This window comes from Ruegeria sp. C12 (genome assembly GCF_056537745.1).
In genome coordinates this window covers 336,992-392,485 of record NZ_JBQFSA010000002.1, presented here as the reverse complement: position 1 = coordinate 392,485, position 55,494 = coordinate 336,992, and the positions used below count along the sequence as shown (strand labels likewise).

The following is a 55,494-nucleotide window of genomic DNA, read 5'->3' as shown; positions in this document are numbered from 1 at the left end:
AGGATGTGTCTTTAACGGATTGGAAAAACTGCCTTTCCGTCAATCTTGAAGGCGCGTTTCTGTGTTCAAAATACGCAGTGCCGATGCTGAAACGTGACGGGCGCGGTGCGGTGATCATCACATCATCCACGGCCGGGCAATATGGCTATCCGAACCGCGCGCCTTATGCGGCTGCCAAATGGGGTGTGATCGGGCTGGGCAAGACGTTGGCGATGGAACTTGGGCCCCATGGCGTGCGCTGCAACGTGATTTGTCCGGGCGCTGTTGAAGGCCCGCGCATGGAAGGCGTCCTGCAGCGCGAAGCCGCCGCAAAGGGCATGACACGGGATCAGGTCTATGCGGGCTATGCCTCGGGCACCTCAATGGGGCGCTTTGTCGAGGCGCATGATATTGCTGAAATGGCGGTCTTTCTGGCCTCGGACGCGGCGCGGCTGGTTTCGGGGCAGGTCATCGCGGTGGATGGTCACACGGTCAATCCTGACCCGAAACTCTGATCTGCTTTGTCAGCCTTGATTCGGGCCGCGGATCTGGCGGATTGTGCTGCGCACGGCCTGCCAGTCTTTGGCTTCCTGCGTGTTTCCGGCGGCCTCACATTCGCGCATCTTTTTAGCGGCTTCCGCCTCGGCCTGGTCGCCATGGGCCGTGTACAATGCGCGTGCATATTGGGCAGTCTGTAATGCGTCCATTCCTGTCATCCTCCATGGAATGTCTGAGGGTTCGCGCGGTCACTATACTACACGACCCGCCAAATCGCACGATTGGGGGATTCCCTTTAGCCCTCAGCCGTCGGCAATCTGGGCGCGCAACTGGCGCAGATGTTCTGGAAAATGGCGCGCTGTCATATCCGCCTCGCGGATCAATGTGTCGAAGTGGCGGGTGAAAACCTCGATCCGGTCGCGGTCCCGGAAGGCCATATAGTGACCGCCAGCATAGAAAACACACAGCAGCGGGCCGAAGATTGTGACCGGCGCGGAATACAGGCGTTTTGCGTCGAACAGATAGATGCGCAAACGTGGGTAGAGCTGTTCACAGAGGCTCAGCAGGTGGTCGATTTGTTCCAGGCGGACAGAAAGCGGCAGGCCCTGATAGTATCCCTCGGCCTGCGCAAAGCTGCGCATTTCAAACAGCGGCATGGCGATTTCATAGTCTGACTGCGCGCTGCGCATCCAGGACAGACGATCCTCGGAGGCACCGATGGCCTGATCTGCCGTGCGACCCAGATGCGGGGCGTATTCCCATTCCAGCACCGCGCGGGTCTTGAGCATGTCGGGTAGAGTAGCCGGCACATAGCGGATTTTGTAGCCCGCAGCCTCTTGATGCCATTGAAAAATCCGCTCATCCACCAGTGCGCGGGGGGCTTCGGTCATGGTCAGGGAACTGGCCAGTAGTTCCGCCGCGCTTTCGGGGCGGTTCGACAGGCTCAGCAGCCAATCCGCTGAAACCCCAAGCGCCGAAGCACAGCCGCCGATCACATGCGCATTGGGCAAGCGCGCGCCTTCATCGGCCAGTAGTTGAGACACCGTGGACCGGTCTACCCCGATACTGCGGGCCAGAGCGCTTTGGCTGACATGGCGGTCCTCCATCGCGCGGGTCAGTCGCAGGCGAAACTGCGCAGCGCGGACGCGTTTGTCGAGTTTTTCATCCATATGTTTGAAAATATCACAGGTGATGAATTTTGTTAATCATATTCAGAATTCCCAACGCCCGGACCAGTAAGTAACACTTTTGTGAGAACAAAAAAAACTGGGGTCCGGAATGGAAACGCGACGAAGATCGGTCGTGAAAGCAATCATTTGGAATGCTGTTGGGTTGGCGGTCATTACTTTGGTCGGTCTTGTCGCAACCGGATCGGCGGCCATTGGTGGTGCGCTGGCGCTGGTCAATACGGCCATTGGTTTGACGCTTTATGTGCTCTACGAGCGCATTTGGGCCGGGATTTCGTGGGGCCGCCATGGGTGAGCCAACGACGCCGAAGACGCCCGAATGGGGCACGTTTGCGCTGATCGTCGCGTGCTATGCCACTTGGCTTGCGGTGCTGTTTTGGTTGGCCGCCTGGTCGTTATGGCTGGCGATTCCGGCGATGGGGTTGGTTGGGGCCTTGCATTCTTCGCTGACGCATGAGGCGCTGCACGGCCATCCTTTCCGCGCCAAATGGTTGAACGAGGCGCTGTTGGCCTTGCCCCTGACACTGTTCATCCCGTTCAATCGCTTCCGCGATCTGCATCTTGCGCATCATCAGGATGCCAACCTGACCGATCCTTATGACGACCCCGAGACGAATTACTTGGACCCCAAAATCTGGGCGCAATTATCCGGGTGGAAGAAGCGGCTGTTCGCAATCAACAACACGCTTCTGGGCCGGATCGTGCTGGGCCCGGCTATTGGGCAGGTGATGTTTGTTCGGGACGAATGGCAGGGGATGATCCGGGGGGATCGCGCGGTTCTGCTGGCCTGGGCGCTGCATATTCCGGGCGTCGCAGTGGTTTTGTGGGTTGTTGCGCAGTCGGCCATGCCGGTCTGGGGATTTCTCCTGTCGGCCTATATCGGTTTGGGGCTGGTCAAAATCCGCACCTTCCTGGAACACCGCGCGCATGAGAAATCGCGCGCCCGGACCGTGATAATCGAAGATCGAGGGTTGTTGTCCTTTCTGTTTTTGAACAACAACTTGCACGTTGTTCATCACATGAACCCATCCGCGCCTTGGTATCAGCTGCCTGCGCTCTATCGGGCCGGGAAAGAGCGGTATCAGGCGTGCAACGAGGCGTATGTCTATCGGTCTTACGCACAGATATTCAAAGAGTATTTCTGGCGGGCGAAAGACCCGGTGGCCCATCCGCTCTGGCCAAAGCCCTGATTTCGCGACAGAAGGGAAGCCATGAGCTTGTGGATTCCCGTCACCATCGCAGCCGCCTCGTTCCAGACGGTGCGGTTCATGCTGCAAAAATCGCTGAGCAGCGTGAAACTGTCTGCGGCTGGTGCAACCTTTGCGCGGTTTGCCTATTCAATGCCGCTGGCGGTTTTGGGGCTGGCCGTAGCGCTGTGGGTGACCAGTGCGGCGATGCCACCGCTGACGGCGCAGTTCTGGCTGTTTGTTGCCATCGGTGGAACAGCACAGATATTGGCGACGGTCTGTGTGGTCGCCCTGTTCAAACAGCGCAATTTTGCGGTGGGGATTACCTTTAAGAAGACCGAGGTCATCCAGACCGCAATTGTCGGGTTTCTGATCCTTGGGGATAAGGTCTCAGCCGGGGCGCTTGGCGCGATCCTGTTGGGATTGCTGGCGGTTCTCTTGTTGTCCAAAACACCGGGCGGGGACGGGGCGTGGTGGCGTCATCTGACCAACCGCGCGTCGCAGCTGGGGCTTGGCTCTGGCGTTCTGTTTGCCTTCTCAGCCGTCAGCTATCGCGGTGCGTCTTTGGAACTCGGGGATATTGACGCCTGGTTCCGCGCCTTAGTGACCTTGGCGGCTGTGGTCACGTTCCAGTTTCTCGGCATGGGCCTGTGGCTACTGTGGCGCGACCGGGCCGAGTTGCGTGCGGTCTGGGAAACCCGATCCACCGGCGTTTTCGTCGGGCTGACCAGCCTCGGTGGGTCGTTCAGCTGGTTTCTGGCCTTCACCTTGCAAAACGCGGCCTATGTCAAAGCGCTGGGGCAGGTTGAGCTGATACTCAGCCTATTGGCCTCGATCCTGTTCTTCCGCGAGACGATCACCCGGCGCGAAATCGCCGGGATGGGTTTGTTGGGCGTCTCGATACTGACGCTGGTGCTGACGATCTAGCTGGCGCGGCGTTCGTCGAAGCTCAGCGCGATGAAGCTGGGCAGATGATCACCCATGCCGACAACCGCTGGGCCAGTATCGTCCCGGCGACCACGGCCCTTGGCGGGCTTGTCCTGCTTGCGCTCATCCTTCTTGCGGTCGCGCTTTTTCTCATCCGTGGGCTTAGCCCTTTTCTCGGGCTTGGGCGTGTCCGGCTTCGGCTCGTCCTTTACCGGGTTGTCGATGCGCGGAATGTCCTTCTGGATCAGCTTCTCAATCGCATCCAGCGCCTTTTCATCGCGGCCCGAGCAGATTGTAACAGCCTTACCTTCGCGGCCCGCGCGGCCGGTGCGTCCGATGCGGTGCACGTAATCCTCGGCATGGCCGGGCACGTCGAAGTTGAACACATGGCTGACCGATGGAATGTCCAACCCGCGCGCGGCCACGTCAGATGCCACCAGCAAACGCAATGAGCCATCGCGGAATCCGTCCAGCGTTTTCATCCGCTGGGACTGATCCAAATCGCCATGGATCGCGGCGGCGTTATAGCCGTATTTCTTCAGCGACTTGGCGCAGATGTCCACATCCGTCTTGCGGTTGCAGAAGATGATCGCGTTGGTGCATTTCTCACCCTCGGCATCGATCAGCGCGCGCAGAACTTTGCGCTTTCCACTGGCCTCGCGATCCCGACGCCCACCTTTGAACATGACGACGCCCTGTTCGATCGTCTCAGAGGCGGTGGCCTGACGGGCAACTTCGATCCGGGCGGGGGCGGACAGGAACGTGTCGGTGATGCGTTCGATCTCGGACGCCATGGTGGCCGAGAAGAACAGGGTTTGACGGGTGAAAGGCGTCAGCGAGAAGATGCGCTCGATATCGGGGATAAAACCCATATCCAGCATCCGGTCGGCTTCGTCCACCACCATGATCTGAACGCCTGTCAGCAGCAGCTTCCCGCGCTCGAAATGGTCCAAAAGACGACCCGGCGTGGCGATCAGAACGTCGACACCCCGGTCGATCAGCGCCTCTTGCTCTTTGAAGCTGACACCGCCGATCAGCAGCGCCTTGGTCAGTTTCAGGTGCTTGGAGTAGGTGTCAAAATTCTCGGCCACCTGCGCGGCCAGCTCGCGCGTCGGGCACAGCACCAGCGAACGCGGCATCCGCGCGCGGGCGCGGCCACGGGCCAGCAGGGTGATCATCGGCAGCGTGAAGCTGGCGGTTTTACCTGTGCCGGTTTGCGCAATGCCCAAAACGTCCTTGCCTTCAAGCGCAGGCGGTATCGCGCCTTCCTGGATCGGAGTGGGGGTTTCGTATCCGGCTTCCTCAATGGCTTTGAGGACCTTCGGGTTCAGGTTCAGTTCGTTAAACTTTGTCATGTATGTCCGGTTCAAGCGGACACTTGACCTGGCCCGCGCATCAAAATCTGCCGGGCCCGGATGGCCACGCGCAACAGGCGCGTTTCGGCTTTGGGCGCGGACATAACAAAAAGGTAGGTCAGGGTCAAATGAAGACCAGTCTGACGTTACGCGGTTGCGTCAAATCGGGATTTTGCGCAACAATTCAGGCCCTTCCGGGAAAGTGTTTCGCGATCTTGTCGGGCAGGTTCAAGGGCCTGTGCCGGATCAGCCCGTGTTGTTCCAGCCGCGCACGCACATCGGGGTCCTGACCGCTCATCTCCGCGTAGAAGGCCCGCAGCCCGTCCATGCCTTGCTCGGCCTCGATCCAGCTCAGCAGTTCGTTTTTGCTCAGACCGCCCTTGTAACGCGGTACGTTGGGCGACATTCCTGGCTGGTAAGAGCCTCGATTCATTCGGAAATCATAGTGACCGATCCAATGGTCCCAGTCCGGTGCGTGGCGGTGGCACAGCTCAAATTGGGGCAGTTCGGTTTTGCAGGGCAGCAGTTTCTTGTTCTGAAACAGATTGTGGATTCGAAAGCTCAGGTTCGGCAATCCGGCCCGCACGAACAGCTTGCCCTGCACGTGGCTTAGAAATCCGCCCAGCACAAACCCGCCATAGGTGGGGTAGAGGTCCTGCACCAGCGCCTCGCGGCCTGGCCCCTTGGGGATGTGCGCTTTGTATAGGTCGTCGCCCCCGGCCAGCGCCTCGATCGGGCGCACCCGAAAACCGGGAATGTCTGCCGGAACCGAGCGCAGAACATGCGCAATCGGCTCGGACGACCACAGGAACTCATCCACATCGATATGGGTCAGCCAGTCCAGATTGGTACGTTTGTAGATATGGGTGGCGTGCACGGTTTGACGGATCTGGTGCTTTTCCGGCCGTGTGCGTTTTCGTTTCACCCAGAACGCGTCGTCACAAAGCCGCACCCGAACCTTTGGATGCGCGCGAAGTGCCCGAAAGGCGCGCCGGTTTGGTTCGTCAAGGTAGATGTATAGTTGGTCCGCCCCAAGCTCCAGATGGTGCGCGGCAAAGCCAAGGATGTCCTCGGCAGACCCCCGCACCATAGACACGATACCCCAGGTGGGAACGTGCGTGTGATTGTCTTGGTCTGAAGCCATGCAAGTCATTGTGGCGGGGTCTGTTTTTGAGCCTGTGCCGAAATGTGATACGATAGCGCCACTTTAAGAGTTCTTACATTTGTTATTGAGGAGATTACAATGCCTCGTGTTGTTCCCGCGTCATGGATGCCCGATGTCAATATGGAGCGCATCCATCTTCATTGGACGGCCGGAGCGCATAGCGCCAATGCCAATGATAAGAACAGCTATCACATTCTAGTCGAATCCGACGGCACCCTTGTGCGCGGAAATAAGTCGATTGCCGAAAATGCACGCCCCATGAGCTCGAACTATGCGCGGCACACACGCGGTGCCAACACGGGCGCGATTGGTGTGTCGCTGTGCTGCATGCTCGGGGCTGAACGGTCGCCTTTCGATCCCGGCAACTATCCCATGACGCGAACCCAGTGGGATCAGGGAATGCTGGTCGTGGCGGATCTGGCCGAGAAATATAACATATTGGTCACGCCCACCAAGATCCTGACCCATGCCGAGGTCGAGCCCAATCTGAACGTCCCGCAAAACGGCAAATGGGACATTGTGCGGCTGGCCTTTGACCTGTCGGTCAAGGGGTATGAAGAAGTCGGACAGTTGCTGCGGTCCAGCGTCGCCGCCGCGCTGGATGATGGCCCGTTGATTGCTGCGGACGCGATGCCCGAAGACGCGAAGGCCCCAAGATACCGTGTGACGGGTGTCGCGCCTTCAACACTGAATTTGCGCCGCACACCCGGCGGTGAAAAAATCGGGGCGCTGCCCGAACGTACAACCGTGGAGCGACTGGGTGTCGATGGCGAGTGGTGGCGCGTTCGCACTAGGCAAGGGTATATCGGCTACGTCTTTTCCACGTATCTCAAGGCGATAAACCCCTAGCCTTGGTCAGACCATCATTTCCTTGGTCGCAGTCAGGTTCAGCGCCGGATAGTCGCGCACGACCCGGTCGATGTCCCATTGCAAACGCGTCAGATAGACGATGTCGCCGTCATGATCATGGGCGATGTGCTGCTTGTTGGCGTTGACGAACTTTTCGACCTCGGCCTTGTCACCGCTGACCCAGCGGGCCGAAGTGAATTGCGACGCCTCGAAGCGCACGGGCAGGCCGTATTCCATCTCGATCCGGCTGGCAAGCACTTCGAATTGCAGCGCGCCGACGACGCCGACGATAAAGCCTGACCCGATCGAGGGTTTGAACACCTTGGCCGCGCCTTCCTCGGCAAATTGCATCAGGGCTTTTTCCAGATGCTTGGCCTTCATCGGATCGCCCGCGCGGACGCCCTGCAGTAGTTCCGGCGCAAAGGACGGGATGCCGGTCACACGCAGCGCCTCGCCCTCGGTCAGGGTGTCACCGATGCGCAGCTGACCGTGGTTGGGGATGCCGATGATGTCCCCGGCCCAAGCCTCATCCGCCAGTTCGCGGTCGGAGGCGAGGAACAGAACGGGGTTCGAAATGGCCATCGGCTTTTTCGACCGCACATGGGTCAGCTTCATGCCACGCTTGAAATGGCCGCTTGCCATTCGCACGAACGCCACCCGGTCGCGGTGCTTGGGGTCCATATTGGCCTGCACCTTGAACACAAAGCCTGCGACTTTCTTCTCGTCGGGCGCAATCTGACGTGGTTCTGCCGATTGCACCTGCGGCTGGGGGCCATAGGCGCCGATGCCTTCCATCAGTTCCTTGACGCCGAACGAGTTGATGGCCGAGCCGAACCAGATCGGGGTCATATGCCCCTCAAGCACCGCTTGCGGGTCCAGCGCGGGCAGCAATTCGCGCGCCATCTCGACCTCTTCCAGCAGTTTTTCCAACAGGTGCTCGGGCACGTGCTCGGCCAGTTTCGGGTCGTCCAGCCCGTTGATTTCAATGCTTTCGGCCACTTTGTTGCGGTCGGCGCGGTCCATCAGTTCCAGCCGGTCACGCAGCATGTCATAGCAGCCGATGAAGTCGCGACCCACGCCAATCGGCCACGCGGCAGGCGTGACGTCGATGGCCAGCATTTCCTGAATTTCGTCGATGATCTCGAACGTATCGCGGCTTTCGCGGTCCATCTTGTTACAGAAGGTCAGGATCGGCAGATCGCGCAGGCGGCAAACCTCGAACAGTTTCTGCGTCTGGCTTTCCACACCTTTCGCGCCGTCTATCACCATCACGGCGGCATCCACGGCGGTCAGCGTGCGATAGGTATCCTCGGAAAAATCCGAGTGGCCGGGCGTGTCCACCAGATTGAACCGGAAGTTCCCATAGTCGAACGACATCGCCGAGGCCGAGACCGAGATGCCGCGATCCTTTTCCATCTGCATAAAATCCGACCGGGTCCGCCGTGCCTCACCCTTGGCGCGCACCTGACCGGCCATCTGAATCGCGCCCCCGTACAGCAGGAACTTTTCCGTCAGCGTCGTCTTACCCGCATCCGGGTGCGAGATGATGGCGAATGTCCGGCGCCGGGCGATCTCGGGCGGCAGAGAGGGTTGGTTCGAGGTATCAAGCATAAACGCGCGTATAGGCGGGGAATCCCGCCGAGGCAAGACAAAGGGGTGGTTCGAATCGGCGGGTTGTGACAGAAAGAACATATAGTGAACAAAATATGGAGTGGACCAATGAATTTGAAAGAAATCGCCGAAGAACTGGTCGCGGGATGCCGCGAGAACCGGGCCAAGGAAAACCTGAGCAAGCTCTACGCACCTGACGCAGTTTCGGTCGAGGCGCAGGACATGTCGGGTATGGGCCGGGAAACCCAGGGCCTCGAAGGCATTCGCGGCAAGCACGATTGGTGGGAAAACGCGCACGACGTCTCTGGCGCAACGGTTGGTGGGCCGTTTCTGCACGGCGACGACCGCTTTGCCGTGATCTTCGAGGTTCAGGGCACAGTGAAAGACAGCGGCGAAAGCTTTGATATGCGCGAGGTGGCGATTTACCACGTCGCAGATGGAAAAATCGTGCGCGAGGAGTTTTTCTACTGACAAAGCTCGTCTGGTCCTTCCGGTCGGGCCGGTGCAAGATAAGGCAGGACAGGGAGGATCAGAATGGATCTTGGAATTCGCGGCAAACGCGCGCTGGTCTGTGCCAGCAGCAAGGGATTGGGTCTTGGGTGTGCCGAAGCCTTGGCCGAAGCAGGCGTTGATCTGGTGATGAACGCCCGCGGGGCCGAAGCGTTGGAGGCCGAGGCGGCCCGCCTTCGTTCGGACCACGGCGTGGATGTTCAGACGGTGGCCTGCGATGTGACCGCGGCCGAGGGGCAGGCGCAGGTGATCGAGGCCGCGCAGGGCGTGGATATTCTGGTGAATAACGCAGGCGGGCCACCGCCGGGAATGTGGTCGGACTGGGACCGCGAAGATTTCATCAAGGCGCTGGACGCCAACATGCTGACACCGATTGCCTTCATGAAAGCGCTGTTGCCCGGGATGATGGACAAGGGCTGGGGCAGGGTGGTCAACATCACCTCGCAATCCGTGCGCGCGCCGATTGCGGTGCTTGGCCTGTCGAATGCCGCACGCACCGGGTTGACAGGGTATGTTGCCGGGACGGCCCGGCAGGTCGCGCCAAACGGGGTGACCATCAACAACCTGCTGCCCGGCATTCACGCGACGGACAGGGCGGATTCGCTCGACAGTGGTGTGGCAGCGCAGCAAGGGATTTCGATGGATGAAGCGCGGGCCGCGCGCGCGGCCACGATCCCCGCGCGCCGGTATGGGACGCGGGCCGAATTCGGGGCCGCCTGTGCCTTCCTGTGTTCGCAACATGCCGGGTTCATCGTCGGGCAGAATATCCTGCTGGACGGTGGCGCAACCAATCTGACGATGTAGCCATGGCGCAAGGGTTTTCGCTGAAAGACCAGCTGTTTAACGACGAAAAAACCCGTTACCTCGCGGGGTTGTTCGCCAAAGCCGACGCATCCTTTGACGCGGATGCATTTCATGCGCTGGTCATGTCGCGCCTGCTTGAGCTTGAGTTGAAAGAGCGGATGACGTGGATCGCGGACTGCTTGCAAGAGGTTGTTCCGGGTGAACTGCCGCAGGTCGCGCCCGTAATCCTGCGCGCGCTGCCTCCGCCTTTGGATCCGAAAAAAACCGATGATGATTTCGGCGATTTCATCTTTGCCCCTTTGGGTGAGTGGGTTGTGTCGGTTGGGTTGGAATACCCTGATCAGTCGCTGGACCTGCTGGCCGAGATCACGCAGCGCTTTTCGATGGAGTGGGCGATCCGCCCGTTTCTGAACCGCTGGCCCGATCAGGTTCTGGCCCGGATGCAGGACTGGTGCGCGCATGACAGCTATCACGTGCGTCGGTTGGTCAGCGAAGGCACCCGTCCGCGTCTGCCATGGGGGCAGGCCATCGGGCTGGAATTGGACGATCCATTGCCTTTGCTGGACCGATTGCACAGCGATCCGACACGCTATGTCACCCGCTCGGTCGCAAACCATTTGAATGATGTTTCCAAGAAACAGCCTGATCAGGTGCTGGCGCGGCTGCAACAGTGGCGGGATGCGGGCGCGCAGGACGCGGATGAACTGGCTTGGATGACATCGCACACGTTGCGGGGCCTTGTTAAGGCTGGTCATCCGGGGGCGATGGCGATGCTGGGCTATGATCCTGACGCCGACGTGGCAGTGACGATTGACCTCAACACGCAGGCCCGGATTGGCGAGGCACTGGAGTTCTCGGTGGATCTGAAAGGCCCGGATGGTCAGCCTGTACTTGTGGATTATATCATTCACTTTCAACGCCCTGGCGGAAAAACCTCAGCCAAGGTGCACAAGTTGAAACAAGCCGTTCTGAAAGATGGAAAGCTGCGACTGGACAAGCGGCACAAGCTGAAGGGAGATGCCACGACGTTCAAGCTGGTGCCCGGCGCGCACCGGCTTGAGGTTCAGGTCAATGGCAGGGTGCGGGCGGGGATCGATTTCGATCTGTTGGGTTAAATCCCCCCTCACGCTTTCGTCAAAACCCAAGATGCCGGATTGCACCGGGCGCAGCCGTGCACTAGCTGCGGTGCAGCTGTTTGCGAAAGGAAAGCTGAGATGAAGCATGAATCGGTGCAGAACTATTATGGCGAAGTGCTGCAAAGCAGTGCGGATCTGCAAACCAATGCCTGCTGCACACCGGATGACATGCCGGATCACCTCAAGCGTATCCTGTCCAAACTGCACGATGAGGTGCTGACCCGCTACTACGGCTGCGGCCTGATCGCGCCGCTGGATCTGGAAGGGATGAGCATCCTCGATCTGGGTTGCGGCGCGGGTCGGGACGTCTATGCCCTGTCCGCGATGGTGGGCGAAACGGGCCGGGTGGTTGGCGTGGACATGACACCCGAGCAGCTGGATGCGGCCCGCGCGCATCAGGAGTATCATGCCGAGGCATTTGGATATGCGGCCAGCAATGTCGAATTTCACCACGGCTATATCGAAAAACTTGACGAGCTGGACCTGGAGCCCGGTTCCTTCGACATCATTGTTTCGAACTGCGTCATCAACCTGGCAACCGACAAAGAGGCCGTTCTGCGGGGCGCGCATCGTTTGCTGAAAGACGGCGGCGAGATGTATTTCTCGGACGTCTACGCCGACCGCCGTATCCCTCAGGCAATGGCCGAGGATGAGGTTCTGTATGGCGAATGCCTGTCGGGCGCGCTGTATTGGAACGATTTCCTGTCGATCTCGCGCAAAGCAGGCTTTGGTGATCCGCGCCGCGTCACCCATCGCCCGCTGACCATCGAAAACCCGGTGCTGGAGCAGCGGGTTGCACCGCTGAACTTCCTGTCGGCCACCTATCGGCTGTTCAAACTGCCCGAACTGGAACCGGCCTGCGAGGATTACGGGCAGGCCGTGATCTACAAGGGCACCATCCCCAACGCGCCGCATCTGTTCGAGTTGGATGATCATCACGCGATTGAAAAAGGCAAGGTCTTTCCGGTTTGCGGAAACACCTGGATGATGCTGAAAGACACGCGTTTTGCGCGTCACTTCGACTTTATCGGCGATTTCTCGACCCATTATGGGATCTTCGATGGCTGCGGCGGCGAAAGCCCGTTTGAAGCGGTTGGCGAGACTGCATCGTCGGGCGGGTGCTGCTGATCCCTTGAACCTGCGGGGCGGGGTTGCTATCCCCGCCCAAGCCCGATGCTTTTGATCGGGAAAGGCAACGGGGTCCCTTGGTGACAGAAGACGCAACTCCTCCACGTCTGGAAATTCGCAATATGGTCCGCCGGTTTGAAGGGCGGGTCGTTGTCGATGACGTGTCGCTGACCATTCAGGCCGGGCAGGTGACGTGCCTGCTGGGGCCGTCGGGTTGCGGCAAATCCACCACCTTGCGCATGATTGCCGGGGTCGAGATGCAGGACTCGGGCGAAATCTATGTCGATGGAAAGCTGATCTGCGACACGGTGTTCCGGGTGCCGCCCGAACGGCGCGAGATCGGGCTGATGTTTCAGGATTTTGCCCTGTTCCCGCATCTGAGCGTGGCCCAGAACGTCGCTTTCGGCCTGAAGGGCAGCAAAGACGAAAAACGCGCGCGCGTTGAGGAGTTGCTGCGTAAAGTCGACCTGATGCGCTTCATCGACGGGTTTCCGCATCAATTGTCGGGGGGCGAACAGCAACGTGTCGCGCTGGCTCGTGCCTTGGCCCCACGCCCCCGCATCATGCTGATGGATGAGCCTTTCTCGGGCCTCGACAATCGTCTGCGCGACGGTATCCGGGATGAGACGCTGGCAATCCTGAAAGAAGAGGATGCCGCCGTTCTGCTGGTCACGCATGAACCCGAAGAGGCGATGCGCATGGCCGACGAGATCGCCCTGATGCGCCGTGGCAAGATCGTACAGCAAGGCGCGCCCTATAACGTCTACACCAGGCCAGCCGACAAGGCGGCGGTTGCTTTCTTCAGCGATGTCAATGTTTTGCGGGCTGAAGTGAATGGCGCGTTGGCGCAGACGCCATTTGGTCAGTTCCTTGCCCCCGGCATCCCGGATGGCACCGATGTCGAGATCGTCTTTCGCCCGCAACACATAAAGCTGGATTTCGACCGCAACGGCAAAGGTCCATCGCCCACCGCCACCGATGGGGTTGCCGCACGCGGCACCGTGGAACGTGCGCGTTTTCTGGGCAATGAAAGTCTGGTCGAGTTTCGGATGGACCATGACGGCTCGATCCTGAAAGTGACGGTGCCAAACGTGTTTGTGCCCAATCCCGGGCGCGTCATGTGGCTGACCATCCGGCGCGACCGCTGCTTCGTTTTCCCGGTCTAGGCCGCAATTTCCGCCAAAGTGGTGCGCGAAAGCCTCAGATTGCGTATGCGCTTTGCTTGCCGCAACGCAAGGGCGGGTCTATCAAGGGCCAAACGTGGGGATGATCGGGCACATGCGTATTCTTTTGACCAATGATGACGGGATCAACGCACCGGGTTTGATCACGCTTGAGGCGATTGCCAAAGACCTGGCCGGGCCGGACGGCGAGGTTTGGGTTGTCGCCCCGGCGTTCGAGCAATCGGGCGTCGGGCATTGCATCAGCTACACCCATCCTATGATGGTCGCCAAACTGGGCGAGCGTCGTTTCGCGGCCGAAGGCTCTCCGGCGGATTGCGTGTTGGCGGGGCTGCATGATGTGATGAAGGACACGCCGCCCGATCTGGTGCTGTCCGGGGTAAACCGGGGTAATAATTCTGCCGAGAATACGCTTTATTCCGGCACAATTGGCGGCGCGATGGAGGCCGCTTTGCAAGGCGTACCCGCAATCGCCTTGTCGCAATATTTCGGGCCGCGCAATCTGGGGCTGGACGATCCGTTCGAGGCTGCAGCGCGCTTTGGGGCCGATCTGGTGCGGCGTATTCTGGATGCCACCCCCGCTGAGCAAAGCGATTACCGCCTGTTTTACAACGTGAATTTCCCGCCGGTCCCGGCGGATGAGGTTCTGGGCACCCGCACCGCGCCGCAGGGCTTTCGCCGCGACACGCGGTTCTCGGTCGAGCCGCACAGCTCACCTTCGGGGCGGCGGTTTTTGTGGATCAAGGGCGGGTATCAGCACAATCCGACCGCGCCGGGCACGGATGCGGCGGTCAATCTTGCCGGGTATATCTCGGTCACGCCGATGCGGGCGGATCTGACGGCGCATGATGCGCTTGAGGCGTTGAAGTCGATCGAATGAGCGGACTGGACCCTGAAACCGTAATGCAGTTCCTGTTTGCCCTGCGCAAACGGGGCGTGACAGATGCGCGCGTGCTGGCCGCGATGGAGCAGGTCGACCGGGGCCGTTTTGTGACGGGGCTGTTCGCGGATCGCGCGTATGAGGATATGCCGCTGCCCATCGCCTGCGGGCAGACGATCAGCCAGCCTTCGGTCGTTGGTCTGATGACGCAGGCGCTGGATGTGCGCCCCAGGGACACTGTGCTGGAGGTCGGTACCGGCTCGGGCTATCAGGCGGCGATCCTGTCGAAGTTGGCGCGCCGGGTCTATACGGTGGAACGGCACCGGCGGCTGGTGCATGAAACAGGCCAGTTGTTTCGCGCGTTGGGTCTGACCAACGTGACCGCGATGTTGTCTGATGGCTCGTTCGGTTTGCCGGAACAGGCGCCTTTTGACCGGATCATCGTGACAGCTGCGGCTGAGGACCCTCCGGGCCCGCTCTTGGCGCAGCTTAAAATCGGGGGTATCATGGTGCTACCCGTAGGACAGTCAGATGCGGTGCAGCAGTTGATCAAGGTGACGCGCACCGAGGATGGTCTGGACTACGACGAATTGACGTCCGTCCGTTTCGTGCCTCTGCTTGAGGGGCTTGGGAAGGACGAGGCATAACAGGTCTTAGAGTTTTGTCGCCAAAACCCCGGAGAACAGGGGCAGGTGTTGAGGATCGACGTGATGAGAGCAGTTTCCAAATCGGCAATGCGCCGCTGTGTTACCGGGGTCGCTGCCTTGGCAATTCTTGCCGGGTGCGAAGGGCCGCTGGATTATGACCTGCGGGGGCAGATCGGCGGGTTTTCGACCACCGGTGCCGCGCAAAGCGCCACGGCCAGCCGTCCGGCACCGGATGCGCGTGGTGTGATCACCTATCCGAACTATCAGGTCGCCGTGGCCCGCCGGGGCGATACCGTCCGCGACGTGGCCGCGCGTGTGGGCCTGCCCGAAGGCGAGCTATCGCGGTTCAATGGGTTGCAGACAACAGACAAGCTGCGCGAGGGCGAGGTCTTGGCCCTGCCGCGCTCGGTCGGGGCGGCGAGCGGTGTTGACATCGCCTCGATCGCAGGCTCGGCCATTGATCAGGCGCCCGAGACGGGCTCGGTTCAGACTACAACGCTGGAACCGGCCAGAACCGCGCCAGCCCCGGCCCCAGTGCCCGCTGGGCCTGAACCGATCCAGCACAAGGTCAAACGGGGCGAAACAGCTTATACGGTATCGCGCCTTTATCAGGTTCCGGTTGAATCGCTGGCAGAATGGAACGGGTTGGGTCCGGATTTTGCGATCCGCGAAGGTCAGTACCTGTTGATCCCTGTCAAGAACCAGCCTGCGCCGCGCGCGGCTGCGGCGGCCCCGGCGGCTGAGGCAACCAACGTGACGCAACCGGGGCAGGGCTCGCCCACTCCGACACCCCCAAGCGCTACGCAGCCGCTGCCGGATGAACAGGTCGCACCGCTGACCGAGTCGCCCGAAGCTCCGGACGTTACTGCCGAAGCCCCCAGCAATACGGGCACATCGGCGCTGTCACTGCCGGTATCCGGCAAGATCATCCGGACCTATGAGAAGGGCAAAAACGAAGGCATCGATATCGCTGCCGCGCCGGGTACATCCGTTCAGGCGGCTGAGGCGGGGACTGTTGCGGCCATCACAGCAGATGCGGATCAGGTGCCGATCATCGTGGTCAAGCACAACAATGACCTGCTGACGGTCTATGCCAATGTAGATAATATTGCCGTCAAGAAAGGCGATCGGGTCCGGCGCGGGCAGAAGATTGCGGCACTGCGGGGCGGCGACAACGCCTATGTGCATTTCGAAGTGCGTAAGGGGTTCGAGTCGGTTGATCCCGAGCCATATCTGAAGTGACGTTGAATGGCCCGTTCCGGGCCATGCCTCCGGCGGAGGTATTTTTAGCCAGATGAAGCCGGGATTACGCGTTTGGGTCGTAGTCGCTCAGGCGTTTGCCGGGTTCATCTGTGAAGAGTTCCGGTTGGGGCGTGATGGATTCGATCAGGTCGATGCGGAAGACGCGAAAGCCTTCGCGTAGTTCGCACCATGCTGTAAGGGTCCAGACTCGGCCCCAGTATTCCATGTGCAGCGGGCGGATGATGCGGTCGGTCAGGGTGCCGTCGATGCGGCGATAGACGAGGTGCAGTTTCTGTCGTGCTTTGATGGCGGCGCGGATCGGGGCCATATGGGCCAGTCCGCGCGCGGCGTCAGCAAAGGGGTAGACCGCGAATTTCCAGGCATCCGCTTCGGCTACGACCTGCGTGGGCAGAACCGCGTCGATCTTTTCCGCCAGCGACTCGGCGGCTGATTTGAGGTCCGAGTCTGCAGCCTCGGCCACGATGGCCATGCCGAGGTTCAGGGCTTCGAGTTCGGAGGGTGTCAGGTTCAGCGGGGGCAGGGTGATCTGCTCGCGCACCATGTAGCCCACGCCGCGCTCGCCCTCGACCGGAACGCCCGAGGCGACCAGCGTATCCATGTCGCGGTAGATGGTGCGGACTGACACCTCGAGCCGATCCGCGATGTCCTGCGCGCGGTGCAGTTTGCCGTCGCGCAGGATCTGTATGATGTCGAACAGACGGTCAGTGCGGCGCATGACACGCCGATCTAACCGGGGTTACGCGGTCATGTTCCATAGCACAGTCTCATGGCGCATCTGGACGCTGTCGGGATTGATCACCGCCATCATGGCGGCGGCGCAATCCTGCTGCATGAATTGCGCAGCGGCATCTTGCGCGGCATTCATATCGGTCCAGACGACATAGTCGGTCCACCGACCATCCTCGCCCTGGCTCAGCTGACGATGGGCAAAGCCGGGGGCCGACCGGACAAATGCCTCGGACGCCTGGCTGAGTTTCACGAACTCTTCCGCCGTGGTGCCATTGGCGAGGCTGAAGGTGACGATTTCCGCAACATGGGTCATTTGATTCTCCGTTGACCAGGTTTCGATGACCTCTGCCTAGCCCCTTGCAACTGACATAAACCTGTCAGTTGAGAAATGCGAGCCCCATGTTTCCACCCGATCACATCAAATTTGAGCACCAATTGGGGCCGGTTCCCTTTTGGCGGGCAGGTTTGCGGCGTAAACACAGGCTCAGATCATATTCCGGGCGCACAGCGCCCAAGCAAAGGAGAAGAGACATGCTCAACAATATCGGCCTTCCAGGTCTTCTGCTGATTGCGGTTGTGGTGCTGGTGCTGTTTGGTCGCGGCAAGATCAGCTCGTTGATGGGTGAAGTCGGCAAGGGCATCACCGCGTTCAAGAAGGGCGTCAAGGACGGTTCGGAAGAGATCGAACAGGACGCGTCCGAGCTGGCCAAGGATGTCACGCCCGAAACCGAGAAAGACAAGGTCTAAGCGCAGATGTTTGATCTGGGCTGGACCGAGCTTCTGGTCATCGGCATCGTTGCGCTGATCGTGGTGGGGCCCAAGGACCTGCCGGTGCTGTTTCGCAATGTCGGGCGCTTTGTCGGCAAGGCGCGGGGCATGGCGCGCGAATTCAGCAGCGCCATGAACGAAGCGGCGGATCAGGCGGGTGTGAACGAGATCAAGAAGGGTCTTAATGCTGCGACGAACCCTGTGAACACGGCCATGGATGGTGTGAAACAGGCGGCGCAGGACATGGCCAAAAGCATCGACCCAACCAAATATGATCCCGACAGCGCAACCGGGAAACTGGCGGCCGAGCGGGCCGAACAAGCCAAGAAGGTTCAGGCCACGAGCGCCCGCGCCACGGCCGAGCGCAAGGCCAAGGAAGCCGCTGATGCGCTGGCCAAGGCGGAAGAGGCCGAAGCGGCGCTGAATTCTGAGAACAAGACATGAGCAAGACCGACGAAATCGAAGACAGCTCGGCCCCGTTGATCGAGCATCTGGCGGAACTGCGTACGCGGCTCATTCATTGCGTCGTGGCGTTTCTGGTCGGGATGATCATCTGCTTTACGGTGGCAACGCCGCTTTTCAACTTCCTGACGCATCCACTGTGCGAGGTGCTGAACGAACGTGGGCAGGATTGCGGGCTGATCTTCATCTCCCCGCAGGAAGGCTTTTTTGTCGCCATCAAGGTTTCGCTTCTGGGCGGTTTCATTCTGGCTTTCCCCTATATCGGAATGCAGATGTGGCGCTTTGTGGCACCGGGGCTGTATCGGTCGGAAAAGAACGCGTTTCTGCCCTTCATGGTTGCGTCGCCCTTCATGTTCCTGCTGGGTGCAAGTTTTGCCTTCTATGTCGTCACGCCTTTGGCTTACGATTTCTTCCTTGGCTTCCAGCAGTTTGGCGCGGAAGGTGAGGCTGTGGTCGATGGTGCAACTGCTGCTCCGCTAAGCGTCGTGTTCCAGGGCTCGGCACAGGAATACCTGAACCTGACGATCAAGTTCATTGTGGCCTTTGGGTTGTGCTTCCAACTGCCGGTCCTGTTGACCCTGATGGGCAAAGCCGGGTTGGTCAGCGCCGAAGGGTTGGGCGCGGTGCGCAAATATGCGGTTGTTGGTATTCTGGTTCTGGCCGCGCTGGTGACGCCACCCGACGTGATCACTCAGGTCATCTTGTTCGTGGTCGTCTATGGCCTTTACGAAGTGTCGATCTTCCTCGTCGCCCGTGTCGAGAAAAAGCGCGAAGAACAACTGCGTGCCGATGGCTATTATGATGACGAAGCCGAAGCGGATGAAGAGATCATTCAGGAAGAAGAAGGCAAGTAACCTTCCCTGATCCCGCAAGAAGGCGCGCCCCTGTTGGCGCGCCTTTTTCATTGGCGGCTCTTGTTGTGGCGGGCGGATCATGGTTTGAAACCGCCAGACCCTGACCCGGAGGCCCCGATGGACGATCAAGCCCTGAACCGTATCGCCGACGCGCTGAATCGCATGGCACCCGCCCCATTGGCCGCCCCGGATTTCAACCAGGCCCCGGCCTTTGTCTGGCATGTCGAGCCGGACCGGCTGGAGCCGGTGACGCAAGTCAACCGGGTCGATCTGGATCTGCTTGTGGGCATCAACCGCTCACGCGACACATTGCTGGACAATACGCGCCGGTTTGCCGACGGGTATAAGGCCAATAACGCCTTGCTTTGGGGGGCGCGGGGGATGGGGAAATCCAGCTTGGTCAAAGCGGTGCATGGCACGCTGCAGGCAGATCACCCAAACCTGAAACTGGTGGAATTGCAGCGCGAGGATATGGGCTCGGTCGCGCGCCTGTTGAACCATCTGCGGGCCGCGCCGCATCGGTTCATCCTGTTCTGCGATGACCTGTCTTTCAGTCATGACGACCAGCACTACAAATCGCTCAAGGCCGTGCTGGATGGCGGTATCGAGGGCCGCCCCGAGAATGTGGTCTTCTACGCCACCTCAAACCGCCGCCACCTGATGCCGCGGGACATGATCGAGAACGAACGCTCCAGTGCCATAAACCCGTCCGAAGCGGTCGAGGAAAAGGTCTCGCTCTCCGACCGGTTTGGTCTGTGGCTGGGCTTCCACCCCTGCGATCAGGACGAGTACCTTGCCATGATCGGCCGCTACTGCGGTGCCTACGGGGTTTCAGTCGACCCAGAATCCCTGCGCGCCGAAGCCATCGAATGGCAGGCCACCCGAGGCGCGCGCTCGGGCCGCGTCGCCTGGCAATTCTTCGTCGATCTGGCAGGGCGCAACGGCGTCCATATCGCCTGATCCCAGCTTCATCTGGCCAAAAATATCTCCGCCGGAGGCATGGCCCGGAACGGGCCATTCCCCTATAGCAGTGCCAAAATCCGCGCCGCCTCATCTGCTGTGCTGGTCAGTGCATCCCGATCTTCGCCGGGATGAAACCGCGCGCGTACGGCTGTCGGCATCGGCGCAGGTTCCACGATGGAAACTCGTGGGCCGGTGCGTTCGGTCTCGACCTGCCAACTGCGGGCCAGTGCCATCTGTGCAGCCTTAGTGGCCCCGTAGATGCCATAGAACTTCTCGCCCGCCTTGGGGTCGTCAAAGAACACTGCGTGACCGGCTTCACCCAGCAAAGGCGTTACATAAGGGATCAGGACCGAGGTGGCATTGGCGTTTGTGTTCATCGCCTTCGTCCACTCTTTCGGATCAACGAAATGCGCCGGTGTCAGGGCCGATGTATGAACGGCCGTGTGCAACCAGAGATCAACCTTGCCCCAGCGATCGTGAATGCCCCGACACAGGGTCGCCATGGCGTTTGGATCGGTGATGTCCATTGGGGCTAGGGTGGCGGATCCGCCCTTTGCCTTGATCCGGTCGTCCAGTTCTTCCAGCCCGCCGGTGGTGCGGGCAACGGCGACGATGTGATAGTCGGGGGCCAGCGCTTCGGCAAGGGCTGCGCCCAACCCGCGTGAGGCCCCGGTGATGAGGGCAATTTTGGTCTGATCGGTCATGGCAGCGGTTTGAACCCCATCGCGCAGGGCGTCAAGAGGGGGTTAGCCCCCCGGAATCGCGATCCGCCGGGTCTGGCCGCTTTGTCGCAGCATGATCCCATGTTCATCGATGGCAACAATGGTGCCCGAACCGACCCGGCTGCCGGTCTTGACCTCTTTGACACGACCCGACGCCATACGCATCAGGGCGCGCAATTCGGCCTTGGGGCCAAAGATCCCAAGAACAGACACAGAGTTTTTCTTCAGCGCGCCCTTTTGGGTGGCCGCGCTTTTGACGGTAGCGTTGGACATGAACTGCGGTCAGGGCAGGACCCGGACCCCTTTGGTGAGTGGTAGCAGAACGGTGGTTAACAAAGGCCAAAGGGGAACAAAAGACTGCCGCCGCGTCGCAGGTTTCGGCATAAAATTCCGTTCCACCGAAACCTTTGCAAAAGCGGCAGATTCAACCTCGGGCTGTGGTGGCAACTTTTCGTGATCGGCCCGTCATCGACCAAATCGTGCAAAACCCGGACCTGAATGCCTCAACTTGATTCGCCGCTGACCTCAGCCCGAGGCCAGCTTGGCCCCGTTCCAAGATCCGCCAACGACCTCCATATCTTCGCGCTTTTTACTGACCCGGCTGCTGTTTTCCAGACTGTCGAGGTAATCGTCGCTGACACTGCCCGTGATGTAATCGCCGTCAAAGCAGGAGCAATCGAAGGCCTCGATCTCGGGGTTGCCTTCCTTGGCCGCCCAGACCAGATCGTCGAGATGCTGATAGAACAGGGCATCCGCGCCCAGTTCCTCGCGGATTTCTTCGATTTCTTTGCCGTTGGCGATCAGCTCATGCTTGGTGGGCATGTCGATCCCGTAGACATTGGGATATTTCACCGGCGGCGACGCGCTGGCGATATAGACCTTTTTGGCCCCGGCCTCGCGGCACATCTGCACGATCTTCTTGATGGTGTTGCCGCGCACAATCGAGTCGTCGATCAGCAGGACATTGTGATCCTTGAACTCAAGCGGAATGGCGTTCAGTTTGCGGCGGACGGATTTCTGGCGTTCTTCCTGACCGGGCATGATGAATGTCCGACCGACATAGCGGTTCTTCACCAGACCTTCGCGATAGGGAATGCCGGTGATTTTGGCCGCTTCAAGCGCCACAGGGCGGGCGCTGTCGGGAACCGGGATGATCCGGTCAATCTCAAGCCCCGAATCCTGAATCTGCTTGGCCAGCGTTTGACCCATGCGCATCTGGGTTTTGTAGACCGATACGCCATCCAGCAGAGAATCCGGACGGGCCAGGTAGACATATTCGAAGATACAGGGTGTCAACTTGCCTTCGACCGCCTGGAATTCGTGCATGTTGCCGTCCAGATCGATCAGGATCGCCTCACCCGCGCGCAGGTCGCGCAGTTTCTTGAACCCGTTGATGCCAAAAGCCACATCCTCGGAGGCAAAGGCATAGTCGTTGCCGTCGCCATCGGTTTCGCGCACAGCCACCGACAGGGGGCGAATGCCGTACGGATCGCGGAAGGCCAGCATCCCGACTCCTGCAATCAGGCAGATGACGGAATAGGCACCCTGCACCCGCTCCATCGTCATCTTCACGCCCGCGAAGATGTTGCGGATGGGTTCGACATTGCCGTTGACCTTGATCGCATCGGCCACTTTGTCGGCCAGCACGTTCAGCAGAATTTCGGAATCCGACGTGGTGCGCAGGTGGCGGCTGTATTTGCCTGTCACCTTCTCACGCTGCTCGGCGGTGTTGGTGATGTTGCCGTTATGGACCAGATAGATCCCGTAAGGCGCGTTCACAAAGAACGGCTGCGCCTCAGCCGCGCTGAGCGAACCTGCGGTCGGATAGCGCACATGGCCCATGCCGACCTTGCCCAGCAGGGTTTCGGCGTCCGTTGCGTTGAAGACGTCCTTGACCAGACCGTTGGCCTTTTTCTCGCGAAAGAACTCACCATTATACGTGACGATCCCCGAGGCATCCTGACCCCGGTGCTGCAGCATCAGCAGCCCGTCATAGATTTCCGCAAACACATCATGTGTCCGGCTTGCGATCCCCAAAATCCCACACATGTACGGGCTCCAATTTCTATGACGTTGTGACGAGAGGTTTGACCGGCATGTGGGATCGGATGGCCTGCGCCAGACGCGGGATTGGGTGTGTTTCCAAAGCCAGATGGCCAATCATCGATGCGGCGCACGCAGATGAAAACACAAAGAACAAGACCGGCAGCTCCGATTCCGTGGCGGGTTGGCCCCCACATAATGCCTTAGAACGCGCCTGTCATCAAAGGATCACAAATACACAATGCCGCAGGTGGGTTTTGTGCAACCGTGATCCCGGGCCAAGGCTGATGACATATGATTTCATTTATGCTGACATGGCGGAAAGGGCACGAAAACCAGGGGATTTAGCGGGCAGGGGGCTTTTATGTGGCAAAACAGGGCACCATCGAAGAAAGATGAAACACCAAAGCGGCGGTGCCATCGATGTCGCGGCATGGGGCGGGCGCCCTGTCAGATCTGCAACGGCTCGGGCGAGGTCATCAAAAGCCGCGATATTCACGGCAAGCCGATCACCAGCCGCTGCGACGGCTGTTTCGGGCTAAAGACAATCCGATGCACCGTATGCGGTGGCGAGGGGTTCGTTTAGCTTGACACAAAAAAAGCCCGGGCAGTGCCGGGCTTTTCCTAAGCTGGTAAAGCGGCAATCAGTTGCCGGTGCTTTCAGTAGCAGGGGCCGAACCGTTCGAGGTGCAGCTTGCCACCAGCTCTTCATACTGCGCGGTGACCCAGCCCAGGGCCGCTTCGGGGTTCTGCTCTTCGATCTGCGAACTGAACTGTTCGAATACCTTGGCCGAGCGGCTTTCGTCCACGATTGTATAGGACTGGCCGGTCATGACCGTGTCGTAGACAAAGAAGGCGATGGCAACCAGCAGGATGCCGCGCGCGATGCCGAAGAAGAAGCCAAGCGCCTGATCCAACCCGCCCAGAGCGGAACGCTGCACCAGTGACGAGAACAGCGGTGTGAAGATGCTGACCACGATCAGGGCGATGGCGAAAACGGCAGCGAACCCTGTGATCACCGACAATTCGCAACTGTCGCGCAGGAAGTCTCCGACAACGGGGATTTCTTTGACCAACGGCACGGCCTGCGGCGCAAAGATGAATGCAAGGACTGCCGCCGCGACCCAGCCTGCGATGGCCAGAACCTCGCGCATGAAACCGCGCGAATAGGCCAGCAGACCTGACAGCACGATGATCAGGGCCACAACCCCGTCAATTATTGTAAAACCTTCCATGGCCCTCGCCTGTTCTTTTTCTGCCCCTCGCGGCGCGACTTTAACCTGCTCCGAAGGTTTCGCCAACAAACCCAACCAAATCAGAGGGCCGGGTGAGTGTCAGACCTGCCACAGTACCGGTTTTGCCGCCTGCCGGAGCGATAGCCGACGTGAAACCAAGTTTTTGGGCTTCTTTCAACCTGTTTTCGGTCTGCGGGGCCGGTCTAAGTGCCCCGGATAGAGAGATTTCTCCGAAAACCACCGTGTCTGCGGGCAGGGCAGTGTCTTCGCGCGCACTCAGCAACGCGGCGGCAACGGCCAGATCGGCGGCGGGTTCGCCGATTTTCAGGCCTCCGGCGACATTCAGATAGACGTCCAGGCCAGTGAACGGAACGCCGCATCGCGCCTCGAGCACGGCAAGGATCATCGCCAGACGCCCGCTGTCCCAGCCCACAACCGTGCGGCGCGCCTGCGAATGGGGCGAGGGGGCTACAAGCGCCTGCAATTCCACCAGAACGGGGCGGGTGCCTTCAATGCCTGCAAACACGGCGGAACCGGGGCTGGGCGTGCCGCGTTCCGACAGGAACAGGGCCGACGGGTTTGTAACCTGCGCCAGCCCTTTTCCGGTCATCTCGAAGACGCCGATCTCATCAGCGGGGCCAAAGCGGTTCTTGACCGCGCGCAGGATGCGGAACTGGTGGCCGCGCTCGCCCTCGAAATAGAGAACCGTATCAACCATGTGTTCCACGACTCGAGGGCCCGCGATCTGACCTTCTTTGGTGACGTGACCGACCATGATGATCGATACGCCATGTCGTTTCGCAAACGTGGTCAATTCATGCGCGGCAGCCCGGACTTGTGACACCGAACCCGGTGCGCTGTCCACATTGTCGGCCCACATTGTCTGAATCGAGTCGATAATGGCGAGGCCCGGTTTCTCGGCCTCTAGCGTTGTAAGGATGTCGCGCAGGTTGGTCTCGGCGGCCAGTTGGACGGGCGCATCTTCCAGCCCCAAACGGCGGGCGCGCATTCGGACCTGCGCGCTGGCTTCCTCGCCCGAGACATAGATTGTCTTGACGCCCGCGCGTGCAAACCGCGCGGCGGCCTGCAGCAGAAGGGTGGACTTGCCGATGCCGGGATCTCCGCCGACCAACAGAGCAGAGGCGGGGACGAGGCCGCCGCCCAGCACCCGGTCCAACTCGTCCACCCCGCTGAGTGTACGGGGTGGCGGTGTCTCCTCGGTCGACAAGTCCGTGAGTGCGATGGACGTGCCCCGCTTGCCGCCGAGGGATTTCTTGGCCGGACCCGCCGAAAGCGGCACGTCCTGAGTGATTGTGTTCCATTCGCCGCAGGCGTCGCAGCGGCCGGACCATCTTGTATGCGTGGCGCCACAGGCCGAGCAGGAGAAGGAAGTCGTCTTTGCCATGTGGCCTTTGGTGCCCGAGGATGGGCGGTTCTTCAAGCCCTTGCGGGCTTTCATCCCCGCCGGTGACACGCTGCGGGCTCAGGCCCGACGGGCCATCCCCCGCAGCGGGCGCTGACGCGCCTATTCCGCCGCCCGAGGGGGAGACATTGCGATGACGCTGGACGCGCTTGGATCGCTGTCATCAGGGGGGGATTGCAATTGGGCGGAAAGTTCCGGCAGCAACTCGAACAACTCGTCCCGCAGGCGGCCGAGTTGGGATTTGGCGATGGATTCCTCGATCTCGATATCGCGGGTCCATTGGCTGAGTTCGTGCAGGATGGTCTGCGCATCCTCGATCCGCTTCTGGAACAACTCAACCTCTTCCTGCCGCTGTTGCAGGAAGGTGCGGGCGCGTCTGACACGATCCTCGCCGTAGGTTTCGGCCAGTTCCTGACTGACCTGGCTCATCTGGGCCGCCGTTTCCAGAACTTCAGGTTCCAGCGCCTGCAGGTCGGGGTGATCCCGCAGAAAGGCCATCCGTTCCTTCACCGCGTCGAATTCCGAGGCCAGCGCAAACGCCCCACTTCGGTCTGCGGCATGGGCCACCTGATAGGCATGGGCGATGTCCTGCATGTTCAGCGAGAACTTCCGATGCGCGTTTTCCAGCGCCATCATCCGCGCGTTTGAGGGCAAATAGAAGGCCAGCATGAGAATCAAGCAGGTCAACCCGATCTGGATATAGACGCCCGCATCGATGGTGCCGCCGACAAATCCGGCCTGCATCGACAGCCAAGGCCAGACGCCAAGCGCGGACAGCGATGTAGCGACAACTGCGCCAAGCGCTGCGGCGCAGATCAGGAAAAAAGTCAGTCTTAAAAAGGCATTCTGAAATTGCAATGTAATGTTATGGAGCGCGGCCATGATAGTCCTTCTCCTTTTCAAACCGGTACACACCGGGCCGAAGCGGAGGGAAAGATCAAACACGCAAGGTGATCCGCTGCGGACCCGTAAACGACAAAAAACTTTGCTGCTCGAATATTAAAATGATACTCAGATTAATGTTTTCAATCAATTAGGTCTGAGGATTTCGTGAACTGGATGTCATCTCGGTAATATAGCCGAGCGCCAGAGAGGCCAGAATGCAGGCGGTGAACAGGTACAGGCCCCAAGCGGTTTCGACGGTGGCGTATGAGATGCCTTTGGCCAGCGTGATATAAAGCGCGATCAGGAAGATGTCGGCCATGGCGAGCCTGCCGAGGATGTTGAGCGCGGGTTGCACGCGGGCGTCCAGTAGGTCCCATTGGATCAGGGCGGTGCCGATGGTTTTGATGTAAGGCGCGACAAGGGCGAAGATCGTGACGACCAGCGCGAGGAAGATGTCGGATTTCCACAAGGACTGGAGGCCGGTGATGACGCTGATTTCGGATAGGCCGAAGATTGGGAGGAGCCCCGCGCGCATCAGCGGGGCGAACCACGCGATGGGGTAGAGGATCAGGAGGGAGAGGGTGGCGAGGCGGAGGGTCATCACTTACTCATTTCAACATCCTGACAAAATCCACAGGGTCGTTGAAGTAGTTCCGGTAAGCGCTCCTGAGTTGATTTGGGTTGTCCGCTCTTACATATACAGCATTCAGACTAGTCGCATCGCTTTCGAGTTCATTCGCTTTCGCGATCGCTTGTTGCGGCGAACTGAAACGATAGACTTCGAGTGAGTATTCTTGATTGTCAGCTACGATATTCAGTACGTTGTGTTTCCCTAGTTGATCAAAGCCCTCAAATTGTTTGAGAGCTTCAAGTCGCTGTAGGATTCCCAGTCTATTCTCTAAATTGGTTAGCTTGGTTCTCAAATCATTGTCTGTAACCTCAGGGAAGGCCCGTCTCATACCTTCCTGTTCGCGAGCGAGGATTTCGCTCGCGACGGCAAAGAACTCCACACGTTCACCGCCATTCAAGTCGAACTTAGTTCTTTGTCCGTCTACAATATCTGAGATTTCAAGTGCAGTGGCCCAAGCGTGCTGTACACGTGTTCGATATTGAATCTCAACCTGAAGACCATGCCATGGTTCAGAAGAATTTGTTCCCCTGCGGTGCGGGCGGGGGAAGTGACGAAAGACATCGTGTATGCCTCTGTAACCACTTTCCTTTGGTGCTTCGATATAGTTGTATTTCTGTGCGTCGTTGCGGAGCTTGTGATTCACGCTACGTAGTTTCTGTGGAGACAAAAGCGCTGTACGAAAAGCTGTCAGGTCATTGATACTCGAAAAGATCAAACGACAACCAGCGAAGTCATGCATAGACGTTACATCGGAAATAAAAGGTGTCCCGTCAGGACGAACACGACGCAGTTTATCAATGACTGTATTTCTTCGTTTAAGTCTTTGAGCGAATTCAGCTTCGATTCTTTCGTGCTCCAAGGCGCGCTTAAGCCAAATATTAAATGTATTGAGAACGTATCCATGAGACGCTCGCCATTGGTCGACAACGAATACGTCTTCGGGTGTTTCCAGATTGCTAGCGATAGCTTTCCCGGCTCTGCGGACTCTGGATTTGCTTTCAGGAGGTTGTGGAAAGGACATTTTCTATCTCATCCAAACTTAACTTCGCCACTCACCGCACTGCCTCAATCGGCCCTTCTGCACTCCCGCTGATGAACTGCTCCAGATACGGATCGCCCGAGGCGTCCATCTGGCCCACAGGCCCGGTCCACTGGATCACCCCGTCATGCAGCATCGCCACGTTGTCGGCAATCGCGCGGACGGAGCTCATGTCGTGGGTGATGGTCATGGCCGTTGCGCCCATTTCAGTCACGATTTCCCGGATCAGGTCGTTGATGACGCCGGACATGATCGGGTCCAACCCTGTGGTGGGCTCGTCGAAAAAGATGATCTCGGGTTCGGCGGCGATGGCGCGGGCGAGGCCGACGCGTTTTTGCATGCCGCCGGACAGCTCGGACGGAAAACGGTCGGCCACGTTGGATTTCAGGCCGACACGGCGCAGTTTCTCGACGGCGATTTCGCGGGCGTATTCGGGCGGGCGTTTCAGCGGGCCGCGCAGCAGGCGGAAGGCGACGTTCTGCCAGACGGGCAGTGAGTCAAACAGCGCCGCGCCCTGAAACAGCATCCCGAACCGGGCCAGAAAGGCATCGCGGTCGCCTTTGGTGGCGTCTTTGCCGTCCACATAGATCATACCGCTGTCGGGTTTGATCAGGCCCAGAATGCATTTCAGCGCCACCGACTTGCCGGTACCCGAGCCACCGATGATGACCATCGACGTGCCCTTGGGGATCTCAAGGTTAAGACCCTGCAACACATGGTTGTCGTCAAAGGCTTTATGTACGTTCTCCATATGGATCATAGCGAGAAGAACACCCCTGTCAGAACGAAGTTGGCGGCCAGGATCAGCACGGCGGCGGCCTCGACCGAGCCTTTGGTGGCGCGGCCAACACCTTGCGCGCCGCGACCCGAGCTCATGCCGTAGTAGCAGCCCATAACGGCGGCGATCATGCCGAAGGCGGCCCCTTTGACCAGCGATGAGACGATGTCGCGCGTCTCAAGGAAATCCACCGTGTTTTTCAGGTAGGTCGCCGGGTTGAAGCCCAGGTTTTGCGTGGCGACCGTATAGCCACCCATGATGCCGATCACGTCGCCCACCGCAACCAAAGCAGGAACGGTGATCACCGCCGCCAGCACGCGCGGGGCGGTCAGGTATTTCATCGGGTGGGTGGATAGCGTGACCAGAGCGTCAATCTGCTCGGTCACTTTCATGGTCGCGATTTCTGCGGCAATGGACGAGGTCACACGGGCTGCGATCATCAGGCCGACCAGTACGGGGCCCAGCTCGCGCACCATGCCGATTGCGACGATCTGGGGGACCACGGCCTCGGCATTGAACCGCGCGCCGCCAGAGTAGATCTGTAGGGCCAGCGCGCCACCGGTGAAGATTGCGGTCAGGCCGACCACGGGCAGGGACAGCCAGCCGATATTCAGCAATGCCATTGCGAATTCGCGCGGGTAGAAGGGCGGTCGAAAGATATGCGACACCGCGTCCAGCGCGAACAATGCGACGCGTCCGAACGCAGCCAGCATGTTCAGGACCGCGCGGCCCAATCCGCCAAGCATCAGAATGGGGTTCATTCCACGTAACCCCGCGAGTACCTGCGGCCCAGTGACGTCAGAATTTCATAACCGATCGTCCCAGCGGCCTCGGCCAGATCATCCACGGTCTGGTGGCCGTTCAGGATGCGCAGGCGTTCGGGGTCCTGCGGCAGGTCGGTGACATCGACGGTGATCAGATCCATCGAGATACGGCCCACGACCGGGCAGGGCTGATCGCCCGAAAACGTATCGATGCCGCCGCCAATCGCGCGGTGCAGACCGTCCGCATATCCCGCCGCCACTGTGGCGATGCGCGATGGACGCCGGGCAGTCCAGCTGTTGCCATAGCCTACGGATTCTCCGACTTCCACGGCGCGGACCTGAATGACCGGCAGATCAACCGTGACCACCGGCTTGGCCCCGGCAAAGGGCATGCCACCATACAGGCCGACGCCCGGACGGCAGAAGTCGAAATGGAACTCGGGGCCCAGCAATGTCCCGCCCGTCGCCGCAAGCGAGCGCGGCGCGGTGACACCGTCGGTCATCTCGCGGAAGGTTTTCAGTTGCTGTTGGTTCATCGGATGATCGGGCTCGTCCGAACAGGCGAGGTGGGACATCACGACCACCGGGTTCAGCGCCTCGGCCTTGGGGCGCAGCTCGGCCCAGTCGGCGGGTTCCAGCCCCAGACGGTTCATGCCGCTGTCAAGCTGGATGCCGAACGGGTGATCGGGCAGGGCCTGCATATGGCGCTGGAACTGCTCGGCCGAGTTGATCAGCGGCGTCAGATCGTGATTGCGCAGCAGATCGGTGTCACCCTCCATATGGCCGGAAAACACGGCAACCATCGGTCCCGGGCCAACAGCCTCGCGCACGGCGACGCCTTCCTCGGCGACGGCGACGAAGAACTTGCGCACGCCTTCCTCGGCCAGCGCGCCGCTGACGGGTCCGGCCCCCAACCCATAGGCGTCGGCCTTGACCACGGCGCCGGTTTCAACATTGGTCTTTGCATCCAGCGCCCGCCAGTTGCTGGCAACGGCCTGAAGATTGATTGTTAGTCGTGCTGTACTCATGCGTCGTTCATGCCATTGCGTCGTGGCAGGTCAAGGGGGTATCGGGCTTTTCCCGACAAGATACGCTGCGACATAGGCAGCATCTGGCTGAGTACAAACGGTCCGCGCGGCTGTCGAGCGTAATCTTCTGCAAAAACACCATTGTTTGAAAGGGGTTTGGATTATGTGACATCTGGCGTCAAACGCGGCTGAAGCCAATTATCGTTGACCCGCTTCGGGTCAAGCCGATCCCTTCGCAGACGGCGACAGCAGCGGTTTTTCGTTACTCAGATGCCGCGCCACCAGTTTGCGCTGCTGCTTGCCACTGGGAATGAAACAGGCAGGCTTGCCGGTTTGTGCCTCAGCCGCGTTCAGCGCGGGGAACAAGGCCAGCAATTCAGCCCGCGCCTCTGGCGTGACGGCAAACACGGCCTGCGGGCCGGTGAACAGGCTTTCGCTGGGCGCGCCTTCGGCAAACAGGACAACATGACAATCAAACACGAGATGATGATAGGTGACCTGAGTGATGCTGTCGTCGATGAAAATACCGGGCAGGTCGGTCAGCCGGATTGCCGAGATCAGCACGTCCTGCGTTCCAAACATCCGCCCGGCAATCGGCGACCGCACCAGCATACGATGTTGACGCGAAACCAGCAGATCGCGCCCCGGCAAGCTCTGGCCCAAGGCTCCGGCCACGATACGGATCGGGCACAGCTCGGGTTGCGAGATCAGCTCGGACTGTCGCAGGGCGCGGGAGAGATTAAGCCGCAGAGGCAGATACGCCCCGGTTGCGGTCAGGACCAAGTCGCCGGGTTTCAGGTCTTCGACGGCAATCTGCCCGCTGTCGGTCAGGATCAGAGTGCCGGTCGCAAAACAGGGCGCGCCCGGGCTGGGGTTGTCGTTGACGACGTAGTTGATGCCATCGGTCGACGTGACCGACTGCGTTGAATCTGTCAGGTCCGGATCGCTGTCGTTGCCAATGCGGTTTGCGGTCAGACCATCGGCGGCCCCTTCGGTGGCCGTGACGTCGCCGTCGAATGACACGAACCCCAGAACGGTGCCGTTGTCATCGAGGGATACCGCGCCAAAGCGATTGATGCGCGCGTTCAAAACATAATAGTCGAACCCGCCGACGGTGGTCATGGTGCCGCTATCGACCGACGTTGTGCTGCGCACTGTGCCGTTGGGGTTATATACCTCGACCGTCAGGCCCGAGACACTCTGGCCCGTGGGCACCCGGATTTCGATGAAGTCGTCATCCGGGTTGTTGAAGCCCGGACCGTTCCGGTAGCGAATTTCCGAGATGATGGCTGGCAAATTCCGCGCGTCCTTTTCAGAGCATGGCCTCTATCTAGCCCCATACTCAGCCTGCCGTACAGGTGAGAGGCAACGGCATTCTCCCCGTGGGACAGGGGTGCCCGGCACCAGCTTGGGTCAGTACCCCTCGATCTCGCCGCCCTGTTGCCAGGGTTTGACCAGATTGCCAAAGCGGGTGAACTGTGCCTCGAACGACAACTCGACCGTGCCGATGGGGCCGTGGCGCTGCTTGCCGACGATGACCTCGGCCTTGCCGTGCAGGCGTTCCATGGCCTGTTTCCACTCTTCCATCTTTTCCAGCTCGTGATCACCGGGCTTTTCGCGTTCCTTGTAATATTCCTCGCGGAACACGAACATGACCACGTCGGCATCCTGTTCGATCGAGCCCGATTCCCGCAGGTCGGACAGTTGCGGGCGCTTGTCATCGCGGTTTTCGACCTGACGCGATAGCTGGGACAGGGCGATCACCGGGATGTTCAACTCTTTGGCAATGGCCTTCATGCCCATCGAAATCTCGGCAATTTCGTTGACGCGGTTGTCGGCCATGCCTCGGCACAGTTGCAGATAATCGATCACCAGCAGGTCCAGCCCGTGGGTCCGCTTTAACCGCCGTGCGCGGGCGGCAAGCTGAGAGATGGGCAGGGCAGGGGTGTCGTCGATGAACAGCGGGCAGGCTTCCAGTTCCTTGGCAGCGTCCACGAAACGGCGGAACTCGGCCTCGGTCATGTCGCCCTGACGGATCTTGTGGCTTGAGATTTCGGATGCCTCGGCCAGAACCCGGCCTGCAAGCTGCTCGGCGCTCATCTCAAGCGAGAAGAACCCGACCACGCCGCCATCAATCGCGCCTTCAGAGCCATCGGGTTTCAGCCCGCGCTTGTAGGCTTTGGCCACGTTGAACGCCACGTTGGTCGCCAATGAGGTTTTCCCCATCGATGGACGCCCCGCCAGAATGATCAGGTCGGAGGGGTGCAGGCCCCCAAGCTGTTTGTCGAGATCGGCCAGACCGGTGGAAATCCCCGCCATGCCGCCACCGCGCTGGTAAGCCTCGTTGGTGACGTTGACGGCTTCTGTGACCGCCTTGAGGAAGGATTGAAACCCCTGTTCGGTCTGGCCCTGCTCGGATAGCTGATAGAGCTGTTGCTCGGCCTCGACGATCTGTTCTTTCGGCTCGCTGGACACATCCACCCGCGCCGCCTTGTCCGAGATGTCCCGGCCCAGCCGGATCAGCTCGCGCCGGATGGCGAGGTCATAGATCATCTGGGCGTAGTCATGCACCGCAAAGGCGCTGATCGACGCACCCGCCAGCTTGACCAGATAGGCCGGTCCGCCCAGTTCCTTCAGGCCCTCATCCTCGGCCATGAAGGATTTCAGCGTCACGGGCGAGGCCAGCGCATTCTTGGCGATGCGGTTGGCCGCGACCTCATAGATGCGGGCATGGACCGGATCATAGAAATGCTCGGCCCCAATGATCGAGGCGACCCGGTCATAGAGGTCGTTATTGGTCAGGATTGCACCCAGAAGCTGCTGTTCGGCCTCAATGGAATGCGGCATGGTTTCGGCGTTCTGAATCTGTGCCGCTGCCTGCTCGATACTGCTGATCTCGTTCATTTTGTCCCCGCTGCCCGTTCCGAGGTTTTACACGCGAAATACTGTCGCAAGCTATCTGGAAATACCTGTGGCTAACTTAGGGTAAAGCCTAGGGATAACTTTCTAGACAGCTTGGATGCCTGTGTATGCGTAGCTTATTATGTAGGAATTGCGGGAAAAGTCACCAGATATCGTGGCGAACTGGCCGATTCTTCCGGGGTTATCCCCAATCCTTCCACAAGAGGTTTACGTTGGTTTATTGGCCTCTTGCCAGCCGCGCGGGTCGTTCAGGAAGGCTTCGACGCCGCTAAGGGTCTCTTCGTCAAAGGCCTTTTGCGCCTTGGCCTCGGCCAGAACGTCCCACCATGTGCAAAGGCTGTGCAGCTTCACGCCATGATCGCCCAGCGTCTTTTCGGTCTCACGGAAAATTCCGTAGTAGAAAATGACCGCCGTATGCCCGCAGGTCGCGCCGGTTTCGCGGATCGCATCGACAAAGGACAGTTTGCTGCCACCATCGGTGGTCAGGTCCTCGACCAGCAGCACGCGTTCCCCTTCACTCATCGCGCCTTCGATGCGGGCGTTGCGGCCGTAGCCTTTGGGTTTCTTCCGCACATAGGTCATCGGCAGAGCCATACGCTCGGCCACCATTGCAGCAAAGGGGATGCCCGCCGTCTCGCCGCCTGCGATATTGTCGAACGCCTCGAACCCAGCCTCGCGCATCACGGTGACGGTCAGGAAATCCATCAGGGTCGAGCGGATGCGGGGGTATGAGATCAGCTTGCGGCAGTCGATATAGGTCGGGCTGGGCAGGCCAGAGGCCAGCGTGAACGGCTCGCGCGAATTGAAATGCACGGCCTTGATCTCCAGCAGCATGCGCGCGGTCAGGCGGGCGATTTCGGTGCTATCGGGGAATGAGCTGGGGATCATGGTGCAAACCTCTGGGCTGAAAACACGTTGCGGGCTGATAGCCTGACCCTTTGGCCGGAGTCGAGGGGGTGAAAAAAAGAAAAGCGGACCCCCAAGAGGTCCGCTTAGGCCCTTACGGGCAGAGCATGCCAAGGTGGGCTTAGCTGCTCATGTCATAGGCCCGCTCGCCGTGTACCGACAGATCGAGCCCGTTTGTTTCGGTCTCGGCGTCTACGCGAAGTGGGGTGATCAGTGCAACCACCTTGACCAGTACAATCGTGACAACTGACGTAAAGACACCCACGATCACCAGCCCGCCCAGTTGCGCGGTCCAGGTGCCCAGACCGAACAGTGCAATCATCAGGGTGCCAAAGATGCCGCCCACCCCATGCACCGCGAACACGTCCAGCGTGTCGTCGATATTCAGCTTGTTGCGGATCACGAACACCGCCTCCTGGCACAGGATGCCTGCCACAGCGCCGATGATCAGCGCCTGAACCGGGCCGACAAAGCCCGAGGCCGGCGTGATCGAGGCCAGACCCGCGATGGTGCCAGTCACCAGACCGACCATCGAGGCTTTGCCAAAGCGGATTTTCTCCCACAGCGCCCAAGTTAGCGAGGCGGTGGCCGCGGACAGATGTGTGACGGTCATGGCCATCGCGGCCCCTCCGTCAGCGGCCAGTTGCGAGCCGCCGTTGAAGCCGAACCAGCCGACCCACAGCATCGCGGCACCGACCATGACAAAGCCCGGATTGTGCGGCGGTGTCGTGCGGTTGCGGCGGGGGCCGAGGATGACAGCGATGATCAGCGCGGCCAGACCGGCGGTTTCGTGGACAACGATGCCGCCCGCAAAGTCGCGCACGCCGATCTCACCCAGAATTCCACCATCGGCCAGCATCCCGCCGCCCCAGATCCAGTGCACCACCGGCGCGTAGCACAGCAACATCCACAGCGCCGAGAACGTCAGGACAAAGCCAAAGCCCACGCGTTCCACATAAGCGCCGACGATCAGCGCGGGGGTGATGATGGCAAAGGTCATCTGAAAGGCGAAGAACAGGATCTCGGGCAGGGTGCCTGCAAGGCTGTCCACATCGACGCCGTTCAGGAACGCTTTGCCCAAGCCGCCCCACAGCCCGCTTTCGCCGGGGCCGAAGGCGATGGTATACCCCGCGACCAGCCAAAGGACGCTCATCAGGCAGGCGATGCTGAAACAGTGCATGAAAACGCTCAGCACGTTGCGGGCGCGCACAAGGCCGCCATAGAACAGGGCAAGCCCCGGTAATGTCATAAACAGGACCAGTGCGGTTGCAACGATGATCCAGGCTGTGTCGGCTCCGTTCATGGGCCGGTCTCCTTTTCCCTGCGGATGCTCCGGGACGCCCATCGGGGCAGGTCGGAGCCGTGTGAGTGATTGTGCGGGGCGTTGAAGCGGAGGCGGGGTGAGGAAAAAAGAGGCAGGGGTTGAAATTTGCGCCTAATTTGGCGTCTTTTGTTCAACTGATGACAGTTTTTGCATCAGTTGCGGGTAAATGCCCGAAAAACGGGCGGTTTAGGAAAAGGCCTGACGCAGCAGGGCCAGCGCATGATCCCGCGCCGCTTTGCGCACATGGTCCCGTCCCAAAGCACCGAATTCGACGGTTTCGGTGCAGGTTTCCAGCCCGTCACCGGCCAGCCCAAAGCACACGCGCCCCTCGGGCTTGAACTCGGATCCGCCGGGGCCTGCGATGCCGGTGACCGATACGGCCAATTGCGCCTGCGAGTTGCGCAGCGCGCCTTCGGCCATTTCGCGGGCGACCTCTTCGGACACCGCGCCGTAGGCGTCCAGAGTGTCAGGGCGCACACCCAGCAAGTCCTGCTTGGCTTGGTTGGTGTAGGTCACAAACCCGCGTTCGACCACGGCGGAACTGCCGGGAATATCGGTCAGGGCGGCGGCCACCATACCTCCGGTGCAGCTTTCGGCCGTGGCGATCATGACGCCGCGTGCCTTTGCCAGATCAAGCAGGGCGGCGGCGGTCACAGCCCCAGAACCCCATGTGCGATACCGGCCAGAACCGCGACGCCAATCGCAGCGAACACCCCGGCGATCACATCGTCTAGCATCACGCCCATCGCGTCATTGCGCCGGTCGGCCCAGCCGACGGGGCCGGGTTTGGTGATGTCGAACAACCTGAACAGCAGGAAACCCGCAATCCAACCGGGCCAGAGCGCCGTGATCTCAATCCCGTGCGCCCAGGCCGGATAGGACACGGCCCAGAGCGCGATGAACTGGCCCGCGACCTCATCAATCACGATTTCCGACGGGTCGTGATCGTCCTGACCAGCGGTCATCACGCGCGTTGCCCACACGCCTGCGATAAAGGTCGCAACGGTGGCAATGGCCAGCAGCGGAAAGCCACCCAATGTGTGCAACAGCCAGGCCAGGGGCAGGGCGGCCAGCGATCCCCAGGTCCCCGGAGCCGGACGCAGGTGGCCCACGCCACAGACGGTTCCGATCAGGCGCGCGGCGTTCATGCCTTCACCAGACAGGCGGTGGCCAAAGCGGCGATGCCCTCACTGCGCCCGGTAAAGCCCAGACGCTCGGATGTGGTGGCCTTGACCGAGACCTGACCGACCTGCAAACCCATGATTCTGGACATCTCTTCCCGCATCGCCTGCGCATGGGGTCCGATCTTGGGGTATTCGCAGACCAGCGTGCAATCGGCGTTCGAGATGCGATAGCCCATTTGCCCGGCCAGTTCGACGGCGTGGCGCAGAAAGATCTCGCTGTCGGCCCCCTTCCACTGCGGGTCAGATGGCGGAAAATGCTGCCCGATGTCGCCCTGCGCCAGTGCGCCATAGATCGCATCCGTCACCGCGTGCATGCCCACATCCGCATCCGAATGGCCCTGCAACCCACGCTCATGCGGGATTTTCACGCCGCACAGGATTACGTGATCCCCCTCGCCAAAGCGGTGCACGTCATAGCCGTTGCCCAGCCTTACATCCATATCCAGCCCCAATATGCGTTCTGCCCGGGCAAAATCCTCGGGTCGTGTGATTTTGATATTATCCGGGTCGCCCGGCACGATGGTCACGTCCAGCCCTGCGGCGCGCGCGACCTCGACATCATCCGCTGCGCCGCCGGGATGGGCGGCATGTGCTTCGGTGATCGCCTCGTAATCAAACCCCTGCGGGGTTTGCGCCGCAAACAGGCCCGTGCGGTCCTGCGTGCCAGTAACCGAACCATCCGCCCCGGTCCAAAGCGCGTCCGTGACCGCCAGACCCGGTGCAGCGGCCTTGGCCGAGGTCAGAGCCTCCAACACGTTTCGAATAGTGTTTTCCGCCACGCAGGGGCGGGCGACATCGTGGATCAGAACGCGGGTGACGCCTTGGTCCGCCAACGCCGCCAACCCGTTGCGCACGGATTCGGACCGGTCATTGCCGCCTGCGGTCAGGGTCAGGCCACTGGTTCGATATGCCGCCCACGCCGCGTCGTCGTCGGGCGAAAGCACCAGAACGATCTGATCGACCTGACCGCGAAACCTGGCGATGGTCCAGTCTGCCACTGTGCGATCGCCCAGCGTGCGCCATTGCTTCGGCGCACCCCCTCCGGCGCGGGTTCCGCGTCCGGCGGCGACGATGATGGCGGCGGTTGTCATTTGGGGCTCGGCCTTCCGTGGTTCTCGCCATTGTTTAGGGGGCGGTGAATGCAGAGGCAATCACCCGCGTTAACGTGATTAAAAAATAGGCAAGTGATGATTTTGCAGGCTTGTGACCCGCCGTTTTGTTGTTCATATGCGCGGAATTCGATATCAAAACCCCAAATGCTCAAGGATTAGGCACGTTGACCCTGCATCTTGCTGACAAAACCCTGAACCCGCCGGTGTTACTGGCCCCAATGGCCGGAATCACGGACCGGCCCTTTCGCGATCTGGTGATGCGCTTTGGGGCCGGAATGGTCGTCAGCGAAATGGTCGCCAGTCAGGAGATGGTGCAGGCCAAACCGGGCGTGCGCGAACGGGCCGAATTGTCTGCGGATGTGGAAAACACCGCCGTCCAGCTTGCCGGGCGCGAGGCGCATTGGATGGCCGAGGCCGCCCGTCAGGTCGCGGACCGCGGCGCGCGGGTGATCGACATCAACATGGGCTGCCCGGCCAAGAAGGTTACAAACGGCTATTCCGGCTCGGCCCTGCTGAAAACGCCCGATCACGCGCTGACGCTGATCGAGGCGGTGGTCGAGGCCGTGGACGTGCCCGTCACCCTGAAAACACGGTTGGGCTGGGATGATGCGCTGCTGAACGCGCCGGATGTGGCGCGCCGGGCCGAAGGGGCTGGCATTCAGATGGTTACGATCCACGGTCGCACGCGCTGTCAGTTCTATAAGGGTCGGGCCGATTGGCGGGCGATCCGCGCGGTGAAAGAGGCGGTCTCGATCCCCGTCATCGCAAATGGCGACATTGTCGATACCAAAGCGGCGCACGCGGCGCTGAACCATTCCGGTGCTGACGGTGTCATGGTCGGGCGCGGGGCGCAGGGAAAACCCTGGCTGCTGGCGCAGATCTGCCATGAGGTTTACGGCACCGATGCCCCTGTAATCCCGGACGGCACTGATCTGGTCGACATGGTTCGCGCGCATTATCAGGCGATGCTGGGTTTCTATGGCGCCGATCTGGGCCTGCGCGTCGCGCGCAAACATCTTGGCTGGTACATGGATGAGGCCGGAACACCCGCACCGTTGCGCCGGGCGGTTCTGACCTCACGCGATTCAGACGAGGTCCTGCGCCTGCTAAGCGATGCCTTGAACGGCACGGCAGAGGTGGCGGCATGACCTCGGATCAAAGCATCTGGAACTCGCTGCCGGTTCCGGCCTTTATCATTGATGCCGAGGATCGGATTGCCGACGTGAATTCCTCGGGCGAGGGGTTTCTGAATGCCTCGCGCAAAGCGGTGATTGGTGAGCCGGTCTGGGATCAGATCGCCGTGGATGCCCCGCTGGAAGTGGCGTTCCTGCGCGCCCGCCAGCACGGCACGCCCTTGTTCGTCAATGATGTGGATGCAGGCTCGGGCAACCGCGCGCCGTTGCAATGCGCGCTGCAAATCGCGCCCTTGGTCGGGCATCCGGGATCGATGATCATGATCATTTCCCCGCGCGAACTGGCCGGGCGCATGACCCGTGGCAATACCGTCAAATCCGCCGCCCAATCAGCGATTGGCATGGCCGAGATGCTGGCGCACGAGATCAAGAACCCTCTGGCCGGTATCACCGGGGCGGCACAACTTCTCAGCATGAATATCCCGCCGCAAGATCTTGAACTTACAGATCTTATCGTCGCAGAAAGCCGCCGGATCGTGAAGTTGCTGGAACAGGTTGAGCAGTTTGGAAACCTGCAGCAACCTGACTTCAAACCGGTCAATATTCACGATGTTCTGGACCGCGCCCGCCGCTCGGCCTTGCTGGGGTTCGGTGCGGACATGACCATAATCGAGGATTACGATCCGTCCCTGCCGCTGGCCTTTGGGGATCCCGACCAGATCCTGCAAGTGGTTCTGAACCTGCTGAAGAACGCCTCCGAGGCCGCAGGGCCGGACGGCGGCACAATTCGCCTGCGCACCTATTTCGAACATTCGTTCCGGCTGCGCCGCAGTGATGGTTCGGGCCATTCGCTGCCCCTGCAGATCGAAATCATCGATGACGGGCCGGGCCTGCCAGAGAAAATCCGCAGCGATATCTTCGACCCGTTCGTGTCCGGCAAGGAAAACGGAACCGGACTGGGGTTGGCATTGGTCAGCAAGATCATCTCGGACCATGACGGCTGGATTTCAGCCGAATCCGTTCCGGGACGCACCGTCTTTAAACTGTCGCTGCGCCGCGCACCGGCAGAGAGCATATCGAAGGAGAGCACCTGATGGATGGCACCGTTCTGGTCGCAGATGACGACCGCACGATCCGCACCGTTCTGACCCAGGCCCTGACGCGGGCCGGATGCAAGGTGCACGCCACATCCTCGCTGACCACGCTGATGCGCTGGGTGGGCGAGGGCAAGGGGGATGTTGTGATCTCGGACGTGGTCATGCCGGACGGGAACGGTCTGGAAATGTTGCCGAAAATTGCTCAGGACCGGCCCGGATTGCCGGTCATCGTGATCTCGGCCCAGAACACCATCATGACGGCGATTCAGGCGGCCGAGGCGGATGCCTATGATTACCTGCCCAAGCCGTTCGATCTGCCCGATCTGATGAAGCGCACCGCGCGCGCGTTAGAGCAGAAACAGCGCCTGCATACCGAGCCTGAAACCGAACAAAGCGACCGCCCGGATGAGTTGCCTCTGGTCGGGCGCACCCCGGTCATGCAGTCGCTTTATCGTTTGGTCGCGCGGGTGATGAATACCGATCTTTCGGTGATGATTTCTGGTGAAAGTGGAACCGGTAAGTCCCTGATTGCGCGCGCTATTCACGATTTCTCGGACCGGCGTACCTTGCCCTTTGTGACCGCAACGGCGGCCGACCTGCGTGACCTTGAAGGCCCCGCGCGCGTCATGGCCCGCGTGCGCGGCGGCACGCTGCTGATCGATGAGATTGCCGATATCGATGACGAGATTCAGGCCCGGATCGTTCGGATGATGGACACGCCGGGCGATCACGTGCCGCGCTTTATGGCCACCAGCCAGTCGGACCTGACGGACGGAATGGAAAGCGGTCGCATTCGGCAGGACCTGTATTATCGCCTGTGCGGCGCAACGATCCATGTGCCAGCCCTGCGCGAGCGGGTCGATGACATCACCCTGCTGGCCGAGCACTTTCTGGCCCGCGAAGAACGTGACAGCGGCACCAAGCGCTGGCTCAGCGCTGATGCGGTCGAGCTGGTCCGGCGTTATTCCTGGCCCGGCAACGTGCGGCAGTTGGAAAACGCGATACGACGCCTGAGCCTGACCAGCCGCGCGGATGAGATTTCAAAGGCTGAGGTCGAAATGGTACTGGGCAGCCAGCCCGAGGCTGAACCGGTTCTGGGCGGGGGCGAGCGCGAGAAGCTGTCCACGTCCGTTGAACGGCATCTGCGGCGGTATTTCGACCTGCACGGCAACATGCTACCGCCTCCGGGCCTGTACCAGCGTATCCTGCGCGAAGTTGAGGCACCGCTGATCGAAATCGCGCTGGAAGCGACCGGTGGAAATCAGGCGAAATGCGCGGATTTGCTGGGAATCAACCGCAATACGCTGCGGAAAAAGATTACAGACCTCGATATTCAGGTGACACGCCGTCGCAAACTGATGTAATATCGCCACACAAAGCGTGGCATCCGGGTATCGCCTGGGCAACGACCACGACATATGGCGGTTCGTCGCGCAAGCGACACATCAGAATGAGGGCAGACGGTGGCAACCCGAGCACAGAGCGGGATGATCCCATCGATTAGTCGATGGCGAAAATCCCGAAAACTGCGCAATTTCGGCACCTTGGGGCTGGTTCTTCTAGGACCTGCCTTGGCGCTTGCAACCTATCTTGTCATTGGTCCGTTTGATCTGGGGGCGACCGCCCCGACATTGCGTCTGATTCTTCTTGCAGATCTGGTTTACGTGCTGGTTGTCGCGGCCCTTGTGCTGAGCCAGTTGGGCAGCCTGATCGCGGCGCGACGGGCGAAATCGGCAGGCTCTCGCCTGCATTTGCGTCTGATCGGGGCGTTTACGCTATTGGCGCTGGTGCCCACGGTGACAGTTGCGATCTTTGCCGGGCTGACGGTGAATATCGGCCTTGAGGGCTGGTTCTCGGACCGTGTGCGGCAGGTTGTCGGCTCATCCCTGACCGCAGCCGAAGCGTATGAGCTTGAACACCGCCAAGGGCTGACACAGGACGCGGCTGTTCTGGCGCTGTATCTCGACAATGCCCGATCACGCGATTTCTACATCTCGGACGCTGAACTGCGCGAGGTTCTGGCGCAAGGGCAATCTCAGATCCAGCGCGGCCTGCGCGAGGCCTATGTGATCGATGGCAGTGGTGAGATCCGCTCGCGCGGGGATCGGTCTTACCTGTTCAACTACGAAGCCCCGACGCCCGAGCAGATGATCGAGGCAACGGATAATGGCCTTTTGATCATCGCCGATTGGGAAAACAACGAATTCCGCGCGCTGGTGCCCTTGCAGGCCTATCTGGACCGGTATCTCTATGTCAGTCGCGAAGTGGACGGCCAGTTGCTGACCCTGCTGGACGACACCAAGGAAACGGCGCAGTTCTACCAACAGCTCGAAAGCGAACGGGGACGGGTGCTGTTCGAATTTGGCCTTTTGTATCTGGGCTTTGCGCTGATCCTGATCCTTGCAGCCATGTCCCTGGGCATGTGGTTTGCCGAGCGTCTCTCGCGCCCCGTGGGACGCCTGACAACCGCCGCGCAGCGCGTCGGCGCGGGCGACCTGAGCGTTCAGGTGATCGAAGAGGCCAGCGACGACGAAATCGCCATGCTGGGGCGGTATTTCAACCAGATGACCCGACAGTTGAAGGGCCAGCGCGACACGTTGCTGGAGAACACACGTCAGATCGAAAGCCGCCGCCGCCTGTTCGACTCGGTGCTAAGCTCGGTGACATCGGGCGTTGTCGGAGTGGACCCTGATGGGTGCGTGACCTTCGTTAACCGTTCAGCCGAACGGTTGCTGGATTGGTCGCGTGGCGAACAGCATCTGGCCATCGGTATTGCGGTGCCTGAGTTTTTGCCTCTGTTCGAGAGCTTGAAGGACAGCGGGCAAGAGGCTGTGCAGGGCGAAATCAAGGTGACCCGCAAGGGGCAGTTGGAGAACCTGCTGGTCCGGATGGCCACGCGGCGGGGTGAGGATGGCGGGCTTGAAGGCTATGTTGTGGCCTTTGATGACGTCACCGATCTGGTCAGCGCCCAGCGGATGGCGGCGTGGGGCGACGTGGCCCGGCGGATCGCGCACGAGATCAAGAACCCGCTGACCCCGATCCAGCTGAGCGCTGAGCGGATCAAACGCAAATTCTCGCGCAAGCTGGACGAAGAGGATTGCGATAGCCTCGAGTCGATGACCGACGTGATTGTGCGCCAGACCAATGACTTGCGGCGGATTGTGGACGAGTTTTCGAAATTCGCACGTATGCCCGAGCCGGAACGGCGTGAGGAAGACGTTGTCGCCTTGGTGCGCGAGGCTGTGTTGCTGCAGCAGGCCGGGCAGCCCAACGTGCAGATCGATGCGGATCTGCCTAATCAACCAATCGCGGCGGATCTGGATGCGACCATGCTCAATCAGGCGCTCACAAACCTGATCAAGAACGCAGGCGAAGCCATTGATACCTTGAAGGAAAAAGGTGCGCCTGCAAACCTGAAGCCACAGATCAAGGTGGCCGTTTCCGACGATGACGCGGGTACGATCATCACCATTGCGGACAACGGTATCGGTCTGCCCGAAGACCGGGCGCGGTTGTTTGAACCTTATGTGACCACACGCGACGAAGGGACCGGGCTGGGCCTGCCCATCGTCAAGAAAATTATCGAGGAACATGGCGGAGCGCTGACGCTTGAAGACGCGCCCGTATTCGACGGACAGGACCATTTTGGCGCGATGGCCGTGATCCGTTTGCCGGGGGCGAATCTGCCCACCAATTCAGCGCCACAGAAGCAGGCGATTAAAACCAACAAACTGAAAGCAGGCCAAAGATGAGCGACATTCTGATCGTAGATGACGAACGCGATATTCGCGAGCTGGTGTCCGACATTCTGGAGGACGAAGGCTATTCCACACGGCTGGCGGCAAACTCGGACGAGTGCATGTCGTCGATCAATGCCGAACCGCCAGGGCTGTTGATCCTGGATATCTGGCTGAAAGACAGTCGGATGGACGGCATCGATATTCTGAAAGCGGTCAAACGCGACAACCCGGATGTGCCGGTGGTGATCATTTCGGGCCACGGCAATATCGAGATCGCGGTCGCCGCGATCAAACAGGGTGCGTATGACTTTATCGAAAAGCCCTTTAACATTGACCAGTTGATGGTGGTGATCCGCCGCGCGATGGAAACCTCGCGCCTGCGTCGCGAGAATGCCTCGCTCAAGCGCAAAGAGGTCAGCAATTCGGACATGATCGGCAAGTCGGCCTCGTTCCGGGCGATGCAGGGCCAATTGGACAAGGTCACCAAGTCGAATGGTCGCGTGATGCTGAGCGGCCCGGCCGGGTCGGGCAAGGAAATCGCCGCGCGCTATATCCACGCCCATTCGAACCGCGCCAACGCCCCGTTTGTGACCGTCAACTGCGCCGGGATCGAGCCGGAGCGGGTCGAAGAGGTTCTGTTTGGCCGCGAATCCTCGGAACGCGGGGTGGAATCGGGCTTGCTGGAAGAGGCTCATGGCGGTGTGATCTACTTTGATGAGGTCGCCGATATGCCGCTGGGCACGCAGTCGAAAATCCTGCGGGTGCTGGTCGATCAGCAATTCCAGCGGGTTGGCGGCAGCGACAAGGTGCGGGTCGATTTGCGCGTGATCTCCTCGACGAACAAGGATCTGGACGACGAGATCGCAGCCGAACGCTTCCGGGAGGAACTGTATCACCGCCTGAACGTCGTGCCGATTGCGGTGCCGTCGCTGGAAGACCGGCGCGAGGATATTCCGGTCCTGGCCCAGCACTTCATCGAAATGTGCAACGAAACCCAAGGTCTGCCGATCCGCGAATTGTCGGAAGAGGCCGTGGCGCTGCTGCAAACCATGACTTGGCCGGGCAATGTGCGCCAGTTGAAGAACCTGATCGAACGGGTGCTAATTTTGGGCGATGGCACCGGGCCGATTGAGGCTCGTGAATTGCCGAGCGACGAGGATAAGGCCGAAGAGTCGGGCCGTGTTGTCCTGTCCGGTGCGCTGGCGACCTTGCCTTTGCGTGAAGCGCGTGAAGCGTTCGAGCGTGAATATCTGCTGACCCAGATCAACCGTTTCGGCGGCAATATCAGCCGTACCGCCAGCTTTGTCGGGATGGAGCGCAGCGCGCTGCACCGCAAGCTGAAATCGCTGGGGGTTGTGACCTCGAACAAATCCGGTGCGCGCGTGGCGCAAATCGATGAGCCGGAACCGGCGGAGTGATGTACCGGAAAGGCTGTGCTGGCCATGAGCGTTCTGACATCAGGGAACAGGCTTGAAACACGCGGGTACCCCGGCTTTGGCAAACGCCTGAAACGGTTGCGCCGGTCGGTCGGGTACAAACAATCTCATCTGGCCGAGTTGCTGCAGGTGGATCAGGCGACCGTCTCAAGGTGGGAGCGGGGCGGGCAAACCCCGCCGCCGGACACTCAGCAGGCTGTGTTTGCCGCGCTAGGGCCTGCACGTGCGGATGACAGCGCCTTGCGGCGGCTGGTCATGACCTCGTCCGACTGTCTGCATCTGGTCGAAGAGGCCAGCCATAAATGCCTTGCCTATTCCGCCAGCCGGGCACGGGATTGGAAGACCAGCCAAAACGCTCTGCTGGGCGTATCACTCTGGCAATTCGCAACCGAGGAAATTCAGCAGGCCGAGGCCGAACTGGACGCCGACGGCTGGTGGGACATGCACACGCCTGCGCCAAAGGCGTTTCAGACGTCTGAGGCCGTCCATGACCGCATTCGCATCAGCGCCGGAGAGATCATCTGGGAACGTCTGTATCTGTCGGACGGAACACCGGTGCGCCTTGTCAGTGGATCCAGACATTAGGGCCGCATAATTTATGCGTTCCGTGGTCTGACTGGGCGCTGTAGAAGCGGCGTATGAGACAAGCATTTCAGGTCCTTCTGCTCTGGCTGGCCGGGCTGGGCGCGGCGACGCAGTTTGCCAAGATCGCGGTGCCTTTCCCCCAGCTTTTGCAGCTGTATCCCGATCACGCGGATACGTTGGGATGGCTGCTGTCGATCATCAGCCTGCTCGGTGCCGTGCTGGGGGCCGTGTCCGGGGCAATCGTGGGTCGGGTGGGGCCTTTGAAGCTGCTGACTTTCGGCCTGTGTCTTGGGGGTGCGATTTCAGTGTTTCAGGCAACATGGCCCGGGTTTTACGTCATGTTGGCCAGCCGGTTTGTCGAGGGTCTGTCGCATCTGGCAATCGTCGTCGCCGCCCCAACGCTGATCGCGCAGATCACCAGCGGCAAGGCGCGGAACATGGCCATGGTGCTGTGGAGCACTTTCTTTGGCGTAGCCTTTGCGCTGAATGCGTGGCTCGGGCTGCCTTTGATCGAGCGGTTTGGGCTGACTGCGTTCTTCCTGCTGCACGGTTTTCTGATGATCGGGGTCGCGGCGTTGATCCTGATAACTCGGTTGCCCGTGCAACCCGCCGCGCCAACAGTGCCGTGGCGGTGGAGCGAGGTGCTGCATGTCCATCTGCGCACCTACCGGTCGCTTTTCGTGTCCGCGCCAGCCGTTGGGTGGTTCTTTTACACGCTGACCTTTGTGTCCTTGCTTGCCATCCTGCCGGGCCGTCTGCCCGAAGAGACAAGCGGTCAGATTGCCGGGCTGATGCCGCTGGCGGGGATCGTGCTCAGCTGGGTGGCCGTGCCATTTCTGCTGAACGTGATGCCGTGTGTTGCCGTGATTAATCTGGGGTTTGGGCTGGGTATACTGTCCATTGCTGGCGGTTTCCTCGGCCTGCCGCTGGAAATTGTCTGCGTCCTGCTGTTTGCGGTTCTGGGCCTTGTGCAAGGGGGCAGTTTTGCCGCCGTGCCGATCCTGAACCAAACCGCCGAGACACAGGCGCTCAGCTACGGGGCCATGGCGCAGATGGGGAATGCGGGCAACCTGCTGGGCACGCCGGTTTTGCTGGCCGTTCTGTGGCGGGTTGATGAGGCCGGAATGCTGATCACCGTGATTGGTATCTACGCATTAGCCATTTTTGCGCATCTGGCCTTGTCCCGCCGACGCGCGGCGCAAGGTTCAACCAGATTGACCGGGCGAGATGATCTGGAATGATCCGTCATCGAACTTTACAAAACAGGATTGCGTGGTCAGCGGGGGCAGGGTGGTTGTGCGGGCAAGTGGCACGCTGGATTTCACGCCCGATTTGCAGGGCGGCAGGCTGACCGGGCGATAGCCCTTTTGCGCCATGCACTGCGCCTCGACCTTGTTGCGTAGGGGTTTGTTGACATCCACCGTGTAGACATTTCCCGGCTCCCACCATCCGGGTGAGCGGTAGCACCTGCCGCGCCCGTCGCAATAGGTCCGACCGGGCCAATAGACCGGCGGGCTTTGCCGGATCTGATTGGCAACCGGCGCATCCTTGAGGGCCTGAACCTGACACTGGGTGGTTTCCGTCTGCATGCGCGAGACGCTCTCACCCTCGCGATAATACAAAGACAGGGGGCCACAGGCGCTGAGCGCCATCAGGGGAACCAGCAGGGCAACAAGTGTTTTCATGTGCTTATCTTGCCCCAGACCAACAGTTAAGACAATTCAATTGACCCCTATCGGGCCATCTGTCATTCAAAGATTTCAGGCAGAAGGGCCAGGAACATGAAGGTCATCATTTGCGGTGCGGGTCAGGTTGGTTGGCAGATTGCACGGCACCTTTCGGGCGAGCTTAACGACGTCACCGTGGTGGACAACAACCCTGACCTTGTGCGCCGCGCGACCGAAACGCTGGACGTGCAGGGCATCGCAGGCTTTGCCAGCTATCCGGATGTTCTGGATCGGGCCGGGGCGCGGGACGCGGATATGATCATCGCCGCGACCCACTCGGACGAGGTGAATATGGTCACCTGTCAGATGGCGCATTCGGTGTTCTCGATCCAGCGTAAGATCGCGCGTTTGCGGTCGAAATCCTATTTGCAGGCGATCCATTCCGACCTGTTCCGCCGCGATCACCTGCCTATTGACGTGGTCATCAGCCCTGAACGTGAGGTTGCCGCCGCCGCCATGCGCCGATTGTCGGCCCCGTCCGCCTTTGACACCGAATTGTTCATGGATGGTAAGGCGCAGCTTCTGGGCATTCGGGTGGATGAGGATTGCCCCATCGTGAACACCCCGCTGCGCCAGTTGACCGACCTGTTTTCGACCCTCAGCTCGATTGTTGTCGGGGTCCGGCGCGAGGGCACCTTGTTTGCTCCTGAATCCGAGGACCAACTGTTTGTGGGCGACGAATGCTATGTCTTCACAAGCGTAAATGACGTCGACCGCACGATGGAGGTGTTCGGCAAGTCGCAAAAACGACAGGACCGTGTGGTGCTTGTGGGCGGCGGCAATGTTGGCCTTGAGGTTGCCCGCACTCTGGAAGAACGCGAGGGCCGAGTCAGGGCGAAGATTATCGAGCGGGATCGCCAATGCGCCGAAAAAGCCGCCGAAGCGCTAGAGCGGACGATTGTATTGCATGGCGACGGCTTGGATTCCGCGTTGCTGAGTGAGGCAGGCATTGACCGCGCCGATGCGATGCTGGCGGTTACGGATGATGATCGTACCAACATGCTGGCCGCCGTGCGGGCCAAGGCCGAAGGCTGCGCGTTAGCGATTGCCTTGATCAACGACCCCAGCATGGTCGCTCTGATGGGCCCGCTGGGCATTGACGCCTATATCAACCCGCGCGCCACGACGGTCAGTTCGATCCTGCGTCATATCCGCCATGGACGCGTGCGGCAGGTCTATTCGATTGGCGATGCCGAGGCCGAGGTGATTGAGGCCGAGGTTCTGTCAACCTCGCCCATGGCCGGTCAAAGACTGCGTGATATCGACTTTCCCGAAGGTGTTTTGGTGGGGGCCGTCCGCAAAGGGGATGATGTATTGCGCCCCACGGGCAGCCTGCGGATCGACGAAAAGGACGTTGTTGCGATCTTTGCCATGGCCAAGGACGTGCCCGAGGTTGAGCGGCTGATGCAGGTCTCGATCGATTTCTTCTGATGGCACGCGTGAAACCACAACAGGTTGGGCTATTGCGGCGGTTGCCGCTGTTTTTGCTGATCTGGGGATGCGTTTCGATCTCGATGTGGGTGCCGGCGGTCTTTGCGCTGGTGCTGGATGACCACGATACCTCGCGCGCCTTTCTGTATTCGGGTCTTTTGGGGCTGTTTCTGGTGGCGACCATTTCCCTTGCATCCTCAAACCGGGTGCCGCGGCGGGGCACTTTGGGACAGCTGGCGGTGCTGTTGGGGTGTTTCACGGTCCTGCCGCTCTTTCTGGCCATCCCGTTTCACGAGGCGCTTGGCAACACCACGTTTCTGAACGCCTATTTCGACATGGTCAGCGCCCTGACCACAACAGGTGCGGATCTGTTTCCCAACCCTGATCGACTGAGCGCGCCGCTGCATTTGTGGCGGGCGATGGTGGGCTGGATGGGCGGTCTGCTGATGTGGATTTCAGCGGCGGCGATCCTGGCCCCCCTGTCGCTGGGCGGGTTCGAAGTGACCGCGAAGGGCCAGCCGGGGCGCCCCGTCTCGGGCGTGGCACAAAGTGAGACGGTTGACCCACGCGGCCGCCTGATCCGGGTGACACGCACGCTGACCCCGGTCTATGCCGGTTTGACGGCCGTGATCTGTATCCTGCTGTTGATCGCCGGAGAGCAAGGCCTGACCGCCATCTGTCACGCGATGTCGGTCATGGCGACCTCGGGCATTTCGCCGGTCGGCGGGCTTGAGGGGGCACAGGCCGGGATCACCGGTGAGGCAATTCTGCTTCTGTTCCTGTTCTTTGCATTGTCCCGCCTGACATTTTCGGCGGATACGGCAACAAGCGGGTTTTCTCGGCTGGACAAAGACCCCGAGTTTCGCATCGGTCTGTTGATCGTACTAGCGGTTGCCGCTTTGCTGTTTTTTCGCGTTTGGGCCGGGGTCAATGAGATTGGCGGCCAGCTTCAACCTGTCCAGGCACTGCACGTCATCTGGGGAATGCTGTTCACCGGTTTGTCCTTTCTGACGACCGCCGGGTTTGAAAGCGCCAACTGGAACGATGCGCAACAGCTTTCGGGGCTGGGGACACCGGGTCTGATTCTGATGGGCCTTGCGCTGGTCGGCGGTGGCGTGGCCACCACGGCAGGCGGCGTGAAACTGTTGCGGGTCTTCGCGTTGTACCTGAACGGCGCGCGCGAGATTGACCGCCTGATCCACCCGTCCTCGGTCAGCGGGGCCGATGGCGGCAATCGGCGCATCCAGAGCGATGGCGCGTTCATCGCGTGGATCTTTCTGATGCTGTTTGCCCTGACGCTGGCGGTGTTCAACCTGCTACTGGCCATGATGGGGTCGGGGTTCGAACAGGCGATGGTCCTTAGCGTTGCCGCGCTAAGCACGACCGGCCCGCTGATCGAACTGGCCACGGATGTCCCGATCCGGCTGATCGATCTGTCGGGTGGGGCCAAACTGACGCTGTGCGCCGCGATGGTGATTGGACGTCTTGAAACGCTGGCAATCATCGCCCTGATCACCCCGTCGCTGTGGCGCGATTAGGCCAAAGTTCCGTTACGGCATTACTGCCTTATTTTTCATCTGGAATATCTGGGCGCAGCACTCCATACTCTGCCAGAGGGAGCGCGTTGGTCCGCAGCGCGTAGCAAGAACAACGGCGAGATAACAAAATATGGCTTCGGACAGACAGAATCTTCAGGACGCGTTCCTGAACAATGTACGGAAAGCAAAAGTCCCGGTCACGATTTTCCTGATCAATGGTGTAAAATTGCAGGGTGTGATCACCTGGTTCGACAATTTCTGCGTGCTACTGCGCCGCGACGGACAGTCGCAACTGGTCTACAAACACGCGATTTCGACGATCATGCCATCGCAGCCGATCAGCCTGTATGAGGGCGAAGACGCCTCTTGATGGAACATGAACGGAGGCGCACCCGGGCCTGGGTGCTGCATCCTGAAATCAAGTCAGATGAACAGCGCCGTGTCCCCGAACCGGCGCTGGAAGAAGCGGTGGCACTGGCTGCCGCATTGCCCGATCTGGATGTGGTCGGGTCCGAGATCGTGCGCCTGCAACGCGCCCAGCCCGGATTGCTGTTCGGCAGCGGCAAGATCGAGGAGCTGGCCGAACGGCTGCATGACGCCGAGGTCGAGCTGGTGCTGATCGACGGTCCGGTGACCCCGGTCCAGCAGCGCAACCTGGAAAAGGCGTGGAAGGTCAAAATCCTCGACCGGACCGGATTGATTCTGGAGATTTTCAGTGATCGTGCTCGCACCCGAGAAGGTGTGTTGCAGGTCGAAATGGCAGCGCTCAGCTATCAGCGGACGCGGCTGGTGCGGGCCTGGACCCACCTGGAACGTCAGCGCGGCGGATTGGGCTTTGTCGGTGGTCCGGGTGAAACGCAGATCGAGGCCGACCGACGCGCGATTGATGAACAACTGGTCCGTCTGCGGCGTCAGTTGCACAAGGTGGTCAAGACGCGCACGCTGCACCGTGCGGCGCGGGCCAAGGTGCCGTATCCGATTGTGGCGCTTGTGGGTTACACCAACGCAGGCAAATCCACGCTGTTCAACCGCTTGACCGGGGCCGAAGTCATGGCCAAGGACATGCTGTTTGCCACGCTGGACCCAACCATGCGCCGCGTTGTTCTGCCTGATGGCCCCGAGGTGATCCTGTCGGACACGGTGGGCTTTATCTCGAACCTGCCCACCGAACTGGTCGCTGCCTTCCGCGCCACGCTGGAAGAGGTGCTGGGCGCCGATCTGATCGTGCATGTGCGCGACATCAGCCATGAGGAATCGCAGGCGCAGGCCGAGGATGTGCAGGCCATTCTGACCTCATTGGGGGTCGATGATGAACGCCCGATGTTGGAGGTCTGGAACAAAACCGACCTGCTGGACCTTGATGAACGCGAGGCGACACTGGCCCGCGCGGATCGGGATCCTGCGATCTTTGCGATCTCGGCCGTGACGGGGGATGGGATTGACCCGCTGCTGGCGGAAATCGCCACGAAACTGCAGGGCGTCCGCCATCAGGTCACTCTGTCCCTTGGGTTTTCCGAGGGCAACAAACGCGCCTGGCTGTTCCGGCAGGATGTGGTCCGATCCGAAGAACAGACCGAGGATGGTTTCGCAATCACCGTACTTTGGACCGACAAACAGGCGGCTCAGTTCGCCGGGCTGTAAGGCTCAGTCGCGACCGACCTGCCTTTGATACTCGGCCAGGTCAAACCACCAGGATGAGGATCGCACCTTGTGGTTGGTGTCTAACTCCCATTCCTCCCACCCGCGGGTCACGACCGGGTTGCCGGTTTGCGCGTGGTTGCCCTCCAGCGTCCAGACGAACAGGGCGTGGGTTCCGGCCCATCGCAGCATATCGCAGCGCAGGTCCAGATCGGGGAGTTCCGCGTACAGATCGCGCGCCATCGCGGCTATTGCCTCGCGGCCTTCCAGCGGCGTGCCGCCGTTGATGGTCATCTGACAGTCCGGCGCAAAATAGCTGGCGACAGCATCGGCATCACCGGAACTCCAGGCAATGGCGTAGTCGCGCGCAAGATTGTTCAGGACGTCCCGAATACTGGCCATGATCGCCCCCTTGGTCCCACATAGTCGGTAGGGGGATGGTAGGCGAAACCGGGCAGGGGTGCCACGGTGCCTTGCATTATAGGGCGGGGACTCGCCGACCGGGCGGATTATCGCGGAATCAGAGTGGTCACACCGACGGCGGCGGCACGCGCCAGATCGATGTCGAGTGACATGGGGATATATTCTCCGCGCCGCCACAGTTGGGCCTGATCGTCATAGTAGCGCGACAGGAAATGCCCTGACTGACCGGTGGCCGTGATAAAGACCGAGCTGTCGGGGTCAGCGAAATCATAAACGCCGCGATAACCCGCGCCGTGGACATTCTGGAACGGATCCGGCCCTTCGCCCGAGGTGCGCCCGCGCAGCAGCGTGTTGTCACCGCCGCTGGTCGATTGCCGGATGTTCACGAAATAGCGCAGGACCGGGACCTGTCCCAGAACCGGATGATCATGCGTGGCCTGATGCGCGTCGCCCCAACGCAGCGATTCCAGGGCCGAGCCGTAATTCTCGGAGATCCAGATCAGCGCGTCATCCAGCGCCAGCCGGGCCATGTCGGTGCAGGTTTCCACCGGCGCGCTTTGGCGGACGTCGCACCAGACCGAGGCACCATCGATGTCGCGATAAACCCGTTCGATGAACAAGGGTTCCACATGCTTGAACTCGCTGGCCAGCGGGCCAAGTTCATCCGCGATCAGGCGGATCTGCAACGCGCGCAGCCAGGCGGCGTAGATCAGGGGTTCGGGCAGATGCTCGTTCATCTCGCCGTTCCATTCTGCCAGCAGAGACAAGGCGATCTCGCGTTGGCGCTCGGGTGTGCCTTCGGGGGCTGACGCGCCGGTAAACCACAGATCAGCCCCGATCAGCGGCAGCAGCGACCGGGCGGTGAAGCTGACAGTGTCAAGCTGCGCCTCGATAAAGCTGTCGCGGGTGTGGACCTCTCGCGATTGCATCAGGCGTTCCCAGCGATGAACGCGCTGGGTGTCGCCCCATTCGTACGAGACATGGTTGGGAAAGGGGCGGTCGATGATCTTGTTGTTGGTGTTGCCTAGCAGGCCGCCTATGGGGGCCACGAATTCGGGGTTGTTGGCATAAGGCAGGCGGCCCTGCCAGCGGTTGGCGTCAATCCAGCCGGGAGTCGGGATACGGCCCTTGCTCTGGTTTCGCAGGTTGCGTTGCGGCATGGCGCCGATCAGTTTCATGCCGATCGTGTCCCCATCGACCAGTGAAAGGTTTTGCGACGGAGCGATAAATTTCTCTCCAACCTCAAGAGCTTCCCGCACGGTGTTCACGTTCATCAAACCCATCGACGCGCTCATCGACGTGTCGTTCGGGCTGAGCGCGGTCCAGGACAGGGAAACCACATGACCGGGTGGCGTGATCGTTTCCAGATCGTAATGGCTGCCGGGCAGAACCGGACCATTCTCGGTCCAGCGCAGGGTCAGGGTAATGGGGGCTTCATCCTTGATCTCGATGATCGAGGGGCGGGTGCGGAATTCCTTGTAGCCGTCTGGGGTCAGGTATTCTTCGGGATTGTCGGGGTTCAACTGCTCGATATGCAGGTCCTGGTCGTCCAGATACGAGGATGTCAGGCCCCAGCCCAACCGGTCGCTGCGTCCGCTCATGACGGCAGGAATGCCGGGTATTGTCGCGCCGATCACGCCGCCATTGGCCAGCCCGAGATGCGCCAGATACCACACACCGGGCGCAGTGAAGCCCAGATGCGGGTCATTGGCCAATAGCGTTCCACCACTGGCAGATCGGGTGGGTGCTGCGGCCCACGCGTTCGACGCGCCCGCAAGCCCGCGTTTGGGGAACGGCGACAGGGGCGTGTCCGGCATGTCTGTTCCGGCTGCATAGCGGGGCAGGCCGGGGAACAGCGCGGCATATTCCGGCAGGGCGGCGATGCCGGGGCCGGGGACGTCTGGCAGAATGTCCGAAAGGCGCGCAGGGTCGTTCAGCATCAGGGACGTGCGCGCGCGCAGAACCTCATCCTGCAAATGGCCCGACAATTGCAGCCCCATCAGCTTGATCACCGCAAGGCTGTCCCCCGGTTGCCAGGGCGACACGGGGGCGTTGAACAGAAACATTTCGGGCGCGCCACGGCCCAAAGCCTCTTCGTTGATCTGTGTCAGGCGGGCGTTGACGCCAGCGGCATAAGCCCGCAGCGCGGCTTTTGTGTAATCGTCCTGCGCGTCAACCGACCGATGGGCCAGACCATAGAGGTCGAGCCGGCGCAACAGCTTATCGATGGGCACCGTCCGAGCGCCAAAAACCTCGGACAGACGACCCTGCGCAGTGCGGCGCATGACGGTCATCTGCCACAGGCGATCCTGTGCATGGGCATAGCCCAGACCGTAGAACACATCCGGGTCGGTTTCGCCAATGATATGCGGGACGTTTGCAGTGTCGCGAATGATTTCAACCGGGGCGGTTAACCCTTGAACCTCAAGGGTTTGATCGTATTCGGGCAGGGACTGGCTGGCCAGAAAATAGACCAGCCCGATCGCGGCAAGCACCAACAGGATCAGACCCGAGGCGATACGCACCAGCCAGCGAAAAACAAGACCCATAAATGCCCCTCAATCCCGTTCGATTATCGTTTGCGCAAAGACTAATGGATGGGGCCAGCAACCGAAAGAGGAACGCGGCAGGAACCTGCCCTGACGTACCGAAAATAAATGCCCCGCC

General features: G+C 60.5%; 56 protein-coding genes (1 of these 56 running past the window's edge). 28 read left to right on the top strand and 28 right to left on the bottom strand.

The window, feature by feature from the left end; genetic code table 11:
- Positions 1-494 carry the 3' portion of an SDR family oxidoreductase gene (locus ACR0C9_RS07115; protein ID WP_480780670.1) on the top strand. Its footprint begins 268 nt before the window's first position, so the window shows 494 of its 762 coding nt (coding positions 269-762); the start codon falls outside the window, past its left edge; its stop codon occupies positions 492-494.
- 9 nt (positions 495-503) lie between these two features.
- Here ACR0C9_RS07115 and ACR0C9_RS07110 read toward each other — a convergent pair whose 3' ends face one another.
- Both ACR0C9_RS07110 and ACR0C9_RS07105 read right to left on the bottom strand, forming a co-directional pair.
- Positions 504-686 carry a hypothetical protein gene (locus ACR0C9_RS07110; protein WP_170450164.1) on the bottom strand — a complete coding sequence of 61 codons (183 nt, stop codon included), beginning with the start codon at positions 684-686 and terminating at the stop codon, positions 504-506.
- A gap of 93 nt (positions 687-779) precedes the next feature.
- Entirely contained in the window at positions 780-1,646 is an 867-nt protein-coding gene (locus ACR0C9_RS07105; protein ID WP_170450166.1) for a helix-turn-helix domain-containing protein, read from the bottom strand.
- A 109-nt stretch (positions 1,647-1,755) separates the two neighbouring features.
- On the opposite strand from ACR0C9_RS07105, the gene ACR0C9_RS07100 reads away from it, so the two are divergent.
- From ACR0C9_RS07100 to ACR0C9_RS07090, 3 genes are read left to right on the top strand one after another with little or no spacing between them, the layout of a single operon-like run.
- On the top strand, positions 1,756-1,959 hold the full coding sequence (locus tag ACR0C9_RS07100; RefSeq protein ID WP_480780669.1) for a DUF2061 domain-containing protein: 204 nt from the start codon (positions 1,756-1,758) through the stop codon (positions 1,957-1,959).
- Complete coding sequence (locus ACR0C9_RS07095; protein WP_170450170.1) at positions 1,952-2,854, top strand: fatty acid desaturase; 903 nt, start codon at positions 1,952-1,954, stop codon at positions 2,852-2,854. Before ACR0C9_RS07100 ends, ACR0C9_RS07095 begins: the two co-directional genes overlap by 8 nt.
- A gap of 21 nt (positions 2,855-2,875) precedes the next feature.
- Positions 2,876-3,778, top strand: a complete 903-nt coding sequence (locus ACR0C9_RS07090; protein WP_480780668.1) for an EamA family transporter — start codon at positions 2,876-2,878, stop codon at positions 3,776-3,778.
- On the opposite strand, the gene ACR0C9_RS07085 is transcribed toward ACR0C9_RS07090, so the two are convergent.
- Together ACR0C9_RS07085 and ACR0C9_RS07080 are read right to left on the bottom strand one after the other, a co-directional pair.
- On the bottom strand, positions 3,775-5,133 hold the full coding sequence (locus ACR0C9_RS07085) for a DEAD/DEAH box helicase (RefSeq protein ID WP_480780667.1): 1,359 nt from the start codon (positions 5,131-5,133) through the stop codon (positions 3,775-3,777). The two genes, ACR0C9_RS07090 and ACR0C9_RS07085, sit on opposite strands and share 4 nt — an antisense overlap.
- A 184-nt stretch (positions 5,134-5,317) precedes the next feature.
- Positions 5,318-6,277 (bottom strand): glycosyltransferase family 2 protein, encoded by a 960-nt coding sequence (locus tag ACR0C9_RS07080; protein ID WP_480780666.1) that lies wholly within the window; start codon positions 6,275-6,277, stop codon positions 5,318-5,320.
- A gap of 99 nt (positions 6,278-6,376) precedes the next feature.
- On the opposite strand from ACR0C9_RS07080, the gene ACR0C9_RS07075 reads away from it, so the two are divergent.
- Entirely contained in the window at positions 6,377-7,147 is a 771-nt protein-coding gene (locus ACR0C9_RS07075; protein ID WP_170450176.1) for an amidase, read from the top strand.
- A gap of 6 nt (positions 7,148-7,153) precedes the next feature.
- Here the strand turns inward: ACR0C9_RS07075 and ACR0C9_RS07070 are convergent, their stop codons facing one another.
- Positions 7,154-8,758 (bottom strand): peptide chain release factor 3, encoded by a 1,605-nt coding sequence (locus tag ACR0C9_RS07070; RefSeq protein WP_170621908.1) that lies wholly within the window; start codon positions 8,756-8,758, stop codon positions 7,154-7,156.
- A gap of 108 nt (positions 8,759-8,866) precedes the next feature.
- Between ACR0C9_RS07070 and ACR0C9_RS07065 the strand changes: the two genes are divergently transcribed.
- From ACR0C9_RS07065 to ACR0C9_RS07030, 8 genes are all read left to right on the top strand, one after another.
- Positions 8,867-9,229: a nuclear transport factor 2 family protein gene (locus ACR0C9_RS07065; RefSeq protein WP_170450180.1), complete on the top strand. Its 363-nt coding sequence runs from the start codon at positions 8,867-8,869 to the stop codon at positions 9,227-9,229.
- A 63-nt stretch (positions 9,230-9,292) separates the two neighbouring features.
- Positions 9,293-10,072 (top strand): SDR family oxidoreductase, encoded by a 780-nt coding sequence (locus ACR0C9_RS07060; protein WP_480780665.1) that lies wholly within the window; start codon positions 9,293-9,295, stop codon positions 10,070-10,072.
- Between the two features lie 2 nt (positions 10,073-10,074).
- On the top strand, positions 10,075-11,187 hold the full coding sequence (locus tag ACR0C9_RS07055) for a hypothetical protein (protein ID WP_480780664.1): 1,113 nt from the start codon (positions 10,075-10,077) through the stop codon (positions 11,185-11,187).
- Positions 11,188-11,286: 99 nt separating this feature from the next.
- Positions 11,287-12,336: a methyltransferase domain-containing protein gene (locus ACR0C9_RS07050; protein WP_480580899.1), complete on the top strand. Its 1,050-nt coding sequence runs from the start codon at positions 11,287-11,289 to the stop codon at positions 12,334-12,336.
- A 122-nt stretch (positions 12,337-12,458) separates the two neighbouring features.
- The gene (locus tag ACR0C9_RS07045) at positions 12,459-13,502 is read left to right on the top strand and encodes an ABC transporter ATP-binding protein (protein ID WP_480582206.1); all 1,044 of its coding nucleotides are present in this window, start codon (positions 12,459-12,461) and stop codon (positions 13,500-13,502) included.
- A gap of 112 nt (positions 13,503-13,614) precedes the next feature.
- Positions 13,615-14,397: a 5'/3'-nucleotidase SurE gene (gene surE, locus ACR0C9_RS07040; protein ID WP_480580901.1), complete on the top strand. Its 783-nt coding sequence runs from the start codon at positions 13,615-13,617 to the stop codon at positions 14,395-14,397.
- Positions 14,394-15,044 (top strand): protein-L-isoaspartate(D-aspartate) O-methyltransferase, encoded by a 651-nt coding sequence (locus tag ACR0C9_RS07035; protein WP_170450192.1) that lies wholly within the window; start codon positions 14,394-14,396, stop codon positions 15,042-15,044. Before surE ends, ACR0C9_RS07035 begins: the two co-directional genes overlap by 4 nt.
- Positions 15,045-15,107: 63 nt before the next feature.
- Positions 15,108-16,286, top strand: coding sequence for a peptidoglycan DD-metalloendopeptidase family protein (locus tag ACR0C9_RS07030; protein ID WP_480580903.1), 1,179 nt, complete (start codon positions 15,108-15,110; stop codon positions 16,284-16,286).
- 64 nt (positions 16,287-16,350) lie between these two features.
- Here ACR0C9_RS07030 and ACR0C9_RS07025 read toward each other — a convergent pair whose 3' ends face one another.
- Both ACR0C9_RS07025 and ACR0C9_RS07020 read right to left on the bottom strand, forming a co-directional pair.
- Positions 16,351-17,022, bottom strand: coding sequence for a helix-turn-helix transcriptional regulator (locus ACR0C9_RS07025; protein WP_170621904.1), 672 nt, complete (start codon positions 17,020-17,022; stop codon positions 16,351-16,353).
- Positions 17,023-17,043: 21 nt separating this feature from the next.
- The gene (locus tag ACR0C9_RS07020) at positions 17,044-17,349 is read right to left on the bottom strand and encodes a hypothetical protein (protein ID WP_170450198.1); all 306 of its coding nucleotides are present in this window, start codon (positions 17,347-17,349) and stop codon (positions 17,044-17,046) included.
- A gap of 218 nt (positions 17,350-17,567) precedes the next feature.
- Here ACR0C9_RS07020 and ACR0C9_RS07015 point away from each other — a divergent pair, with 218 nt between their 5' ends.
- From ACR0C9_RS07015 to ACR0C9_RS07000, 4 genes are all read left to right on the top strand, one after another.
- Positions 17,568-17,783: a twin-arginine translocase TatA/TatE family subunit gene (locus ACR0C9_RS07015; RefSeq protein WP_170450201.1), complete on the top strand. Its 216-nt coding sequence runs from the start codon at positions 17,568-17,570 to the stop codon at positions 17,781-17,783.
- 6 nt (positions 17,784-17,789) lie between these two features.
- The gene (tatB, locus tag ACR0C9_RS07010; RefSeq protein ID WP_170450203.1) at positions 17,790-18,248 is read left to right on the top strand and encodes a Sec-independent protein translocase protein TatB; all 459 of its coding nucleotides are present in this window, start codon (positions 17,790-17,792) and stop codon (positions 18,246-18,248) included.
- On the top strand, positions 18,245-19,120 hold the full coding sequence (gene tatC, locus ACR0C9_RS07005; RefSeq protein WP_170519024.1) for a twin-arginine translocase subunit TatC: 876 nt from the start codon (positions 18,245-18,247) through the stop codon (positions 19,118-19,120). The genes tatB and tatC overlap by 4 nt, the downstream gene beginning before the upstream one ends.
- Positions 19,121-19,237: 117 nt before the next feature.
- Positions 19,238-20,080, top strand: a complete 843-nt coding sequence (locus ACR0C9_RS07000; protein ID WP_170734919.1) for an ATP-binding protein — start codon at positions 19,238-19,240, stop codon at positions 20,078-20,080.
- 62 nt (positions 20,081-20,142) lie between these two features.
- Here the strand turns inward: ACR0C9_RS07000 and ACR0C9_RS06995 are convergent, their stop codons facing one another.
- From ACR0C9_RS06995 to ACR0C9_RS06910, 18 genes are all read right to left on the bottom strand, one after another.
- On the bottom strand, positions 20,143-20,787 hold the full coding sequence (locus ACR0C9_RS06995; RefSeq protein ID WP_170450209.1) for an SDR family NAD(P)-dependent oxidoreductase: 645 nt from the start codon (positions 20,785-20,787) through the stop codon (positions 20,143-20,145).
- Positions 20,788-20,829: 42 nt separating this feature from the next.
- Positions 20,830-21,078 carry a hypothetical protein gene (locus ACR0C9_RS06990; protein WP_170734915.1) on the bottom strand — a complete coding sequence of 83 codons (249 nt, stop codon included), beginning with the start codon at positions 21,076-21,078 and terminating at the stop codon, positions 20,830-20,832.
- Between the two features lie 252 nt (positions 21,079-21,330).
- The gene (purF, locus tag ACR0C9_RS06985; RefSeq protein ID WP_480580911.1) at positions 21,331-22,854 is read right to left on the bottom strand and encodes an amidophosphoribosyltransferase; all 1,524 of its coding nucleotides are present in this window, start codon (positions 22,852-22,854) and stop codon (positions 21,331-21,333) included.
- A gap of 638 nt (positions 22,855-23,492) precedes the next feature.
- Positions 23,493-24,083 carry a CvpA family protein gene (locus ACR0C9_RS06980; RefSeq protein WP_480780663.1) on the bottom strand — a complete coding sequence of 197 codons (591 nt, stop codon included), beginning with the start codon at positions 24,081-24,083 and terminating at the stop codon, positions 23,493-23,495.
- 40 nt (positions 24,084-24,123) lie between these two features.
- On the bottom strand, positions 24,124-25,488 hold the full coding sequence (gene radA, locus ACR0C9_RS06975; protein WP_170519011.1) for a DNA repair protein RadA: 1,365 nt from the start codon (positions 25,486-25,488) through the stop codon (positions 24,124-24,126).
- A gap of 120 nt (positions 25,489-25,608) precedes the next feature.
- A complete protein-coding gene (locus ACR0C9_RS06970) occupies positions 25,609-26,388 on the bottom strand; it encodes a kinetochore Spc7 family protein (RefSeq protein WP_480780662.1) in 780 nt (259 codons plus the stop codon).
- 151 nt (positions 26,389-26,539) lie between these two features.
- Positions 26,540-26,992 (bottom strand): paraquat-inducible protein A, encoded by a 453-nt coding sequence (locus ACR0C9_RS06965; RefSeq protein ID WP_170519005.1) that lies wholly within the window; start codon positions 26,990-26,992, stop codon positions 26,540-26,542.
- A gap of 7 nt (positions 26,993-26,999) precedes the next feature.
- The gene (locus tag ACR0C9_RS06960) at positions 27,000-28,043 is read right to left on the bottom strand and encodes a RelA/SpoT domain-containing protein (RefSeq protein ID WP_480780661.1); all 1,044 of its coding nucleotides are present in this window, start codon (positions 28,041-28,043) and stop codon (positions 27,000-27,002) included.
- A 31-nt stretch (positions 28,044-28,074) separates the two neighbouring features.
- Positions 28,075-28,821, bottom strand: a complete 747-nt coding sequence (locus ACR0C9_RS06955) for an ABC transporter ATP-binding protein (protein ID WP_480780660.1) — start codon at positions 28,819-28,821, stop codon at positions 28,075-28,077.
- On the bottom strand, positions 28,818-29,600 hold the full coding sequence (locus ACR0C9_RS06950) for an MlaE family ABC transporter permease (RefSeq protein WP_170450224.1): 783 nt from the start codon (positions 29,598-29,600) through the stop codon (positions 28,818-28,820). Before ACR0C9_RS06950 ends, ACR0C9_RS06955 begins: the two co-directional genes overlap by 4 nt.
- Positions 29,597-30,631 (bottom strand): alanine racemase, encoded by a 1,035-nt coding sequence (alr, locus tag ACR0C9_RS06945; RefSeq protein ID WP_170518994.1) that lies wholly within the window; start codon positions 30,629-30,631, stop codon positions 29,597-29,599. The genes ACR0C9_RS06950 and alr overlap by 4 nt, the downstream gene beginning before the upstream one ends.
- 219 nt (positions 30,632-30,850) lie before the next feature.
- Entirely contained in the window at positions 30,851-31,927 is a 1,077-nt protein-coding gene (locus ACR0C9_RS06940) for a Hint domain-containing protein (RefSeq protein WP_480780659.1), read from the bottom strand.
- A 117-nt stretch (positions 31,928-32,044) separates the two neighbouring features.
- Positions 32,045-33,535 (bottom strand): replicative DNA helicase, encoded by a 1,491-nt coding sequence (locus ACR0C9_RS06935; RefSeq protein ID WP_170629522.1) that lies wholly within the window; start codon positions 33,533-33,535, stop codon positions 32,045-32,047.
- Between the two features lie 225 nt (positions 33,536-33,760).
- A complete protein-coding gene (locus tag ACR0C9_RS06930) occupies positions 33,761-34,441 on the bottom strand; it encodes an orotate phosphoribosyltransferase (RefSeq protein WP_170621892.1) in 681 nt (226 codons plus the stop codon).
- Positions 34,442-34,580: 139 nt separating this feature from the next.
- Positions 34,581-35,762, bottom strand: coding sequence for an ammonium transporter (locus ACR0C9_RS06925; protein WP_480708268.1), 1,182 nt, complete (start codon positions 35,760-35,762; stop codon positions 34,581-34,583).
- A gap of 207 nt (positions 35,763-35,969) precedes the next feature.
- Entirely contained in the window at positions 35,970-36,437 is a 468-nt protein-coding gene (locus ACR0C9_RS06920) for a CinA family protein (protein WP_480708266.1), read from the bottom strand.
- Positions 36,434-36,931 (bottom strand): phosphatidylglycerophosphatase A family protein, encoded by a 498-nt coding sequence (locus tag ACR0C9_RS06915; protein WP_170518984.1) that lies wholly within the window; start codon positions 36,929-36,931, stop codon positions 36,434-36,436. The genes ACR0C9_RS06920 and ACR0C9_RS06915 overlap by 4 nt, the downstream gene beginning before the upstream one ends.
- Complete coding sequence (locus tag ACR0C9_RS06910) at positions 36,928-38,058, bottom strand: bifunctional 2-C-methyl-D-erythritol 4-phosphate cytidylyltransferase/2-C-methyl-D-erythritol 2,4-cyclodiphosphate synthase (protein ID WP_170621891.1); 1,131 nt, start codon at positions 38,056-38,058, stop codon at positions 36,928-36,930. Before ACR0C9_RS06910 ends, ACR0C9_RS06915 begins: the two co-directional genes overlap by 4 nt.
- A 185-nt stretch (positions 38,059-38,243) precedes the next feature.
- Between ACR0C9_RS06910 and dusB the strand changes: the two genes are divergently transcribed.
- The 7 genes from dusB to ACR0C9_RS06875 all read left to right on the top strand — a co-directional run bounded on the left by dusB (position 38,244) and on the right by ACR0C9_RS06875 (position 47,311).
- On the top strand, positions 38,244-39,227 hold the full coding sequence (gene dusB / locus ACR0C9_RS06905; RefSeq protein ID WP_480780658.1) for a tRNA dihydrouridine synthase DusB: 984 nt from the start codon (positions 38,244-38,246) through the stop codon (positions 39,225-39,227).
- Positions 39,224-40,306 carry an ATP-binding protein gene (locus tag ACR0C9_RS06900; RefSeq protein ID WP_170621889.1) on the top strand — a complete coding sequence of 361 codons (1,083 nt, stop codon included), beginning with the start codon at positions 39,224-39,226 and terminating at the stop codon, positions 40,304-40,306. The genes dusB and ACR0C9_RS06900 overlap by 4 nt, the downstream gene beginning before the upstream one ends.
- Positions 40,306-41,673: a sigma-54-dependent transcriptional regulator gene (locus tag ACR0C9_RS06895; RefSeq protein WP_170450246.1), complete on the top strand. Its 1,368-nt coding sequence runs from the start codon at positions 40,306-40,308 to the stop codon at positions 41,671-41,673. The genes ACR0C9_RS06900 and ACR0C9_RS06895 overlap by 1 nt, the downstream gene beginning before the upstream one ends.
- Before the next feature lie 123 nt (positions 41,674-41,796).
- Positions 41,797-44,061 carry a sensor histidine kinase NtrY-like gene (locus tag ACR0C9_RS06890; protein WP_480780695.1) on the top strand — a complete coding sequence of 755 codons (2,265 nt, stop codon included), beginning with the start codon at positions 41,797-41,799 and terminating at the stop codon, positions 44,059-44,061.
- The gene (gene ntrX, locus ACR0C9_RS06885) at positions 44,058-45,467 is read left to right on the top strand and encodes a nitrogen assimilation response regulator NtrX (protein ID WP_170450251.1); all 1,410 of its coding nucleotides are present in this window, start codon (positions 44,058-44,060) and stop codon (positions 45,465-45,467) included. Before ACR0C9_RS06890 ends, ntrX begins: the two co-directional genes overlap by 4 nt.
- A 24-nt stretch (positions 45,468-45,491) precedes the next feature.
- A complete protein-coding gene (locus ACR0C9_RS06880) occupies positions 45,492-46,070 on the top strand; it encodes a helix-turn-helix domain-containing protein (RefSeq protein ID WP_170450253.1) in 579 nt (192 codons plus the stop codon).
- A 53-nt stretch (positions 46,071-46,123) separates the two neighbouring features.
- A complete protein-coding gene (locus ACR0C9_RS06875) occupies positions 46,124-47,311 on the top strand; it encodes an MFS transporter (protein ID WP_480780657.1) in 1,188 nt (395 codons plus the stop codon).
- Here ACR0C9_RS06875 and ACR0C9_RS06870 read toward each other — a convergent pair.
- A complete protein-coding gene (locus ACR0C9_RS06870; RefSeq protein ID WP_480580946.1) occupies positions 47,276-47,755 on the bottom strand; it encodes a hypothetical protein in 480 nt (159 codons plus the stop codon). The two genes, ACR0C9_RS06875 and ACR0C9_RS06870, sit on opposite strands and share 36 nt — an antisense overlap.
- Before the next feature lie 96 nt (positions 47,756-47,851).
- Between ACR0C9_RS06870 and trkA the strand changes: the two genes are divergently transcribed.
- The 4 genes from trkA (at position 47,852) to hflX (ending at position 52,407) form a co-directional block, all read left to right on the top strand.
- On the top strand, positions 47,852-49,228 hold the full coding sequence (trkA, locus tag ACR0C9_RS06865) for a Trk system potassium transporter TrkA (RefSeq protein WP_170450259.1): 1,377 nt from the start codon (positions 47,852-47,854) through the stop codon (positions 49,226-49,228).
- Complete coding sequence (locus ACR0C9_RS06860; RefSeq protein ID WP_480780656.1) at positions 49,228-50,766, top strand: TrkH family potassium uptake protein; 1,539 nt, start codon at positions 49,228-49,230, stop codon at positions 50,764-50,766. Before trkA ends, ACR0C9_RS06860 begins: the two co-directional genes overlap by 1 nt.
- Before the next feature lie 130 nt (positions 50,767-50,896).
- Positions 50,897-51,136, top strand: a complete 240-nt coding sequence (gene hfq, locus ACR0C9_RS06855; protein WP_010440340.1) for an RNA chaperone Hfq — start codon at positions 50,897-50,899, stop codon at positions 51,134-51,136.
- Entirely contained in the window at positions 51,136-52,407 is a 1,272-nt protein-coding gene (hflX, locus tag ACR0C9_RS06850; RefSeq protein WP_480780655.1) for a GTPase HflX, read from the top strand. The genes hfq and hflX overlap by 1 nt, the downstream gene beginning before the upstream one ends.
- 3 nt (positions 52,408-52,410) lie before the next feature.
- Here hflX and ACR0C9_RS06845 read toward each other — a convergent pair whose 3' ends face one another.
- Together ACR0C9_RS06845 and ACR0C9_RS06840 are read right to left on the bottom strand one after the other, a co-directional pair.
- On the bottom strand, positions 52,411-52,806 hold the full coding sequence (locus ACR0C9_RS06845) for a nuclear transport factor 2 family protein (protein ID WP_170450264.1): 396 nt from the start codon (positions 52,804-52,806) through the stop codon (positions 52,411-52,413).
- Positions 52,807-52,913: 107 nt separating this feature from the next.
- Positions 52,914-55,376: a penicillin acylase family protein gene (locus ACR0C9_RS06840; RefSeq protein WP_480780654.1), complete on the bottom strand. Its 2,463-nt coding sequence runs from the start codon at positions 55,374-55,376 to the stop codon at positions 52,914-52,916.
- Between the last annotated feature and the right edge of the window lie 118 nt (positions 55,377-55,494).

What these genes read in the sequence shown, in the direction of transcription:
- ACR0C9_RS06955 (WP_480780660.1), bottom strand. Translation starts at nt 28,821, where the DNA reads ATGATCCATATGGAGAACGTACATAAAGCCTTTGACGACAACCATGTG.
- ACR0C9_RS06875 (WP_480780657.1), top strand. Translation starts at nt 46,124, where the DNA reads ATGAGACAAGCATTTCAGGTCCTTCTGCTCTGGCTGGCCGGGCTGGGC.
- tatC (WP_170519024.1), top strand. Translation starts at nt 18,245, where the DNA reads ATGAGCAAGACCGACGAAATCGAAGACAGCTCGGCCCCGTTGATCGAG.
- ACR0C9_RS07090 (WP_480780668.1), top strand. Translation starts at nt 2,876, where the DNA reads ATGAGCTTGTGGATTCCCGTCACCATCGCAGCCGCCTCGTTCCAGACG.
- ACR0C9_RS06880 (WP_170450253.1), top strand. Translation starts at nt 45,492, where the DNA reads ATGAGCGTTCTGACATCAGGGAACAGGCTTGAAACACGCGGGTACCCC.
- ACR0C9_RS06990 (WP_170734915.1), bottom strand. Translation starts at nt 21,078, where the DNA reads ATGTCCAACGCTACCGTCAAAAGCGCGGCCACCCAAAAGGGCGCGCTG.
- ACR0C9_RS07030 (WP_480580903.1), top strand. Translation starts at nt 15,108, where the DNA reads ATGAGAGCAGTTTCCAAATCGGCAATGCGCCGCTGTGTTACCGGGGTC.
- ACR0C9_RS07110 (WP_170450164.1), bottom strand. Translation starts at nt 686, where the DNA reads ATGGACGCATTACAGACTGCCCAATATGCACGCGCATTGTACACGGCC.
- hfq (WP_010440340.1), top strand. Translation starts at nt 50,897, where the DNA reads ATGGCTTCGGACAGACAGAATCTTCAGGACGCGTTCCTGAACAATGTA.
- purF (WP_480580911.1), bottom strand. Translation starts at nt 22,854, where the DNA reads ATGTGTGGGATTTTGGGGATCGCAAGCCGGACACATGATGTGTTTGCG.
- ACR0C9_RS07000 (WP_170734919.1), top strand. Translation starts at nt 19,238, where the DNA reads ATGGACGATCAAGCCCTGAACCGTATCGCCGACGCGCTGAATCGCATG.
- ACR0C9_RS06925 (WP_480708268.1), bottom strand. Translation starts at nt 35,762, where the DNA reads ATGAACGGAGCCGACACAGCCTGGATCATCGTTGCAACCGCACTGGTC.
- ACR0C9_RS06890 (WP_480780695.1), top strand. Translation starts at nt 41,797, where the DNA reads ATGATCCCATCGATTAGTCGATGGCGAAAATCCCGAAAACTGCGCAAT.
- ACR0C9_RS07085 (WP_480780667.1), bottom strand. Translation starts at nt 5,133, where the DNA reads ATGACAAAGTTTAACGAACTGAACCTGAACCCGAAGGTCCTCAAAGCC.
- ACR0C9_RS06970 (WP_480780662.1), bottom strand. Translation starts at nt 26,388, where the DNA reads ATGGCCGCGCTCCATAACATTACATTGCAATTTCAGAATGCCTTTTTA.
- ACR0C9_RS06860 (WP_480780656.1), top strand. Translation starts at nt 49,228, where the DNA reads ATGGCACGCGTGAAACCACAACAGGTTGGGCTATTGCGGCGGTTGCCG.
- ACR0C9_RS06965 (WP_170519005.1), bottom strand. Translation starts at nt 26,992, where the DNA reads ATGACCCTCCGCCTCGCCACCCTCTCCCTCCTGATCCTCTACCCCATC.
- radA (WP_170519011.1), bottom strand. Translation starts at nt 25,488, where the DNA reads ATGGCAAAGACGACTTCCTTCTCCTGCTCGGCCTGTGGCGCCACGCAT.
- ACR0C9_RS07050 (WP_480580899.1), top strand. Translation starts at nt 11,287, where the DNA reads ATGAAGCATGAATCGGTGCAGAACTATTATGGCGAAGTGCTGCAAAGC.
- ACR0C9_RS07070 (WP_170621908.1), bottom strand. Translation starts at nt 8,758, where the DNA reads ATGCTTGATACCTCGAACCAACCCTCTCTGCCGCCCGAGATCGCCCGG.
- ACR0C9_RS07105 (WP_170450166.1), bottom strand. Translation starts at nt 1,646, where the DNA reads ATGGATGAAAAACTCGACAAACGCGTCCGCGCTGCGCAGTTTCGCCTG.
- ACR0C9_RS06895 (WP_170450246.1), top strand. Translation starts at nt 40,306, where the DNA reads ATGGATGGCACCGTTCTGGTCGCAGATGACGACCGCACGATCCGCACC.
- ACR0C9_RS07065 (WP_170450180.1), top strand. Translation starts at nt 8,867, where the DNA reads ATGAATTTGAAAGAAATCGCCGAAGAACTGGTCGCGGGATGCCGCGAG.
- hflX (WP_480780655.1), top strand. Translation starts at nt 51,136, where the DNA reads ATGGAACATGAACGGAGGCGCACCCGGGCCTGGGTGCTGCATCCTGAA.
- ACR0C9_RS07015 (WP_170450201.1), top strand. Translation starts at nt 17,568, where the DNA reads ATGCTCAACAATATCGGCCTTCCAGGTCTTCTGCTGATTGCGGTTGTG.
- ACR0C9_RS07075 (WP_170450176.1), top strand. Translation starts at nt 6,377, where the DNA reads ATGCCTCGTGTTGTTCCCGCGTCATGGATGCCCGATGTCAATATGGAG.
- ACR0C9_RS07020 (WP_170450198.1), bottom strand. Translation starts at nt 17,349, where the DNA reads ATGACCCATGTTGCGGAAATCGTCACCTTCAGCCTCGCCAATGGCACC.
- surE (WP_480580901.1), top strand. Translation starts at nt 13,615, where the DNA reads ATGCGTATTCTTTTGACCAATGATGACGGGATCAACGCACCGGGTTTG.
- ACR0C9_RS06935 (WP_170629522.1), bottom strand. Translation starts at nt 33,535, where the DNA reads ATGAACGAGATCAGCAGTATCGAGCAGGCAGCGGCACAGATTCAGAAC.
- ACR0C9_RS06910 (WP_170621891.1), bottom strand. Translation starts at nt 38,058, where the DNA reads ATGACAACCGCCGCCATCATCGTCGCCGCCGGACGCGGAACCCGCGCC.
- alr (WP_170518994.1), bottom strand. Translation starts at nt 30,631, where the DNA reads ATGAGTACAGCACGACTAACAATCAATCTTCAGGCCGTTGCCAGCAAC.
- tatB (WP_170450203.1), top strand. Translation starts at nt 17,790, where the DNA reads ATGTTTGATCTGGGCTGGACCGAGCTTCTGGTCATCGGCATCGTTGCG.
- ntrX (WP_170450251.1), top strand. Translation starts at nt 44,058, where the DNA reads ATGAGCGACATTCTGATCGTAGATGACGAACGCGATATTCGCGAGCTG.
- ACR0C9_RS07100 (WP_480780669.1), top strand. Translation starts at nt 1,756, where the DNA reads ATGGAAACGCGACGAAGATCGGTCGTGAAAGCAATCATTTGGAATGCT.
- ACR0C9_RS06870 (WP_480580946.1), bottom strand. Translation starts at nt 47,755, where the DNA reads ATGAAAACACTTGTTGCCCTGCTGGTTCCCCTGATGGCGCTCAGCGCC.
- ACR0C9_RS07060 (WP_480780665.1), top strand. Translation starts at nt 9,293, where the DNA reads ATGGATCTTGGAATTCGCGGCAAACGCGCGCTGGTCTGTGCCAGCAGC.
- ACR0C9_RS06915 (WP_170518984.1), bottom strand. Translation starts at nt 36,931, where the DNA reads ATGAACGCCGCGCGCCTGATCGGAACCGTCTGTGGCGTGGGCCACCTG.
- ACR0C9_RS06960 (WP_480780661.1), bottom strand. Translation starts at nt 28,043, where the DNA reads ATGTCCTTTCCACAACCTCCTGAAAGCAAATCCAGAGTCCGCAGAGCC.
- ACR0C9_RS07045 (WP_480582206.1), top strand. Translation starts at nt 12,459, where the DNA reads ATGGTCCGCCGGTTTGAAGGGCGGGTCGTTGTCGATGACGTGTCGCTG.
- ACR0C9_RS06950 (WP_170450224.1), bottom strand. Translation starts at nt 29,600, where the DNA reads ATGAACCCCATTCTGATGCTTGGCGGATTGGGCCGCGCGGTCCTGAAC.
- ACR0C9_RS07055 (WP_480780664.1), top strand. Translation starts at nt 10,075, where the DNA reads ATGGCGCAAGGGTTTTCGCTGAAAGACCAGCTGTTTAACGACGAAAAA.
- ACR0C9_RS07095 (WP_170450170.1), top strand. Translation starts at nt 1,952, where the DNA reads ATGGGTGAGCCAACGACGCCGAAGACGCCCGAATGGGGCACGTTTGCG.
- ACR0C9_RS07025 (WP_170621904.1), bottom strand. Translation starts at nt 17,022, where the DNA reads ATGCGCCGCACTGACCGTCTGTTCGACATCATACAGATCCTGCGCGAC.
- ACR0C9_RS06845 (WP_170450264.1), bottom strand. Translation starts at nt 52,806, where the DNA reads ATGGCCAGTATTCGGGACGTCCTGAACAATCTTGCGCGCGACTACGCC.
- ACR0C9_RS06900 (WP_170621889.1), top strand. Translation starts at nt 39,224, where the DNA reads ATGACCTCGGATCAAAGCATCTGGAACTCGCTGCCGGTTCCGGCCTTT.
- ACR0C9_RS06995 (WP_170450209.1), bottom strand. Translation starts at nt 20,787, where the DNA reads ATGACCGATCAGACCAAAATTGCCCTCATCACCGGGGCCTCACGCGGG.
- ACR0C9_RS07035 (WP_170450192.1), top strand. Translation starts at nt 14,394, where the DNA reads ATGAGCGGACTGGACCCTGAAACCGTAATGCAGTTCCTGTTTGCCCTG.
- ACR0C9_RS07080 (WP_480780666.1), bottom strand. Translation starts at nt 6,277, where the DNA reads ATGGCTTCAGACCAAGACAATCACACGCACGTTCCCACCTGGGGTATC.
- ACR0C9_RS06980 (WP_480780663.1), bottom strand. Translation starts at nt 24,083, where the DNA reads ATGGAAGGTTTTACAATAATTGACGGGGTTGTGGCCCTGATCATCGTG.
- trkA (WP_170450259.1), top strand. Translation starts at nt 47,852, where the DNA reads ATGAAGGTCATCATTTGCGGTGCGGGTCAGGTTGGTTGGCAGATTGCA.
- ACR0C9_RS06930 (WP_170621892.1), bottom strand. Translation starts at nt 34,441, where the DNA reads ATGATCCCCAGCTCATTCCCCGATAGCACCGAAATCGCCCGCCTGACC.
- ACR0C9_RS06840 (WP_480780654.1), bottom strand. Translation starts at nt 55,376, where the DNA reads ATGGGTCTTGTTTTTCGCTGGCTGGTGCGTATCGCCTCGGGTCTGATC.